Annotated in this window: 51 protein-coding genes and 1 pseudogene (2 of these 52 running past the window's edge); 22 read left to right on the plus strand and 30 right to left on the minus strand. The window is 46.1% G+C overall.

What is annotated here, in order from left to right; genetic code table 11:
* The 9 genes from strainIA91_RS08425 to strainIA91_RS08465 all read right to left on the minus strand — a co-directional run.
* On the minus strand, positions 1-360 hold the beginning of the coding sequence (locus strainIA91_RS08425; RefSeq protein ID WP_400166340.1) for a UDP-3-O-acyl-N-acetylglucosamine deacetylase. It extends 981 nt beyond the left edge of the window; 360 of the gene's 1341 nt are visible here — the first part of the coding sequence; it begins with the start codon at positions 358-360; its stop codon lies off the left edge, out of view.
* On the minus strand, positions 357-1340 hold the full coding sequence (gene lpxD / locus strainIA91_RS08430; RefSeq protein WP_400166341.1) for a UDP-3-O-(3-hydroxymyristoyl)glucosamine N-acyltransferase: 984 nt from the start codon (positions 1338-1340) through the stop codon (positions 357-359). The genes strainIA91_RS08425 and lpxD overlap by 4 nt, the downstream gene beginning before the upstream one ends.
* 4 nt (positions 1341-1344) lie before the next feature.
* Positions 1345-1872 (minus strand): OmpH family outer membrane protein, encoded by a 528-nt coding sequence (locus strainIA91_RS08435; protein ID WP_400166342.1) that lies wholly within the window; start codon positions 1870-1872, stop codon positions 1345-1347.
* Positions 1873-1913: 41 nt separating this feature from the next.
* Positions 1914-4241, minus strand: a complete 2328-nt coding sequence (bamA, locus tag strainIA91_RS08440) for an outer membrane protein assembly factor BamA (protein ID WP_400166343.1) — start codon at positions 4239-4241, stop codon at positions 1914-1916.
* 6 nt (positions 4242-4247) lie between these two features.
* On the minus strand, positions 4248-4976 hold the full coding sequence (locus strainIA91_RS08445) for an isoprenyl transferase (RefSeq protein WP_400166344.1): 729 nt from the start codon (positions 4974-4976) through the stop codon (positions 4248-4250).
* A 118-nt stretch (positions 4977-5094) separates the two neighbouring features.
* Complete coding sequence (locus tag strainIA91_RS08450) at positions 5095-5367, minus strand: hypothetical protein (protein ID WP_400166345.1); 273 nt, start codon at positions 5365-5367, stop codon at positions 5095-5097.
* Position 5368: 1 nt separating this feature from the next.
* Entirely contained in the window at positions 5369-5674 is a 306-nt protein-coding gene (locus tag strainIA91_RS08455; RefSeq protein ID WP_400166346.1) for a metal-sulfur cluster assembly factor, read from the minus strand.
* 15 nt (positions 5675-5689) lie between these two features.
* Positions 5690-6754, minus strand: coding sequence for a P-loop NTPase (locus strainIA91_RS08460; protein WP_400166347.1), 1065 nt, complete (start codon positions 6752-6754; stop codon positions 5690-5692).
* A 121-nt stretch (positions 6755-6875) separates the two neighbouring features.
* Positions 6876-7055: an indolepyruvate ferredoxin oxidoreductase subunit alpha gene (locus strainIA91_RS08465; RefSeq protein ID WP_400166348.1), complete on the minus strand. Its 180-nt coding sequence runs from the start codon at positions 7053-7055 to the stop codon at positions 6876-6878.
* A gap of 169 nt (positions 7056-7224) precedes the next feature.
* Between strainIA91_RS08465 and strainIA91_RS08470 the strand changes: the two genes are divergently transcribed.
* Together strainIA91_RS08470 and strainIA91_RS08475 are read left to right on the plus strand one after the other, a co-directional pair.
* Positions 7225-9747, plus strand: coding sequence for a TIGR03960 family B12-binding radical SAM protein (locus strainIA91_RS08470; protein ID WP_400166349.1), 2523 nt, complete (start codon positions 7225-7227; stop codon positions 9745-9747).
* Between the two features lie 169 nt (positions 9748-9916).
* Positions 9917-11278, plus strand: a pseudogene (locus tag strainIA91_RS08475) (Rne/Rng family ribonuclease).
* A 253-nt stretch (positions 11279-11531) separates the two neighbouring features.
* Here strainIA91_RS08475 and strainIA91_RS08480 read toward each other — a convergent pair.
* The 3 genes from strainIA91_RS08480 to ligA form a co-directional block, all read right to left on the minus strand.
* Positions 11532-14381 (minus strand): right-handed parallel beta-helix repeat-containing protein, encoded by a 2850-nt coding sequence (locus tag strainIA91_RS08480; protein WP_400166350.1) that lies wholly within the window; start codon positions 14379-14381, stop codon positions 11532-11534.
* A gap of 439 nt (positions 14382-14820) precedes the next feature.
* Positions 14821-15930: a hypothetical protein gene (locus strainIA91_RS08485; protein WP_400166351.1), complete on the minus strand. Its 1110-nt coding sequence runs from the start codon at positions 15928-15930 to the stop codon at positions 14821-14823.
* Positions 15931-16978: 1048 nt separating this feature from the next.
* Positions 16979-18979, minus strand: a complete 2001-nt coding sequence (ligA, locus tag strainIA91_RS08490; RefSeq protein WP_400166352.1) for an NAD-dependent DNA ligase LigA — start codon at positions 18977-18979, stop codon at positions 16979-16981.
* A gap of 98 nt (positions 18980-19077) precedes the next feature.
* Here ligA and strainIA91_RS08495 point away from each other — a divergent pair, with 98 nt between their 5' ends.
* Genes strainIA91_RS08495 through argS form a run of 11 tightly spaced genes read left to right on the plus strand, consistent with a single transcriptional unit; the run spans position 19078 to position 27333 of the window.
* Entirely contained in the window at positions 19078-19959 is an 882-nt protein-coding gene (locus strainIA91_RS08495; RefSeq protein WP_400166353.1) for a DMT family transporter, read from the plus strand.
* Between the two features lie 49 nt (positions 19960-20008).
* Positions 20009-20431, plus strand: a complete 423-nt coding sequence (locus strainIA91_RS08500) for a secondary thiamine-phosphate synthase enzyme YjbQ (RefSeq protein WP_400166354.1) — start codon at positions 20009-20011, stop codon at positions 20429-20431.
* Positions 20424-21533, plus strand: a complete 1110-nt coding sequence (gene mnmA / locus strainIA91_RS08505; protein WP_400166355.1) for a tRNA 2-thiouridine(34) synthase MnmA — start codon at positions 20424-20426, stop codon at positions 21531-21533. The genes strainIA91_RS08500 and mnmA overlap by 8 nt, the downstream gene beginning before the upstream one ends.
* A 6-nt stretch (positions 21534-21539) precedes the next feature.
* Positions 21540-22358 (plus strand): 3-methyl-2-oxobutanoate hydroxymethyltransferase, encoded by an 819-nt coding sequence (gene panB, locus strainIA91_RS08510; RefSeq protein WP_400166356.1) that lies wholly within the window; start codon positions 21540-21542, stop codon positions 22356-22358.
* Positions 22359-23198, plus strand: a complete 840-nt coding sequence (gene panC / locus strainIA91_RS08515; protein WP_400166357.1) for a pantoate--beta-alanine ligase — start codon at positions 22359-22361, stop codon at positions 23196-23198.
* Positions 23195-23548, plus strand: coding sequence for an aspartate 1-decarboxylase (gene panD / locus strainIA91_RS08520; protein ID WP_400166358.1), 354 nt, complete (start codon positions 23195-23197; stop codon positions 23546-23548). The genes panC and panD overlap by 4 nt, the downstream gene beginning before the upstream one ends.
* Before the next feature lie 3 nt (positions 23549-23551).
* Positions 23552-24292 (plus strand): sugar phosphate nucleotidyltransferase, encoded by a 741-nt coding sequence (locus strainIA91_RS08525; protein ID WP_400166359.1) that lies wholly within the window; start codon positions 23552-23554, stop codon positions 24290-24292.
* On the plus strand, positions 24289-24786 hold the full coding sequence (locus strainIA91_RS08530; RefSeq protein WP_400166360.1) for a hypothetical protein: 498 nt from the start codon (positions 24289-24291) through the stop codon (positions 24784-24786). Before strainIA91_RS08525 ends, strainIA91_RS08530 begins: the two co-directional genes overlap by 4 nt.
* Positions 24777-25310: a LytR C-terminal domain-containing protein gene (locus strainIA91_RS08535; protein ID WP_400166361.1), complete on the plus strand. Its 534-nt coding sequence runs from the start codon at positions 24777-24779 to the stop codon at positions 25308-25310. Before strainIA91_RS08530 ends, strainIA91_RS08535 begins: the two co-directional genes overlap by 10 nt.
* Before the next feature lie 13 nt (positions 25311-25323).
* The gene (gene rsfS / locus strainIA91_RS08540) at positions 25324-25701 is read left to right on the plus strand and encodes a ribosome silencing factor (RefSeq protein WP_400166362.1); all 378 of its coding nucleotides are present in this window, start codon (positions 25324-25326) and stop codon (positions 25699-25701) included.
* A gap of 3 nt (positions 25702-25704) precedes the next feature.
* Positions 25705-27333, plus strand: coding sequence for an arginine--tRNA ligase (gene argS, locus strainIA91_RS08545; protein ID WP_400166363.1), 1629 nt, complete (start codon positions 25705-25707; stop codon positions 27331-27333).
* 1 nt (position 27334) lies between these two features.
* Here argS and strainIA91_RS08550 read toward each other — a convergent pair whose 3' ends face one another.
* Positions 27335-28225 carry a glycerophosphodiester phosphodiesterase family protein gene (locus tag strainIA91_RS08550; RefSeq protein WP_400166364.1) on the minus strand — a complete coding sequence of 297 codons (891 nt, stop codon included), beginning with the start codon at positions 28223-28225 and terminating at the stop codon, positions 27335-27337.
* A complete protein-coding gene (locus tag strainIA91_RS08555) occupies positions 28222-30954 on the minus strand; it encodes a tetratricopeptide repeat protein (protein WP_400166365.1) in 2733 nt (910 codons plus the stop codon). Before strainIA91_RS08555 ends, strainIA91_RS08550 begins: the two co-directional genes overlap by 4 nt.
* Before the next feature lie 136 nt (positions 30955-31090).
* On the opposite strand from strainIA91_RS08555, the gene gatB reads away from it, so the two are divergent.
* Genes gatB through strainIA91_RS08570 form a run of 3 tightly spaced genes read left to right on the plus strand, consistent with a single transcriptional unit; the run spans position 31091 to position 34168 of the window.
* Complete coding sequence (gene gatB, locus strainIA91_RS08560) at positions 31091-32515, plus strand: Asp-tRNA(Asn)/Glu-tRNA(Gln) amidotransferase subunit GatB (protein WP_400166366.1); 1425 nt, start codon at positions 31091-31093, stop codon at positions 32513-32515.
* A gap of 12 nt (positions 32516-32527) precedes the next feature.
* A complete protein-coding gene (locus strainIA91_RS08565; protein WP_400166367.1) occupies positions 32528-33304 on the plus strand; it encodes a type III pantothenate kinase in 777 nt (258 codons plus the stop codon).
* A gap of 3 nt (positions 33305-33307) precedes the next feature.
* Complete coding sequence (locus tag strainIA91_RS08570; protein WP_400166368.1) at positions 33308-34168, plus strand: nitroreductase family protein; 861 nt, start codon at positions 33308-33310, stop codon at positions 34166-34168.
* 1058 nt (positions 34169-35226) lie between these two features.
* Here strainIA91_RS08570 and strainIA91_RS08575 read toward each other — a convergent pair.
* From strainIA91_RS08575 to radA, 7 genes are all read right to left on the minus strand, one after another.
* Positions 35227-35481 (minus strand): hypothetical protein, encoded by a 255-nt coding sequence (locus strainIA91_RS08575; protein WP_400166369.1) that lies wholly within the window; start codon positions 35479-35481, stop codon positions 35227-35229.
* The gene (locus strainIA91_RS08580) at positions 35481-36560 is read right to left on the minus strand and encodes a mannose-1-phosphate guanylyltransferase (RefSeq protein ID WP_400168251.1); all 1080 of its coding nucleotides are present in this window, start codon (positions 36558-36560) and stop codon (positions 35481-35483) included. The genes strainIA91_RS08575 and strainIA91_RS08580 overlap by 1 nt, the downstream gene beginning before the upstream one ends.
* 51 nt (positions 36561-36611) lie before the next feature.
* Positions 36612-38171 (minus strand): Ig-like domain-containing protein, encoded by a 1560-nt coding sequence (locus strainIA91_RS08585; RefSeq protein ID WP_400166370.1) that lies wholly within the window; start codon positions 38169-38171, stop codon positions 36612-36614.
* On the minus strand, positions 38164-38895 hold the full coding sequence (sfsA, locus tag strainIA91_RS08590) for a DNA/RNA nuclease SfsA (protein ID WP_400166371.1): 732 nt from the start codon (positions 38893-38895) through the stop codon (positions 38164-38166). The genes strainIA91_RS08585 and sfsA overlap by 8 nt, the downstream gene beginning before the upstream one ends.
* Positions 38892-39644, minus strand: coding sequence for a SagB/ThcOx family dehydrogenase (locus strainIA91_RS08595; RefSeq protein ID WP_400166372.1), 753 nt, complete (start codon positions 39642-39644; stop codon positions 38892-38894). Before strainIA91_RS08595 ends, sfsA begins: the two co-directional genes overlap by 4 nt.
* An 81-nt stretch (positions 39645-39725) precedes the next feature.
* Positions 39726-40901: a tRNA guanosine(34) transglycosylase Tgt gene (tgt, locus tag strainIA91_RS08600; protein ID WP_400166373.1), complete on the minus strand. Its 1176-nt coding sequence runs from the start codon at positions 40899-40901 to the stop codon at positions 39726-39728.
* 36 nt (positions 40902-40937) lie between these two features.
* Positions 40938-42305 carry a DNA repair protein RadA gene (gene radA / locus strainIA91_RS08605; protein WP_400166374.1) on the minus strand — a complete coding sequence of 456 codons (1368 nt, stop codon included), beginning with the start codon at positions 42303-42305 and terminating at the stop codon, positions 40938-40940.
* Positions 42306-42600: 295 nt separating this feature from the next.
* On the opposite strand from radA, the gene trkA reads away from it, so the two are divergent.
* The 4 genes from trkA (at position 42601) to strainIA91_RS08625 (ending at position 46612) form a co-directional block, all read left to right on the plus strand.
* Positions 42601-43911, plus strand: a complete 1311-nt coding sequence (trkA, locus tag strainIA91_RS08610; RefSeq protein WP_400168252.1) for a Trk system potassium transporter TrkA — start codon at positions 42601-42603, stop codon at positions 43909-43911.
* A 10-nt stretch (positions 43912-43921) separates the two neighbouring features.
* Positions 43922-45376 carry a TrkH family potassium uptake protein gene (locus tag strainIA91_RS08615; RefSeq protein ID WP_400166375.1) on the plus strand — a complete coding sequence of 485 codons (1455 nt, stop codon included), beginning with the start codon at positions 43922-43924 and terminating at the stop codon, positions 45374-45376.
* 154 nt (positions 45377-45530) lie between these two features.
* Positions 45531-46136, plus strand: coding sequence for a hypothetical protein (locus strainIA91_RS08620; protein WP_400166376.1), 606 nt, complete (start codon positions 45531-45533; stop codon positions 46134-46136).
* Entirely contained in the window at positions 46133-46612 is a 480-nt protein-coding gene (locus strainIA91_RS08625) for a CYTH domain-containing protein (RefSeq protein ID WP_400166377.1), read from the plus strand. The genes strainIA91_RS08620 and strainIA91_RS08625 overlap by 4 nt, the downstream gene beginning before the upstream one ends.
* Before the next feature lie 712 nt (positions 46613-47324).
* Here the strand turns inward: strainIA91_RS08625 and strainIA91_RS08630 are convergent.
* Positions 47325-48077 (minus strand): SDR family oxidoreductase, encoded by a 753-nt coding sequence (locus tag strainIA91_RS08630; RefSeq protein WP_400166378.1) that lies wholly within the window; start codon positions 48075-48077, stop codon positions 47325-47327.
* Positions 48078-48249: 172 nt separating this feature from the next.
* Here strainIA91_RS08630 and strainIA91_RS08635 point away from each other — a divergent pair, with 172 nt between their 5' ends.
* A complete protein-coding gene (locus strainIA91_RS08635) occupies positions 48250-49431 on the plus strand; it encodes a DUF819 domain-containing protein (RefSeq protein WP_400166379.1) in 1182 nt (393 codons plus the stop codon).
* Positions 49432-49637: 206 nt separating this feature from the next.
* Positions 49638-50423 (plus strand): SDR family NAD(P)-dependent oxidoreductase, encoded by a 786-nt coding sequence (locus tag strainIA91_RS08640; protein WP_400166380.1) that lies wholly within the window; start codon positions 49638-49640, stop codon positions 50421-50423.
* A 1-nt stretch (position 50424) separates the two neighbouring features.
* On the opposite strand, the gene strainIA91_RS08645 is transcribed toward strainIA91_RS08640, so the two are convergent.
* The 8 genes from strainIA91_RS08645 to strainIA91_RS08680 all read right to left on the minus strand — a co-directional run.
* Positions 50425-51789: an aspartate kinase gene (locus strainIA91_RS08645; protein ID WP_400166381.1), complete on the minus strand. Its 1365-nt coding sequence runs from the start codon at positions 51787-51789 to the stop codon at positions 50425-50427.
* 82 nt (positions 51790-51871) lie between these two features.
* Complete coding sequence (locus strainIA91_RS08650) at positions 51872-52996, minus strand: SGNH/GDSL hydrolase family protein (protein ID WP_400166382.1); 1125 nt, start codon at positions 52994-52996, stop codon at positions 51872-51874.
* Between the two features lie 69 nt (positions 52997-53065).
* Positions 53066-53260 (minus strand): DUF2892 domain-containing protein, encoded by a 195-nt coding sequence (locus tag strainIA91_RS08655; RefSeq protein ID WP_400166383.1) that lies wholly within the window; start codon positions 53258-53260, stop codon positions 53066-53068.
* Positions 53261-53312: 52 nt separating this feature from the next.
* On the minus strand, positions 53313-53831 hold the full coding sequence (locus tag strainIA91_RS08660) for a D-alanyl-D-alanine carboxypeptidase family protein (protein WP_400166384.1): 519 nt from the start codon (positions 53829-53831) through the stop codon (positions 53313-53315).
* 2 nt (positions 53832-53833) lie between these two features.
* A complete protein-coding gene (locus strainIA91_RS08665; RefSeq protein ID WP_400166385.1) occupies positions 53834-54127 on the minus strand; it encodes a hypothetical protein in 294 nt (97 codons plus the stop codon).
* Positions 54128-54239: 112 nt separating this feature from the next.
* Positions 54240-55343: an alkaline phosphatase gene (locus strainIA91_RS08670; protein ID WP_400166386.1), complete on the minus strand. Its 1104-nt coding sequence runs from the start codon at positions 55341-55343 to the stop codon at positions 54240-54242.
* 128 nt (positions 55344-55471) lie between these two features.
* Positions 55472-56041: a hypothetical protein gene (locus strainIA91_RS08675; RefSeq protein WP_400166387.1), complete on the minus strand. Its 570-nt coding sequence runs from the start codon at positions 56039-56041 to the stop codon at positions 55472-55474.
* Positions 56042-56064: 23 nt separating this feature from the next.
* On the minus strand, positions 56065-57671 hold the 3' portion of the coding sequence (locus strainIA91_RS08680; protein ID WP_400166388.1) for a family 20 glycosylhydrolase. Its footprint extends 940 nt past the window's final position; only the last 1607 of its 2547 coding nucleotides appear in the window; its start codon lies off the right edge, out of view; it ends in the stop codon at positions 56065-56067.

Below are 57671 nucleotides of genomic sequence, written 5' to 3' on the forward strand. Positions count from 1 at the left end.
GCACCGGACACTTTTCAGAAGGTCCAGATAAGGTTTGGCACTGCCATCGCCCACGGGAGGTTCGGGACCGTCCATGTCGATGACGGCATTATGGATATCACAAGCCCGGAGGGCGGCCATCACATGTTCGATGGTATGGACACGGACATCTCCGGATCCCAGGGTAGTTCCCCGTGAGAGATCCACCACTGAGTCCAGACAAGCGGGGATTTCCGGCGATTCAGGGATATCGGTCCGTTTAAAAGAAATCCCGTGATTCACGGGAGCAGGGTTCACTGTCAGCCGGCAGGGTGCACCGGTATGCAGGCCTTTTCCCTCAAGGGTTATGCTCCGTTCCGGTGTACGTTGATAGGCGATCATGAATCTTTATCCAGCTTTAACAAAATTTTGATCCGGTTCAGGAGTTCTCCCATTTCCGGAAGCCGGCGAATCCAGGCTTGTTCCCGGCGGAAATCATGAATCGGCCGGGCAATGTATCCGCTGAGAATCTCACCGGGTTTGGTGCTTTTGCTGACACCGGACATGGCGGCGACCTGAGTCCCGTCTGCCACATGAATATGGCCGTTTACCGAAACCCTGCCACCGAACACACAGTAATTACCAATCACGGCACTGCCGGCCACACCGGACATCCCGGCAAAGGCGCAGTGTTTTCCGATTTTTACATTATGGGCAATATGAACATGGTTATCCAGTTTGCATCCTTCACCAATCACCGTGTCTCCCAGACTTCCCCGGTCAATGGTGCAGTGGGCACCCATTTCCACTTCATCATGGAGGATGACCCGTCCACGCTGGGGAATATTCCTGAATACACCTTTGTGGAAGGTATACCCAAAACCATCCGATCCCAAAACACTTCCGGCATGAATGGTACATTTCTTCCCGATGATCACGTGATCGTAGAGGGTTACATGGGCCATGATGGTCGTCTCATCCCCGATCTCGCAATGAGGTCCGATGACAGAGTATGGGCCAATGTGCACATTCTTCCCGATAACCGCTGTTTCATGGATCAGGGCTGTTTCATGAATTCCCCGATCCGATTCCTGAAGTCCCCGGTCACTTAAAAATACAGGGATCAGCTTTCCCATGGCCTCCTGGGGATCTTCAACACGGATCAGATTCGGAAAATCCGTCTGTAAATCCCGTGAAACAATCACGGCGGAAGCCTTCGTTGTTTTTAAATATTTGGAATAAACCGGATTGGCTACAAAAGTCAGATCACCGGGGCCGGCAAGATGAATCTCCCGGATACCGGTGATTTTAAGGTCCGCTTCTCCCTGCCAAGTACCATTCAGGAAAGAAGCAATGCCTGAAAGGGTCCATTCAGACTGCATCGAATTATTTTTGTGCTTTACGCAGCTCGTATAAAACCGTGTTTGTCAGATCATGTTTATCGTCTGCAAAAACCAGGGTCCCTTTGGATGCATCGATGATATAGTCATATCCCCCGTCTAAACCCACGCGTTGAATGGCCTGGTTGATCTTTTGCATCACGGGTCCCAGATACTCTTCCTGTTTAACATAAATTTCGCCGTCGGGACCGAAATATTTCATCTGATAATTCTGGAGTTCTTCCTGGAGCTTCTGAATTTCCTGCTGTTTTTGGGTTTTCCAGGCTTCCGTAGCGACAAAGCGTTTGCTTTCATATTCATCCAGCAGTTTTTGTCCCCGCTCCTGCATGGCATAATATTCTTCTTCAAGGCGCTGGCTTTCTGCCTCCAGCTTTGCCATGGCATCCACAGCCTCATCAAATTCCCTCAGCAGTTTTTCCGAATCAATGTATCCGATTTTGGATTGTGCCTGCAAACCGGCAACACCTGCCAGGATAAGGGCAATGATCATTAAAAGTGTTGAACGTTTCACCATGTAATCAATCCTTTCTTTTTCTTCATGCAATTTATTTTTCTTTAAAAGGGCATACCAAAGACAAAATGGGTTTTCCATCCATTGGGTTTACCCTTTGGATCATAAGGATTATCAAAACCATATCCAACATCAAATCCCAGCATTCCGATCATGGGCATGAAGATTCTGGCACCTATTCCAAGGCTACGGACCATCCTGTCCATTTTCACTTCATTGAATTCGTTCCAGATCTGACCTGTTTCACCAAAACCGAAAAGATACATGGTGGGATTATCAGAGACGGGGACACGCAATTCCAGGGAATATTTGGCAAGGGCTTTTCCCCCAAGCATATAACTGGATGAGCGGATAGGACCAACAGAGCGGTCTTCATAGCCACGCAAAGGTGTTGTGTAGCTGACCATACCGGCTCCACCCATGTAAAACCGTTCATCGTAAGGAATCACGGCATAATTCCCAAAAGAATTGATGTTTCCAAAATGGAGATTTTGGTAAAGAACCAGCTTCCACACGATGGGAGTCCACCATTTGACTTCCAGTTCATTTTTCACAAACTCTTCATGCCCTTTCAGCAAACCACCGGAAAATTTTGTGCTGAACCGCACGGTGGAACCGGCTGTGGGAAACTCAGGCCTGTTTTTGCTGTCCCTGGAAATGGTCTGGATGAAACTGTTACCCCTGGTTTTCAATAATCCTGTAGGGTTATGGGCCAGAAAGGTCGCTTCATCATCAATATTGGTATACTGTTTCCGGGTTAGATTTAAGCTCCAGCTGCCATAAAAATAACTGTCCGGCCAGCGGAAACGTCGACCGAAGCGCAGGGATGCTCCAATTACGTTTATATCATAGGGATAGGTGTAATAGCGTGAGGCTCCCCGTTCCGAATAGTAGAAATTCACACCGATGGAGTTGGGCCGTCCCATCAGCCAGGGCTCGGAAAAACCCAGATTCAGATATTGATATGACTGTCCCCGCTGATATTCCGTCGTCAGTTGCTGTCCCCGGCCCATCAGGTTCATGATATCGATGCCCACACTTCCGATGAGTCCGTCCAGTTCGCTGTAGCCCATGGACATATTCGCCCGGTCGCTGGATTTTTCCTCGACGGTAATTTCCAGATCCACATGTTCATCATCCACCGGCACAATATCCGGCACCACATTGCTGAAATAATTCAGTCTGAAAATGTCACTCTGGGAGCGAATCAGAGCTTCCCGGTTAAATACATCTCCGGGAAAGGCCCGCATTTCACGGCGAATCACAAAGTCACGGGTCCTGTCGTTGCCTACAATATTCACGCGGCGTATATACACTTTTTCGTTTTCCTGAATGATGATATGTACATCCAGGGTATCTTTATCCCGGGGGGTCAGTTCGGGAATAATCTGGGCATAGAGATAACCCGTGTCCATATAGGGACTTCGGATACGCAGATCCACCCCCATCTCAAAATCGTTTTCCCGAAAGGGCTCTCCCCTTGCTATCCCGGCGCTTTCCAGGCTCTTTTCCAGGAAATCCGTGGAATAGAGCTCATTCCCTTCAAATGTGATCTTACCGTAGTAGTAGGGATTGCCTTCTTCCAGTTTGATCTCAAGGGTAATACGGGTGCTGTCTTCGTTGATTTTTAATTCGGTTCCCAGTATACGGGCATCCCGGTAACCATGATTCCGGTAAAATTCAAGGACTTTTTGTTTATCTTCTTCAAATTTTTCTTCATCAAACTTACCCGAGACATAAAAGCGGTACCAGGTACGGGCTTTGGTTTCTTTCATCTGGCGCTGGAGGGTCCAGTCGCTGAAATTGTCGTTCCCCACAAAATCAATGTCCCTAATACGGACCTTTTTTCCTTCATCAATCTGGATAATTAAATCGATATTTTCCCCGGCCGGCCGGGTGGAGACATCGATCTTTGCATTAAAATACCCCTCATCATCGTACATTTTTTTCAAATCCCGAACCGCTTTATTGATGAGATGAGGAGTAATAACCTGTCCGCGAATAAAGATGATATCTTTTTCAATGTTTTTGGTCTTCAGTTTTTCATTCCCCTGGTAAATGACCTCATTCAGACGGGGGTATTCCTGGACACTGACGATAAGATATACTCCATCGGGTGTTTCCTTATCGACATAGACTTTGATATCACTAAAGAGCCTGAGCCGCCATAGTTTGTTAATTCCCTCCTGAATCTGGGGACCGGTCAGGACGGCACCTTCAATAAAACCGGAATTCACTTTAATAATCGATTCAGAGGCGGTTTCATTTCCCACAACCGTTACATCCAGGATTTTGATGGATTCCTGTTGGGCGGGTGTTAAAGAGGGTAAGGCAAGGATCACAAGGATAAGTAGGGTGATTGTTCGTTTCACATGCACCTATGGGTTCAATTGTTCACTGACTTTGCCAAAGCGTCGTTCCCGGTTAAGGTAGCTGTTGATCGCTTCCAGATAGTCTTTTTTCCGGAAATCGGGCCAGAATTTTGGCGTCACATAGAGTTCAGAATAGGCAATCTGCCAGAGGAGAAAGTTACTGATCCGTAATTCACCGCTGGTCCGGATCAGCAGGTCGGGATCGGGCATATCGGCTGTATAGAGCCTGGAAGAAATCAGAGCCTCGTTTACATCCTCCGGTGACAGGCTGCCTTCAGCGACATCCCTGCAGATGGATTTGACAGCTTCTGTTATTTCAATCCGGCTTCCGTAACTCAGGGCAAGTGTCAATGTTAATCCCGTATTCTCTTTTGTCTGTTCGATTCCCTGAAGCATCTTGTTCCGGGTTTCTTCAGGCAGATCATCGATACATCCAATGACATTAAAACGAACATTGTTCCGGTCTAATTCAGATATTTCTTCATGAAAGGTCTTAACAAGGAGGGACATAAGGGCAGACACTTCCGTTTTGGGCCGGTTCCAGTTCTCTTTGGAAAAGGTATACAGGGTAAGAAACGCAATCCCCAGTTCACCCGAGGCTTCCACCACATCACGGACAGAATGAATGCCTTCCATGTGTCCTGAGATCCGGGGGAGATCTCTCTGTTTGGCCCACCGTCCGTTACCATCCATAATCACCGCCACATGTCGTGGCAGCCGGGGATGCTTTTTCATGCTTGTGATGTTAAAATCAGTCAAGAGCCTGACCTCATGTTTTTAGCAGAGGAAATTACTTCTCCGCCTGACGAAAGTCAAGCCGGAATACCTGTACCGGCATATCCGGCTTTGTCCACTATTTCTTATTTCTGGAAGGTCTTTTGTACATCAGATAGAAAGAATCGTCATCCAGGGCAAATCCGGTGATATACCGCCAGCCTTCAAAACTCAGTTCTTCAACTTCATCTTTCATATCGTCAATAAAAACATGATCCACCCGGTCCGAATCCATATCCACGGTCAGCGTGTCGAAATCGGGACCGTCCGAATAGACCCTGAAAATCTTATGATCCCATTGAACGGGGGATTTTCGGTTTTTCTGATTTTTCTTTAGTTGATGATCCGTCATATTAATCCATTCCAAGAATCCGCCGGCCTTCCGGAGAAATCATCTCAGGCGTCCATTGGGGGTCCCACACAATTTCCACATTCGCCCGGGAGACTTCCGGGAGGGCTTCCAGTCTATTTTTTACGTCCGCCGATATTTTCCGGCTCATGGGGCAACCACGGGCGGTGAGTGTCATGACCACATTTACCACATCCCCGTCAATTTCCACATTGTAAATCAGGCCCAGATCCAGAATACTCACAGGTATTTCAGGATCATAGCATGTTTTCAACACATCATGGACTTTTTCAAGTGTCAGTTGGCTCATTCGAACACTCCCTCATTATTTTGGTAACATTTTGATCAGGGACGTTGCAATTTCGGAAAAGTTTTTTGCCGGTTCGGAATCCGGAGCCGATTCCACAATAGGACAACCTGTATCAGAGGCATTCATCACATCTTCAGTAAGGGGTATCCGCCCCAACAAGGGCACATTCAGCCGGCGGCTTTCCCGGTCACCCCCGCCTTTACTGAATATATAACTTTCCTTTCCGCAATGGGGACAAACAAAATAGCTCATGTTTTCCACAATTCCCAGGACAGGTGTATGGACTTTTTCAAACATATTGGCTCCGCGTTTTACATCGGCCAGGGCCAGATCCTGGGGAGTGGTTACAATCACGGCACCATCCAATTTCAACTGTTGTACCAGGGAAAGCTGCACATCACCTGTTCCCGGTGGCAGATCCAGAATCAAAAAATCCATGGGTTTCCAGACCACATCATTCAGAAACTGGGTTACCAGCTTCATGACCAGCGGTCCGCGCCAGATCACCGGCGAATCCTGTTCGATAAAGAAACCGAAGGACATGATCTGAATGCCATATTTCTCAGCGGGATAGATGGTGTGTTCATCTTCAACACGTGGAGGCTGGACCACACCGAACAACGTGGGAACACTGGGCCCGTACACATCCAGATCCATGAGTCCCACAGATTTCCCCTGCCGGGCCAGGGCCATGGCAAGATTGGCCGCGATGGTGGATTTTCCAACCCCACCCTTACCGCTGGCAACGGCGATGACATGATCTGCATATTCAAAGCGTTTCTGATCATCAAAAGGGTTCTTGTCTTTCGCCGGCCCGGACGGATTTTGTCCCTTTACCTGGGCCGGTTTTGTATCAATCAGTACATGGGCAGCCTTTTCACCCTTTTCTTCCAGGGCTTCAATCACTTGTTTCCGTAAAGCTTCCAGCTTTTCTTCATCCTTTGAAACGACATTCAGCCGGATAGTCCATCCTTCACCGCTTTCTTCAATATCCCGGACCATACCAAAATCCACCAGATTCCTGGAAAAACCGGGATAATTCACGGTCTTTAATATATTCATCACCTGTTCTTTATTCACGTATCACTCCTTTTCTTCATGCTTTCGGAATATACCCAATTCTCAGTTGGAATAAAACGAAACTGATTGAAAATAAAAAAGGATGCCTGAGCATCCCTTTTTATAAATATGTACCGGGGTATTACTCGCCTTCGCTGATGGCTTCCACAGGACATGCGGAAATACAGGCCAGACAGTCAATACAGGTATCTTCGTCACAGACGGCTTTATTATCATCATTCAGACTCAGAGCGCCGACGGGGCAGACTTCAATGCAGTCTCCGTGCCCTTCACATACATTTACATCAACAACAACAGCCATTATAACCTCCTCGTTTCATTGCGTTGTTTTTCCATGCAATAAATTCTCAATTCATACGATCAACTGCAAATCATTTCTAAAATTTTTCTGAACAATGTGACCAAAAAGGGGAACAGGCTCAGCAAATACTCATTGTGAATGATCTGTTGTTTAACTATTTTAAAAATCTATGGAAACTCTCAACGCAAACATCCTTCATGACCTTTTAACCCGGGTAGAAAAACCGGGGCGCTATGTGGGTGGTGAACTGAATATGATCCGGAAGAATCCCGGAGAAACCAATCTGAGTCTGTGTCTGGCTTATCCCGACACCTATGAGGTGGGGATGCCTTTCCAGGGATTTCAGGAGTTGTATCACCTGGTGAATGCCCATCCCCATTATGCGGCGGAAAGGGTATATGCGCCCTGGACGGATATGGAAAGGGTGATGCGTGAAAAAGAGATCCCGCTCTTTTCCCTGGAAAATCAGCGTCCTCTTGCAGATTTTGATGTCCTGGGTTTTACACTGCAATACGAAATGACCTATACCAACATTTTAAATATGATGGATCTGGCCGGAATCCCCCTTTTTTCCCGTGACAGGAATGAAAAATTTCCCCTGATGATTGCCGGCGGGTCCTGTGCTTACAACCCGGAACCCCTTGCGTCCTTTATGGACCTTTTTGTCATCGGGGATGCAGAGGATTTGGTCATCCCCCTTATGGATTTAATTCTAGAAGGGAAAAAACAGGGTTGGAGCCGGGAATATCTTTTGGAAACCCTTGCAGGAAGCGACCCGGCTTTTTATGTCCCCTCTGTATGGGATCGAAAACCTTATCCGATCCGGAGACATATCGTCAAAGAACTGCGGCCTGAGTATTATCCGGAAAAGCCCCTGATTCCCCTGATTGAAATCGCCCATGATCGTTTTGCTTTGGAAATCCAACGGGGATGTACCGAAGGATGCCGTTTTTGCCAGGCGGGTATGACCTACCGGCCGGTGAGGGAAAGAGCTCCGGAAGATCTGTATCAGCAGACGGTACAAACCCTCCGGAATACAGGCTACGAGGAGATGTCCCTATTAAGCCTTTCCACATCGGATTATACCGGATTGGAACCTGCCATCCGCAAAATGCTGCCTGTCATCCGGTCATGCCATGTTTCCGTCAGTTTTCCGTCGTTACGTCTGGATTCCGTTAATCCTGAGCTTCTGGACGCCGCTTTGAGCGGTAAACGATCCGGGCTGACCTTTGCACCGGAAGCGGGGACCGAGCGGCTTCGAAGGGTTATCAATAAAAACATCCGGGATAAACAGCTTTTTGATGCCTTCCTTCTGGCACTGGAAAAAGGGTGGAAAACAGTCAAATTCTATTTTATGGTCGGTCTGCCGACAGAAACCCCGGAAGATCTGGATGGCATCGTCCGTCTGATCCGGACATTACATGACATGAGCCGCCCTTACGGATACATTCACATCAATGTGACCCTTTCCAGCTTTATACCCAAACCGGCAACACCTTTTCAGTGGGAAGCCCAGGCTGATCCGGCAACGCTTCAGGCACGGATTGATCATGTAAAGCAGAAATTACGGATACCGGGTATCAAAGTGATGACACGGGATCCGGAGTATACGTTGATTGAAGGCATCCTTGCCAGAGGAGACCGACAGGTGGGAGATGCCATATACAGGTCCTGGCGAAAAGGATCCCGTTTTGATGCCTGGAGCGAATATTTTGATATGGACCGATGGATGGAGGCTTTCGAGGAAAGCGGCATATCTGCAGAAACATACTTAACTCCTTTTGATACCCAAACCCTTCTGCCCTGGGAGCATATCAGTCCCGGCGTGAGCCTCACATACCTGCTGAAGGAAAAAGAGAAGGCTTACCGTGAAGAATATACCCAGGATTGCCGGGATGGCTGTACGGGATGTGACGTGTGTGATTTTACCGAGATCCGGATGCGGACCGTAGATTCAGGAACTGTCAGGACCTTCACAAAAGCCGAAGACCCTATACCTTTCCAGCCTCTTCCGGAACCATCATCTGAACGGTATATCACACGCCTGGAATTCAGTAAAACCGGATTGATGCGCTACCTGAGCCATCAGGATTTATTCCGCCTGATACACAGGTCTCTCAATTTTCTCCGGCTTCCGGTCCGCTTTTCTGAAGGATTCAATCCCCGTCCACGGATTTCGCTGGGATATCCCATCCCCATGGGATTTGAGGCCTTGTCAGAATATGCCGACATCACATTTAATACACCGGTGGACGGGCTTAGGGAAAAGCTTAATTCCATTTTTCCGCCGGGATTGCGTATATTAAAGACACAGGATGTGTCCAAAGACACCCCTTCTGTGATGCAAGCAACCTGTTATCTCGACTATGAGGCACTTTTCCAGGAAAAAGTCCCCATACAAAAAATCAAACAAACACTGGATGAACTGGCGGGGATGGATCAATGGCTGATTACCCGGCATCATCCGAAAAAAGGAAATAAAACCATCGATTTAAAACCGTTGGTAGACAATTTTACAATAAACGAAACACGTCCGTCGATTTTCGTACGGTTCAGGGTTCAGGAGACCCGGACCGGCCGTCTGGACGAATTTTTACACATCATCTTTAAAAAAGAAGATCTCCCTCCTTACGAGGGGCGCCGGTTAAAGGCCGGCCTGTGTACAGACGAAACGACTGACATCAAGATGTAAACGGAGATTTTGGATGAACAAAGAGATTTATATTAACGACACAGCCACCGAAACCCGGATCGCGATCACGGAAGACGGGAATCTGGTGGAGCTGTACATTGAAACCCCTGACGATAAAAGTTGTGTGGGTAACATTTATAACGGACTGGTGGAAAACGTGATACCCGGGATGCGGGCGGCTTTTGTGGATATCGGTCAGAAAATCAACGCTTTTCTTCCCTTTTCGGAGGTAGGACATGAAGGACAGCTGTCTACCATTCTGGATGCGGATGAAAAAGAGGAAGGGGAAATCCCCGCTCCGGTAAAATCACCGGAAGAACTGAAAACGGGTGATCCCATCCTGGTACAGGTTACAAAAGATTCATGGGGAGAAAAAGGTCCCCGGGTTACAACCAATATCTCCCTGCCCGGCCGTTTTCTGGTGTTGGTCCCCTATGCCAATTATATCGGCATATCCAAGAAAATCCAGTCTTTCAACCGCCGGAAAGAACTAAAAAAAATTGCCCGTTCCATTTAGCCTGAGGGTTTTGGATTGATTGTCCGTACGGTTGCCGAGGATAAAACAGATGAAGAGCTGAAGCGGGATATGGATTATTTGCTGAACAGCTGGCAGGAACTTCAGAAAAACCTGAAACGAAGCACTCCGCCGGCCCTCATTTACCGGGACATGGAAATCACATCTTCGGTTATCCGGGATCTGTTCACCAATGAGGTCAGCCGTGTGTTAGTGGATAACAAGCAGATGTTCAAGAAGATCCAGACCTATGCCCGGCAGGTTGCTCCCAATCTGGAAGACCGGATATTTTTCCATAAAAGCGGTTCTATTTTTGAAATTCATAACATTTCCAAACAGCTTGAGCGGTCTTTAAGCCGTCGTATCTGGATCCGGGGTGGCGGACACATTGTCATTGAACACACGGAAGCCCTAGTATCCATAGACGTGAACAGCGGAAAATTTATCGGAAAAAAGAACCAGGAAAGCAATAATCTGCGCATTAACCTGGAAGCGGCCACTGAAATTGCCCGCCAGTTGCGTTTGCGGGACATCGGCGGATTGATTGTCATTGATTTTATTGATATGGAGGATCGGGGGAACCGGAAAAAACTGGTGGATTCCTTCCGCAGGGAATTACAAAAGGACCGGGCGAAAGTATCCGTCTCGGACGTATCTGATTTCGGATTGGTAGAAATGACCCGCCAGCGAATCCGGACATCTCTCTTTTTCAGCACGTCAGATGAGTGTCCCATGTGTCACGGAACCGGCCGGATCCCTTCCAAAGACAGCGTCATCTCCAAGATTGACAACTGGATCCGCCGCTTCAGAATCCATTCAAAAGATAAATTCATCCGCATTACGGTCCACCCTGCCATTATGGCTCAGCTGGCTCACGGCTCCGCAAAAAAACAATTCCGTCACCTGCAATTCAAAAACCTGCTCTGGATCGATTTTAAGGGGGATGATACCCTGGAATTTGATCAATTCAGGGTGTTCAGCCGGAGACTGAATAAAGACATAACTGATCTTTATTGAATGATGAATGAAGAATGATGAATGATGAATTGAATTTATAAATGATGAATTGGGTTGGGTGGGTCAATTAATGTTTCAAATCCTTGTTTCCCCCGGGCTAAAGCCCGGGGGCTATTTGTGTCCTCTCTCCCTCGCCCCATCGCACCCTCTCATTCCCCGGGCTAAAGCCCGGGGCTATTTACTCTTTACCTCCTCTCTCCTTCTCCCCATTATGCCCTCATCCCCTCGTGCTCCCGCGCCCTCCGCGGGAGGCTCATTTCATATACACGATCTTCCGGATCTGCACCTGCCGGTTATACCGGGCCCTGACGATATAAAGACCCGTAGAGAGGTGTGAAGCGGTGTAATCAAAATGGTGTTCGCCGGCGGGATGATTCGAAAATGTTATCCGGTCCACAATACGGCCGGTGATATCCACAACTTCAAACACGAGATCTCCCGCATCCGGCAGGCTGTAAGTCAACCGGGTCACCGGATTGAAGGGATTGGGATAGGCGGATCCAAGTATAAAAACTTCGGGAAGGATCTCCTCTTCCTGTCCGGGAAGGGTCCGTTTCCGGATTACCACTTTCTCCGGATCTTCGCCCCAATCGATTCTGGCAATGCCGGTCAGTTCATCCTCCGGATATTTGGTCTTCAGTTCTGTTAAATAATACTCCGCCTGAACACTATCCGCTAAGTCCTTATCATAGAGATTGAACAGATCAAAAAGGGCCGTGGTTTCATGGATGGTTTCCGGGTTTTCCGCAAGGATTTCACGGGAGAGGGCGATGGCCTGTTTCGTGTCTTTCATCCGACGGTATTCAGACACTTTCCGGGATTTGATCACGGCCCGGAGAGTCTTATCCTCAACACCGGTCAGGAGTTCATCCAGATACGTCAGCATATCCCGGGGTTTCTGTTCACGGCAGAGGCGTACGGACATGCTCAAGGCCCGGTAGGCATAAGTGGAGGCGGGATATAAGCGGATCAGGGTTTGAAAATCATCGAGTGCCCCGGTATAGTTCTTTTCCCACACGGCACCCATGGCGGCTTCCCACAGGGCTTTGGCCGCTTCGTCGCCCGGTTCTTCTTCAGGATGGGATGCCATGACCGGTTCAGGGCTGCTTTTACTCAGGGTGCTTCCGGAACCGGGATCGGATTGCAAAGGATATGTGGTGAGTACATCTCCGTAACAGGCAGATGCCGAAGGTTGACCCCACCAGCAACGTCTTGCATCGATGGATGATGTGCCATCCGATGCAACGGCGGCATAATAGGTCCCCTGCCAGATAATGGAGTTTTTGCAATTTCCCCACACTTGAGGGATATGTCCACCCATAACAGGTGTTGAAGCATTGGATGCTAAAATAACACCCTCTGAGGATTCTCCGGATGACATATAATTAAAGCCCGTGTATGTATAATTTTCATACTGTCCAAACAGCGGATCGCTCCCGTTGTTTGCATACACTGCCCATAAAGCATCCGTGGTGCTGATCGTATTATAATACAGCTCCGGTGATGAAGCATAAAAATAAACCGCTTCATTCCCATACGCTCCGGTGATCAAATTATTCTCCAGGGAAGCATCGCTGTTGTTCAGGTACACCTTGGAACCGCTGATCCGGTTCGATTCCAGCTCCGCGCTGCTGTTATACAGATATACGCCGTATGAGGAACAATTACTGACGGCATTATCCCGGATCTCCGGGGAGGAAGACGAGCAATAGATTCCGTATGAACAGCCGCTGATCGTATTGTGTGTAAAGTGAAGGGATGTGGATGTGGATGTGGAACGGATGCCGTACGTTGCATGGCTCATCGTACAGTGATCCAGGGTTCCACTGCCCGCGCTCCGGTAGCGGATACCGCCCCATGTGCCTGAAGTGCTCGTAAAATCTGCCTGATTACCATGAAGGGTCCCATAGACATTCAGGTATTTCCCCGGTGGGAACCTCAGTTCCGATCCGCTTTCCGCTCTCAGTATCCGGCCGCTGCTTACCGTATAATAATCCGCAAATGTATGTGTTCCCCGGATTTCCACATCCGATCCGTCTCCATAGGCCGCATCCAGACTCGTATACAACCCCAGAACCGTTGACCCGGACATAAGACGGATATCCGGAGTAAAGCTTGCGCCGGATTCAATGGCAAGTGACCCGGATCCTTTTTGAATGGTATGGCTGTCTAACGTAATATCCGACCCGTTTTTAAATGTCAGTGTCACCCCCGGGGGAACGGTGAGATTCGCGGCAAGGGTGTGAGACCCATAGACTTCGATACTCTGGCCGCTGGTGGCGGCTGACATCGCTGATGCGATTGTGGAATATATCCCTTTAATGGCACTTCCTGTTATAAGCCGGGTATGGGAATTGGAGGAGTTGATGGTTGCGCCGGAGTCGACGGTGATCGTACCACCTGTAGAAATAATATTATTACCATTCAAACTTACCGATACACCGGATTGAATTTCAAGAGTCACACCTGAAGGGACAGTCACATCTCCTGTTAATGTCACCGGGGATATAAACCATCTCTCATTGGATGGCATCGTACCACTCGTGGTATAGGTTGTGGTTTTCAAATACGCTACGAAAATTGCCTCACTATCATTAGTGGTCAAAGCGCTGGTAGTAAAGGATTGATTGGAAGAAATATATGTATTTTCCTCGTCCTTTTCTTTCCTCCATTCACTTCTCTCATCCGGATATTCCGAATCATTAAAAAACCATTCTTTATCATTTATGTACTGGTTATCGTATGCCTCCAGATTAAGCCGGTTTTCCTCATAAGCCGTAAAGGGAAAAGGGCTGGGACGGGATACGGCCGTGTTGGGATAAACCGCCATACCGATATAACCTCCATCCGCGCCATACAAATCATTACGCACCGTGAGATTAATTAATTGGGCGGGGATTTCATACTCTACGTTAAAATTTAAATCAAGTGAAGATTCTGATCCTCTCGTGGCTTCGGCCTCGGATAATCCGCCTATAATCAGTTGATCGTTAACCAGCGAACTTGCAAACGCTGTTTTTATCGGGGACGAATCAAAACTTAAACCCATGGAATATTCAAGTCCTGCATGTAGTACATCTCCAGTCCCGATTGAATTCCACATTGCATTTAAAGAATCATATAAGGATACGATTCTTATAAGTTTAAACGTGTAATCTCCAAGATAAGTAGAGTAATTCACCTGAACATTCGTAATGGTTGCATTATCTTCAATCGAAGAAAGATCAAACACATAATAACTTCTGTCAATATACGTGTCAGACGAAAAAATGTACTTACCCATTCCCTAGGTACCGTATTCATAATTACTACCGTTTTTCTGAGTGAGAATGGTTTGGTTCGGGTAAAGCGTTATAGACTTGTTGATCGTTTGTGAATAAACACTTCCTGATGATACCCCAATAAGAATCATCAAAGAACAAACATAATTGAACTTGTTCATTATTCTACTCCTTTTATGTTGAATTTTGTATTAAGAGGAAAAAACAAAGGCTATTAGACATTTCCTTTATATTTAATCAATTTTATAAGATAATATGGATTCATGATTCAACCGGATATCCATGTAGAACTAAATTATTATACTCCCCATAATTTCGTATACAATAAAATATTTCATTTTCAAAAATTAGAGGGGAACCTGTAATCCTCATTTTTTCGAATGGAAATTTATAAATATATTCTATATCAGTGCCGTTATAATGTGCAATACCGTCCCGTCTGGCAACAAATAAATCTTTCTCATGTCTTCCACAAACCTGGGCGAAATATTTGTCATGATCAACAGAAAGAACGTGTATGAAGCTGTCGTCTTGATATCTGCATAATTCACGTCCTAAAAGAAAGAAGATTTTGCCACCAATACTGCTCATATTAGCCCAGTAAATTTCACTTTCTTTGTTGGAATAGATTTGCTGTAGTTCATTATCTACTACCTGATAAAATTCCACATCGCCGTCACCGGTCTCATAATTGATCCCGTATGAAAATACATACACATTGCCATTCTCTGCTCTAATCTTTAAAAACTGCGAATTAAAATCAGCCCGGGCTATTTCCCGCCAGTTCGCGCCGTCATAATGCAAGACAAACCCTCGCCAACACTCATTTGTTCCATCAAAAAAACTGATAACACCACAGGCATAAACATCGTTTGGTGAGGTTCCCCAGATATCCTCAACACTTATTGCATGGTAATTTTCTTCGATACTATACACATAGTTTTGCTTCCATTCCACGCCGTCATAATGCCAGATCCCTGCTCCTCGTTCACCCCAGCCTGCCTGTCCCCCCATCCATACATCATCCGCACTGAAACCAAACAGCGTCATTCCGGTACACCAGATTGTTTCATTGGTGTACGTCGTCCACTCTGTGCCGTCATAGTGCAGCAGCCGGTCATACTGGGTACCGCCACCGCCAACCGCCCATACGTCATCAGGTGAAGCACCCCATACCGAACTGATATAATTCATGGGCATATCCAGCGTATCCAATGTCCATACATAGTTCCGTTTGCCCGGTTCCGGCTCAGGTTCAAATTCCGAAGGATTATCTTCACAGGAACAAAGAGCCAATAGTGTTATCATACTTACTATCAGACATGTTTTCCGGATCATGCTTGCCTCATCTGTTTTTTCGAATTGCACCATTAGGGTGAAAAGTCTGGAATATTTTCATTCTCTTGGTTAAAAGATTGAAATCAGGTAATAAATTTTTACTTTTTCTGCAATTGTTAAATATATTGTTACATTGGCACAAATAATTACACATTAAAATAACTATTTTTGATTTTTGGCTCATATTACCAACACGTTTTATGAACTTACTGCATATTATAAAAAAAAAAAAACGAATGTCAAGATTATTCAGGTTGAAACATTTAGACGTTGAGACTCGCTGTTCGCAGTGGGCAGTGGACAGTCGATAGTCGGCAGTCATTAGTCGAAAGTCAGTATCGAGTATCGAGTAGCGAGGTGCGAGGAACGTGAATTTGCAGGGGCGAACCTTGTGTTCGCCTAAGGGCTATCATCAGTCGACAGTCGTCAGTGGACAGTTGGCAGTAGTTAGTGGATTGATTTGATTGAACAGATTGACTGGATTGCTTGCCCCGTGAAATGAGCGCAGCGTATTTCACAGGGGATTGCCTGCCCCGTGAAAAGGGACCCGGTTTACCGGGATATTTCACGGGGGATTCGATTGAATAGATTGACTGGATTGGGGGATTGGATGATTGGCACTTCGCTGAGCTCAGTGTTCAAACGCCTTCGGCGATCAAGAATTCAAGCGGCACTTCGTGCCGTTCAATTGCTTCACTTTGTTCAGCATTCAAGCACTGCTTCGCAGTGTTCAAAAAAGAATTCCAGTCACCCATTGAAATCCGCATATCTGGAATTGAACACCGAACGAAGTGAGGTGCTTGAACCCCATGAAATGGGGGTTGAACGCCGTCAGGCGTTGGAATACCGCACAGCGGTTATTGAACACCGAACGCAGTGAGGTGCTTGAACACCACAAAGTGGTGCTTGAATCTCATACCAGGAGCGAAGCGACGCTAACTTCCAGCTTCCAGCTTCTAACTTCAGAAAACGCTGCACTCAGCATCTCAGCGATCTCTGCAATATAAATAACATTCTCCGCATCTCCGTGCCCTCTGCGGGAGGAATCCCCCCTCGAACCTCGTTCCTCGTCCCTCGCGACTCACTCCCCCACCATCTTCAAAAATTCATCTTCACTGAGAATTTTAATTCCCAGGGATTTGGCCTTGTCCAGCTTTGAACCGGCGCCGGGACCGGCAACTACATAATCGGTTTTACGGCTGACACTGCCTGTTGCCGAGCCGCCTCTCACGCGGACCATCTCTTTTGCTTCGTCCCGTGTGAATTTTTCCAATGAACCGGTAAAGACAAATGTCTTTCCTGAAAATATCCGGGGTTCTTTCGTGTCTTTTTCCACGGTGGGATTGATGCCTGCATTCTGTAAATCCCGGATGAGCTTCCGGTTTTGTTCATTTTCAAAATAAATGGTAATCCCTTCCGCTACGACAGGACCGATGCCTTCAATGTTGTCCAGATCCTCCCGTGATGCATCCATGAGGGCATCCACAGACCCAAAGGTTTCAGCCAGAATACGGCTGAGATATTCCCCCGTATTCGGAATCCCCAGGGCATAAATCAGAGCCTGAAGAGGCCGGGATCTGGAATGCTCTACAGCCTCGATCAGGTTCGCCGCCGATTTTTCACCAAAACGGTCCAGATCACAGAGATCTGCTTCTTTTAACCGGTAAAGATCCGCCGGTGATTTCACCAGACCTTCCTGTATCAGTTGATCCACAATTTTCTCTCCCAACCCCTCAATATCCATGCCTTTCCGGGAAACAAAATGGGCAATGCTGGCTTTGAGCTGGGCCGGACAGGAAATATTGGTACAACGGATGGCTACATTATCCTCCAGCCGTGAGGTTTCACTGCCGCAGACGGGACAGGTTTCAGGAAGATGGTATGGTTTGGTGTCTTCCGGCCGTTTTTCGGGAATGACTTTGATAACTTTGGGAATCACATCCCCGGCCCGTTCCACAACCACTGTGTCTCCAATCCGGATATCTTTTCGGTCAATTTCATCCTGATTATGGAGGGTGGCACGGCTCACCGTGACTCCGCCGATTTGAACCGGTTCCAAAATGGCTACCGGTGTAATCACCCCGGTCCGGCCGACACTGGCTTCAATATCCACAATGCGCGTTGTCTCCTGCCGGGCTTTGAATTTTCCGGCAATCGCCCACCGGGGTGTGCGGGTCCGCATCCCCAAAGCCTGCTGATAAGCGATTTCATTCACTTTTATCACTACCCCGTCAATATCATAGGCGAGGGAGTCACGATCCTTTTCCATCTTCCGAAAATATTGGATCACCTCTTCATCTTCTATAAGACGTTTTGCGTACGGATTGACCCGGAATCCCCATTTTTTCAACTGTCCCAAAAATTCCCAGTGCGTTTCAAAGGTCATTCCGTTGATCTCACCCGGTGAGTAGATAAAAATTTCCAGGGGACGCCTGGCCGTCACGGACGAATCAAGCTGTCTGAGAGAACCTGCCGCGGCATTCCGGGGATTGGCAAAAAGGCTTTCTCCGGCCTTTTCCCGTTCACGGTTCAATGTTTCAAAGTTTTCATGGGATATCATCACCTCGCCCCGGACTTCCACAATGTCCGGAATATCATCCCCCCTGAGTTTCAAAGGAATCTGGCGGATGGTCTTCAGATTTTGGGTGATATTTTCCCCCCGGTAACCATCCCCCCGGGTGGCTCCGGCTGTAAAAACACCCTTTTCATAAATCAATTCCACACCCAGGCCGTCCAGTTTGGGTTCCCCAACCCAGGTAAGGTTATGATTCTCTCCCAATTCTTTCCGCACCCGGCGGATAAATTCCCGGATTTCTCCTTCGTTCATAGCATTTTCCAGGCTCAGCATGGGCGTGCGGTGTACAAGGGTCCCAAAGGCTTCCAGAGGCTCTGCTCCCACCCTTTGTGTGGGTGAATCAGGAAGGCGGTATTGGGGATACTTCTCTTCCAGTTCCACCAGTTCCCTGAATAAACGGTCAAATTCTGCATCCGACACAAGTGGATCATCCAGAACATAATAGCGGTAATTGTGTTCATTGAGTTCCCGGGTCAGTTCTTCCACCCGTTTCTTAACATCCTTCATGAAAAGCCTCTCTTGATGATATTTGTTTAAAGTTAGGACTTTTTCAGCCTTTATCTCAAGCTGTTTGGAATAAAGAAAAGCTTTTCTAAATTCACACCATGGATAAAGAGACCCGAAAGGCCCTTGTATTGGCCGGCATAGCCCTCCTCATGTGGTCCACTGTTGCCACTGCTTTCAAACTGACACTTCGGACCGGTACTCCCGGGGAACTCCTTTTTGTATCCGTCCTGACAGCCTGTCTGGTTTTAATTCCTGCAGGCATTCTTCAGGCCCGGAAAGAAAGCATCTCCCTCCGGAATGTGTTCAAGGCACTGGGGACAGGACTGTTGATGCCACTCACCTATTACTCCGTGCTGTTTATTGCTTACGACCGGCTTCCAGCCCAATCGGCACAGATCATCAACTTCACCTGGCCGGTTTTTATGGCGGCAGCAGCCATGTTACTGAAGCGTGAACCGGCACATATCACACGAATAGTCTATCTGCTCATCAGCCTGACAGGGGCGGTTGTGGTCCTCACCCGGGGGACCTTTTCCCTGAGGGGAGCGGAAGATCTGCCAGGTTCACTACTGGCTTTAGGCTCGGCTTTTTTATGGACAGCCTTCTGGATGCTCCAGTCCAAAATTTCACTGCCGGATACGCTGCGCATGGGACTCTATTTTACCGGTGCTTTCATTGTCATGTTATTTTGGTCTGCTGTTAGTTATTCGATCATCCCAACCCATCCCCGGACATGGCTTGGCGGCATGTACACCGGACTTTTTGAGATGAGCCTCCCTTTTCTGGTCTGGCAAAAAGCTATGGAAAAAACCCGTTCCGTTGCCGTCATTTCAAATGTGATCTACCTCTCCCCTTTTCTGTCTTTACTCTATATACGCACCATTCTTCACGAACCGATTCATCTTTCGAGTCTGGCCGGACTTATCCTGATCTCAACCGGATTATTCCTGCAGATGAATCTGAAAGAAAAATCTGATTAAGCTTGCCATTGGAACGGACTTTTTTCACATTACCCGGGATGGAGGATGTATGAAAGTATTTGGCGAAGAAATATGCCTTTCCACCAACGGATTCAGTGATATCCGGGATATTACCGATAAGGTCCGGCATTGTGTTAAAAAAAGCGGCATCCGGGAAGGACTGGTTCATGTGTTTGTCATTGGCTCCACGGCTTCAATAACCAGTATAGAATATGAACCGGCTTTGGTCCAGGATATGAAAAACATTCTAGAAAAACTCATCCCCAAATCCATCCGTTCTCACCACTCCGAAACCTGGGGAGATGACAACGGATTTTCCCACATGCGGGCAAGTCTCATGGGACCCGGTACTAGTTTTCCCGTCACAGGCGGAGATGTTTTACTGGGTACCTGGCAGCAGATTATTGTTGTGGATCATGACAATCACCCCCGGAACCGCCGGATTTTCATCCAGGTGATGGGTGTTGAATAAATCTATTTCACATCAGAAAGAGAAACCCCGTGTTTTATTGGGTATGAGCGGCGGAGTGGACAGCTCCACGGCTGTGTATCTTTTGCAGGAGGATGGATATCATGTCAAAGGGCTCACCCTCGCGTTAACTTGCTCACTGACCTCCCTCTTTGGAGATACCATCCATCCCCGGGATCATGCGGACCGTGCAAAACGTGTCTGCGACCGGTTTAAAATCCCCCATGAAACCCTGGACAGGTGTCGTCTTTTTGAAAACCGGGTAGTCCATCCATTCGTACGTGAATATTTCAGTGGCCGTACCCCCAACCCCTGTGTGGAATGCAACCGCTTTGTCAAATGGGATGAACTGCTGAAAAAGGCCGATGAAGAAGGAATTCCTTATGTGGCAACCGGTCATTATGCCCGGGTCCGTTACAGTGCAATGTCTAAACGCTATGAACTGCTGAAAGGGAGAGATCCTAAAAAAGATCAATCCTATTATTTGTGGCAGCTGACTCAGGAACAGCTGGCCAGAACCCGTTTCCCTTTGGGGGATTTGACCAAGGACCGGATAAAAATTATTGCGACTGAGCAGGGACTCGAAAGTGCCAATTCCGGTGAGAGTCAGGATATCTGTTTCATCCCGGGGGATGATTACCGGGAATTTCTCCGGGAGTATGTTCCGGATCAGTATCAGTCAGTCGGTACAGGATATTTTCTCACACAGGATGGAGACATTGTGGGTGAGCATCCGGGATATTTTCATTTTACCATCGGTCAGCGCCGGGGACTCCGTCTGGCGTTGGGATATCCGGTGTATGTCCTTGAAATCCGTCCTGAGAGCAATGAAGTGGTAGTCGGTCCCAAAGAAGCCCTGATCCGTTCTGAAACCCTTGTGAGCCGTGTAAACTGGGTTTCGATTGCTCCGCCGGAAAAACCTGTTGAGGCACTGGTAAAAATCCGGTATCGCCACAAGGGATTAAAGGCCCTTCTAAATCCATTGAGCCATGATAAAATATTTATTAAATTTATAGATATATCGGAAGCCGTTACACCGGGACAATCCGCCGTTTTTTATGATGGTGAGCGGGTGTTGGGTGGCGGCATTATTGAGGGAGCCTGATCTATCATGGAATACGGAACCGATGAGCGAAAGGGAAAAGTCAGTGTCAGGACTCTTCTGAAGATGAAGAGGAAGGGCGAGAAAATTTCCGCCCTGACGGCATACGATGCCCTGTTTGCCTCTTTTTTAGATGAATTGATGGACATTATCCTGGTAGGAGACAGTCTGGGTATGGTGATGGCCGGCTATGAAACCACCATACCGGTCACCATGGATCAGATGATTTTACACACCCAATATGTCCGGCGGGAAGTTCATCATGCCATGCTGGTTGCGGATATGCCATTTATGAGTTATCAGATATCACCGGAAGAAGCGCTGAGAAATGCAGGACGGCTGCTCCAGGAAGGCGGCGCCGAAGCCGTTAAGCTCGAAGGAGGCAGGTCCGTTGCAGAAGCAGTCCGCCGATGTGTAGAAACCGGTATACCGGTCATGGGACATTTGGGACTCACACCTCAGTCTATCCATGCCTTCGGCGGCTGGCAGACCCGGGCTAAAAGCCGGGATGAAGCGCAACGCCTGAAAGAAGATGCCCTGACCCTCCAGGATGCGGGAATTTTTTCACTGGTACTTGAAAAGGTCCCGGCTGCACTGGCAGAAGAGGTGACCCAAAGTCTGGATATTCCAACCATCGGGATAGGAGCCGGTCCTAAAACGGACGGACAAATCCTGGTAACACAGGATCTTCTGGGGATGTACGAAAAGATGAAACCGAGATTTGTCCGGAAATATACCGAATTGGCAGGCATCATCCGGGAAGCACTGAAACAGTATCACCAGGATGTAAAATCCGGGGCTTTCCCTTCGGAAGAGGAAAGTTTCTGAATGGAAATCATCCGTGAGACAGATATGCTTCGAACCCGTGTGGAAACCCTTCGGAAAGAAGGCAGGCGAATCGGATTTGTGCCTACCATGGGCTATTTTCATGAGGGGCACCTGAATCTGATGCGGATGTCCGTATCCGATTGCGATGTAACCATTGTTTCAAATTATATCAACCCAACCCAGTTTGACCGGCAGGATGACCTGGAAGCCTACCCGGTGGATGTTGAACGTGACCGGGCCATGGCTGAAGCATTGGATGTGGATATCATGTTTTATCCTGAAAATCTGTATGAGACGGATCATAAAACATGGGTTCGTACAGAAAAACTCACAGACGTTTTATGTGGCCGAAGCCGGCCGGGACATTTCCGAGGAGTAGCAACCATTGTTTGCAAGCTTTTCAATATCGTCAATCCCCATGTTACCTATTTCGGACAAAAAGATGCCCAGCAGGCAGCTGTGATCGGACAAATGATCAGGGACCTGAATTATGATATCCGGCTGGTCCTCTCTCCCATAATCCGGGAACCGGATGGATTGGCCCTGAGTTCAAGAAACGTCCGTTTAACGCCTGAACACCGAAAAAAGGCACCGGTCCTCTATGAAAAGCTTCAGATCATTGACAAAAAGATTTTGCCGGATCTATCCAATAAAGACGAACTGATTCAGGAGGCAAAAAAAACCATTGAAGCCATCCCCGGCGTCAGGGTAGATTACATAGATATCCGGTCATGGCCGGATTTGGAAAAACCCGATCACACATCACACCGCCTGCTGATTGCAGGGGCAATGTTTATGGGTAAGGTAAGACTGATAGATAACATAATAAAAGAGCTATGAAAAGAACATTTCTGAAATCAAAAATTCATCGGGCTGTCATCACAGAGGCCAATCTGAATTATACCGGCAGTATCACCATTGATGAAGATCTTATGAAAGCAGCCGGTATCCTGGAATACGAAATGGTACAGGTGGTGAACATCAACAACGGCCATCGTTTTGAGACCTATGTCATCAAAGGAGAAGCGGGAAAAAGAGAGATTTGTCTGAATGGAGCAGCAGCCCGCCTGGGTGTACCGGGGGATCGGGTTATCGTTATGACATACTGTCAACTCGACGACAATGAAATACCGGAACATCATCCGGTTGTAGTCGTCACAGATGAACAAAACCGAATCGTAAAGGAGTAAGTTGTGTCTTCTTCCCTATCCGCCATCATACTTGCAGCCGGAAAAGGTACCCGGATGAAATCCGATCTTCCCAAGGTCTTGCATAAAGTATTGGGAAAAACGATGATATCCCGGGTTATTGATCAGGCAAAACAGGCAGGTGCCCAAAAAATCGTGGTGGTTGTGGGATACAAGAAAGAGATGGTGATTGAGAGCCTTCAAGGTACAGATGTTCAATTCGCCGTCCAGGAGGAGCAACTGGGAACGGCCCATGCTGTTCAGCAATGTGAACCCTTTTTTCAAAATTGGAACGGTCATATTCTGGTTCTTTCAGGGGATGTTCCCCTTTTAACCGGAGAAACCCTTCAAAAACTGATTTCCCGCCATCAGGAAAACGACGCTGATGCCACCCTGCTTACTGCCGAATTGGAAAATCCCCATGGATACGGCAGGATCCTCCGTAATGCAGATGATACACTGAAAGACATTGTGGAAGAAAAAGATGCAGATGAAGAAATCCGAAAAATAAAAGAAATTAATTCAGGGATTTATATCTTTAAAAAAGAGCTGCTTTTTTCGTATCTTAAACATGTCGATAATAAAAATGCACAGGGTGAATACTATCTGCCTGACGTACTGCCCCTGATGGTCCGGGATAATCGGAAAATATATCTTCAGAAGGCGGAACAATCCGAAGAAATTCAGGGTGTGAATACCGTCGAGCAGCTGAAACTGGCTGAAGAAAAACTGAAGAGGATCGTATGAAACGCCCATATATTGGTCTGTTGTTCTTGTTATGGCTGAGTCTTTCAGGACTTCAGGCTGAGTCGTTGATATTTGAAAAACCTTCATTTCCGGAGAGCGGGAATATCGGACTCCGGCTTAGAGATTCCCGTGAAACGGCATCTTTTCTGGATCTGAGGAAATTACAGATGCGTCACTCTTTTTCCATGTCGGTGGGGTCGTCAGCTTTGGGCTCTCAATCCATCATGGCTTATCAGAATCAATTCATGTTCCCTGTCAATGCCAAACTGAGTTTTTACGGTAATCTGATACTCATGCAACAGGCGTATGCCTCAAATCCAGCCATGGAGCGCCTGGGTCAGGGGATGAACTCGATCTACTATGATGCCAACATGGAATATAAATTTTCCGATAAAACCCGTCTGGTTTTAGGAATCAGCAATATACCTACCTATTCATATCCATGGACAGCCAATCCGTACACGACAAACAGGATATTTGATTTATGGCCGTAAAACGCGTTCGCCGGAAAAAAACGAAAACGACAAAGCAAAAGAAGAATCAGGAGACAGCATCACCTCTTTTAAACGGAATCATTGTCGGTCTGACACTTGTGATACTGGTCTTCCTTTATTCCATCATTCAAAAACAGCAACCGGTTCCCCGGGAGACGGATTTGGCAGCGACAAGCCTGGATAATATTCCGTCCGCCGTCCTCAGCTATCAGGAGAAAATGAAGGAAGAGGTGAATCTCCGCGTGGAAGTGCTGAACGGATGCGGGGTATCCGGCCTGGCGGCACGAACCAAGCTATTGCTTACCCGAAAGGGTGTGGATGTCATCAGTACAGGTAACGCGCCCCATCACAACTATCAGCGGACACAGATATATATCCATGGGGATAATTTTGAAAAAGCAGAAAAAATCAAAGAGATGATGGGTATTACCACTGATCCTCTTGTAGACGAATATTCATCCGATGTCCCCTGCGATATGACCATAATATTAGGTCATGACTACACGGAACTAAGCATTTTTTAACAGGGAGTTCTTTTTGAAGGAAAAGAAAATATCGGAAGAGAAAACGTATACATCTCATGATATTGCCCACCTTATCAGTCAGGCGGCAGATTCAAAAAAAGCGGAAAACATCACCATTCTGGATATGAAAAAAGTAGCCGGTTTTACCGATTACTTTGTGATTTGCCATGGGACCAGTGAGGTTCAGGTCAAGGCCATCGCGGATGCCATTGAAGAGGAACTATTAAAACATAAGATCAAATACTGGCACCGTGAAGGATATGAGAACCGGAAATGGATCCTCCTGGATTATATTGATGTAGTCTGCCATGTTTTCAACCAGTCCCAGAGACATTACTACAATCTGGAAAAGCTCTGGGCTGATGCCGATGTAGAAAAAATAGAGAGCTGAACCATGTTACAGTATATTCAATCCCTGATTTCCGAAGTTCTTCGGAAGCGCTCCATTGAAATCCCGGATTTCACAGTGGAACATCCCAAAAATCCTGATTTCGGCGATATCAGTACAAATGTAGCCATGAAACTGGCCGGGGTATTAAAAAGGAATCCTTTGAAAATTGCAGAAGAGATCCAGGAGGATCTTCTGACCCGCCATGATTCTCTGATACAGAAAATTGAATGTGTCCGCCCTGGCTTCATTAATTTTGTCATTTCCGACCATTACTATCAGTCACTTGTGGAAAAACTGATCAAAGAAGACAAAGATTTCATGAAGCCGGATCAAGAAGGCAAGAAGGTTCAGATTGAATTTGTCAGTGCCAATCCCACCGGTCCGCTTACAATCGGACACGGTCGCCAGGCGGTATTGGGTGATACCATCGCCCGGATTTTGGAGTGGTACGGGAATAAGGTCACCCGGGAATATTATTTCAACAATGCCGGCCGGCAAATGCAAAGACTGGGTGAATCGGTGTACGCCCGGTGCAAACAGGTGCTGGGAGAAGATTATCCCATCCCGGAAGGGGGATACGAGGGAGAATATATCCGGGATATCGCCTCGGACTATCTGAAGGAACGGGGAGGTATCCTCCCGGAGAATCCACTGGACAGGGATCTGATTGATTTTGCGTCGGACCGGATTTTTAAAATGATCCGGGAAACCCTTGAAAGACTGGGAGTCCATCACGACATTTTCACCAACGAAAAAGATTTATATACATCCGGTAAAATTGATGAAGTCCTCTCCCTTTTACGGGAAAAAGAGTATTTATACGACAAAGAAGGAGCGGTATGGTTCAGGGCGACCCGTTTTGGGGCTGAAAAAGACCGTGTATTTGTGAAAAGTTCAGGAGAACCCACCTACCGGCTTCCGGACATCGCCTATCACCGGGATAAACTTTCACGGGGATTTGATTTGATTATCGATATATTCGGAGCCGATCATCATGCCACCTATCCGGATGTCAAGTCAGGGTTGGAAGCCATGGGATATGATACATCCAATATAGTGGTTCTGCTTCATCAATTTGTGACCCTGACCCGGAATGGTGAAAAAGTGAAGATGTCTACCCGTAAAGCCAATTTTGTCACCCTGGATGAACTTATGGATCTGGCAGGTGCTGATGTGGTCCGGTATTTTTACATTATGCGCACCATGGATGCCCATTTGAATTTTGATATTGAACTGGCACAAAAAGAGAGTGATGAAAACCCTGTTTTTTATTTACAGTATGCCCATGCCCGGATGAACAACATATTAAAACACAGTGTTGATAAGGGCATTGATTCATATCTGGAGGGGAATATTCAGTTGCTCAATGAACCTGAGACCCTGGATGTTTTGAAAGTCGTCGCCGAATTCGGTGAAGTGATGGAATTGTGCCGGAGGACCCTGGAGCCAATGCATTTGACGTCCTATTTACAAAAGCTGGCGACGGCATTTCATAAATTTTACGCCACGCACCGAGTCGTTACAGAAGATTTACCTCTTTCCAGGGCCCGATTAAAAATGGTCCATGCCGTAAAAACCCTTATGGCAGAAGGACTGGGAATTTTGGGAGTTACAGCCCCGGAACACATGTAGATTAGCGCATGGCACGGACAGCTTCCACTGCCAGATCCACCTGATCCGTCGAAATAATATCTGCTCCGTTTTGAAATAATTCCATATATACCCGGGAACCCTCTTTCAGGGCTTTATGATCCAGATTATGCATGGTACCTAAAATGCAGTAGCGGTTTTCATCATGGAGCATTGTATAGACCCGGGGATCCGGTTCGGAAACTCCGACAAAGACCTGTAGATTTTCCATGGGGATTTCATGGGATTTCAGCAACTCCACCGATTCCACAGATCCCGCTGATGCTGAAATCATCAGTTCCGGTTCCAGGTGGAAATATTGCATCATCCTTTCAAAATTATACACGATTACAACGGTAAAAGGCAGGGCCTGGGCTTCCCTGATTTCTGCCATAACCAGGGAAGGTTCCACCGGTTCCTTGATATCCAGATGGAGGATTCCTTTATCCCGGGCCCAGGCAAAGGCCTCCTGAAGGGTTGGGATTTCATCACCTACAGGATTTTTTTGTTCATCCACAAGCTCAAGGCGTTTCAATTCTTCCAGGGTGTAATCGGATATATCTCCTATTCCCGTCGTCGTGCGGTCCAGTGTCCGGTCATGCATCAGCACCAGGTATCCGTCTTTACTCTGCCGTACATCACATTCAATAATAGACGCACCGGCATCTATAGAGCGCTGAAAAGTGCGTATGGCGTTTTCTGCATAACCCGGGACAGGACCTCCACGGTGTGCACTCACCAGCGGGAGACGATTGGGATTCCAACGGAAATATGTCCTGAGTTCTTTTGCACTATCAAAACCGGCAGGGCGTTCAGACCGGTCCTTCGTATCACATCCCTGAAAAGCAAACAGAACGAGGAGTGAAAAAAGTAAAAACCATTTAATGTGTTTCATAATGGCACCTTTATACTGTCTTTTGATAAAAAAAGTAAAATGATATCTGTCCCTTTGTCCTTCCTTCTCTGGATTTTCATCCCTCCCCCGTACAACTCAACATATTGACGGACCCAGTAAAGTCCAATACCTCTGAATTTGGACACATCCGGATGGAGATATGCATCGAGGATCTGGAATCGTTCCTCCTCTTTCATTCCTTTTCCATTATCTGAAATCATAACCTGTACATATTCTTTACTCCGGCGGATCTGAATGAAAATTTTATCGGCATTCCCATGGACAATGGCATTTCGTATGAGATGATCAAAAATGAATATTGCGGATTGATCAGCAAAAGCAATGCCACTGCCATGAATCTCGATCGTGGTTTCAGGATAATCCAAAGCAGCGGTTTGGGCCAGTTCATGGAGGTTGACAAACCACTCTCCGTTTTCAGGTGTAAGGGTATCCTGTAACGCCCGGACTTTATCGATCATCTCAAGACTGCTGAGAATATCCTGGTTCATTGTTTTCCATTCCTGATAGACACGATCAGAGTCTGGAATCAGGGAGATATTCCGAAGTCCTGAAGCCAGTCTTTCAATTTCTTCACTCAAAAGAAAAAGGAATCTCTTTAAGTAATTCTGATAGACCAGCAATTTGTTTTCATAAAACTTCCGATAACCAACATCTGAAAAGACGGCTAAACCAAAATCCAGTTGATTTTGTTCATCCCGAAAGGACCTGAATAGCATCACGGTTTTTAACAGAGAGCCATTTTTTCGATACAAACGTATCTCCAGGTTATAATCCCGGATGGCACCGTCCAGAACATTTTGAAACAATTCCTTTTCTATGGCAAGGTCCTGTGGATGACAAATCTTTTCCCATTCAAAACCGGTCAGTTCAGACACATGATATCCCAGCATCTCTGACAAAACCCTGTTTACCTGAATCCATTTCCTTCCCGGAGAAATCCGTGCTATACCTGCCAGATTCAAATTGAAAAGCCAGTTGTACTGTTCATCAATCTGTTCCAGCTTCAGTTGTGTTTCTTCAAGTTCCCGGAGTTTATTCTCGGCTTCTTCTTTTTCACGGATCACAGCATTAGAGTAAGTATGAATGATGGCATCTCTTTTTTTCAATTCTTCATAAGACTGGCGAATTTTCCGGGTTGCAATGCCAAGTCGCCAGGCAAGGATGATACCGACAAACAGAAGAATAGTAATCCCGGCAAGGGAAATCTGCTGGATATTGATTTGCCTGGACTGATCGCTGATAAGTTTTTCCCTGCGCCTGATTTCACTTTGTTTCTTCAGATCTTCAATTCTTCGTATCCGCGCCTGGGACAACACCGAATCTTTTAATGCGCTGTGCTGTTTATACACATCAAGGGCTTTATCCATTTCACCCTTTGCTTCATAAACAGCGCTGATTGCCTTCAGAATGGCTACCCGTCCCCGTTCACTCCGCAACTCTTTTGCCAGGTCAAGCGACTGGTAAAAATAGTCAAGGGCCTGATCGATATCTCCGGCTGTAAAACAGGTTAATCCCAGATTAAACAACGAAGAAGAAACTCCCTGCCTATGGCCGATTTCCTGACGAATTTCAAGGGATTTTCGGTTCATTTCCAATGCATCCCCGAAACGTCCCAGATTTCGGTAGATCACAGCCAGATTCTCATAACTTTCACTCATACCGAAGCGGGAACCGATCCTTTCCCGGATTTCAAGGGATTTAAGGACTTCAGCCTCCGCCGATTTAAAATCTTTTTGACCAATATAGTTAATTGCCAGATGCTCATGCACCAGCGCCTGTCCCGGCAAATAACCGGTTTTCCTGAAAATATCCATGGCGGAAAGGCAGTAATCCAAACCACGGTGATAACTGTCAAAAATATATTCCAGAATCCCCAAATGTGTCAGAGCCATCGCCATGGCATTCGGTCTTTGATACTGTTGGGCGTAATCCAGGGCTTTCAGCATATAGTCTGTGGCATCATCAAACTCGCTTAAATAGCTGTGGGTTCTTCCCAAATAAACCATGGGTTCCGGTAATAAATTGGGAGTTTCATAGTGTACACACAAGTTGATGGCATCATGAAAATAGTACTTGGCCGAATCATAAACCCCCAGCCAATGATAAGCCTGTCCCAATAATGTACGTGTCCTGACGACTGTTTCCTCATCAGCCAGGTCCTTTTCCAGCTTAATAGCCTGGAGAAGATGCGATTTCACATCCGAAAAATTTCCGACGAGCAGGTGATAATCAGCCAGAGCCACAAGAAACCGGTTATGGAGGCTGCTACATCTTTTTACTTTTTCTGAATGAATCTCGATGTCCCACCATGCATAAGCATCCTGAAATTGATTTTTTTTATAAGCAGCCTTTCCAAGATAATAGCGACTTTCCAAATAATTGCAATAATAGGATGGGCTATTCTCCGTCAGTTCCAGGGCATGATCAAAATAATGTACCGCCCGGTCCAGATTATTTTGTTCCAGATAGATGCGGCCCATAATGATAAGCGCCATGTGCATATCACTGGTATCTTTCAAAGCCCTGCCGGCCAGAAAAAGCTGATGTGCTTCCTGGAAAGCCATTTCCGGAAATTTTCGGAGATTTTTTAAATTGGTTTTGGATTCAGGTTTTTGGGGATTTTCCTGAGCATACAAAAAACCTTCCTGCGCCAGGAGAAACGGTAATAAGAGGGCCAGGGCATAAAGGAAAAATTTGTGTTTAGTCATTGTGCCGTCTCCACGGTGAATGATAAGGATAAAATGGGGAATGAGGCAAGCTTTTAGCGTAAACAGCTTCAGATATCCCCCCTTTGAATGCATGGAAAAGACATGTAAATTTGCAAAAAAGTTCAGGAGACATCGTATGGATTGGGAGATTGTGATTGGTTTGGAAGTACATGTCCAATTAAATACACTTTCAAAGGCTTTCTGCAGCTGTAAAACAACATACGGAGCTCCACCAAATACACAAACCTGTCCGGTATGTCTGGGATATCCGGGTGCATTACCTGTTTTAAACCGGGAACTTGTCACGTCTGCCGTGAAGGCAGGATTAGCGACTCATTGTAAAATTCGAAAGAGAAGCGGATTTGCCCGGAAGAACTATTTTTACCCCGATTTACCTAAGGGTTACCAGATTTCTCAATATGACGATCCAATTTGTTATGACGGATATATTGAAGTCCCAACTGAATCAGGAAACAAGAAAATCGGTCTGATCCGCATACACATGGAGGAGGATGCTGGAAAATCCATGCATGGTATGGATGGGACCCTGATAGACCTGAACCGTTGTGGAATTCCCCTTTTGGAAATCGTCAGCAGGCCGGATATCCGGAGTCCCCAGGAGGCATACAGTTATCTGACCACTTTAAAGCAGCTTATTCGTTACATCGGAATTTCAGACTGCAACATGGAAGAGGGTTCATTGCGTTGTGACGCCAATCTGTCAGTTATGCCCAGGGGAAGCAACAAGTTTGGGACACGCACGGAACTGAAAAACATGAATTCTTTCCGGGGAGTGGAAAAGGCTCTGACCTATGAGGCAAAGCGCCAGATTGAAGTCTTGGAATCCGGCGGCACAGTGGTTCAGGAAACCCTTTTATGGAATGAACAATCACAGACAGCAGAACCCATGCGCTCCAAGGAGGAGAGTCACGACTACCGCTATTTCCCTGAGCCGGATTTGGTAGATGTCCAATTGACAGATACCATGATCGATGACATTAAAAAATCCATGCCGGAATTGCCCGGAGAACGTCTTCAGCGGTTTATCCGGCAATACAAACTCTCAGAAGAGGATGGATTGGTCTTGACATCGGAGCGTGACATTGCCGATTATTTTGAAGAAGCCGTCCATGACTTTCCGGACACAGCGCTGATGAATCACTGGGTACGGGGTGAAATTCTTCGGATATTGAAAGAAAAACAACTCCCTATTGATCAATCGCCCATTTCACCTGGCCGGTTAAAAGAACTTCTCACCTATCTGATACAAAAAAAAATCACCCCTCAAACAGCCAAAACCGTCCTTGATGCCATGGCAGAAACAGGGGAAACAGCCGGAAAAATCATAGAAAAAAAGGGTCTCATGAGCATCTCTTCACTGGACGAACTGGACTCATTAATCCGGGATATTCTTCAAAAACACCCGGCAGAATTGGAGAAGTACCGTCAGGGGAAAACTCAGCTCTTTGGTTTTTTTATGGGACAGGTTATGAAAGCCACAAAAGGACGGGCAGATCAGAAAGTAACCCGGCAGATACTTGATAAATATTTGAATACATAAAGGAGTGAGGGGATGTTACTAGCCATTGATACGGGGAATACCCAAACGGTTTTGGGATTAATCCGGGATGGTGAGATCATCCGGTCATGGCGAATTACATCTGACGGGACCCGGACAGAAGATGAACTCTGGGTGTATGTCCGCTTACTGTGCCATGATGCCGGAATATCCATTCCGGATATTAAGCGTACCGTCATCAGTTCAGTTGTTCCCCAAATGAATGCCGGTCTTCGGGATATGAGTCGTGAATATTTAAATACAGATCCTCTGTTTGTCACCCCCTCCCTGCCTTTCAGGCATAATTTTCTGGAAGGGCGGTTTCAAACACTGGGGGCAGACCGTATTTGCAATATGTATGCAGGGTTGACGGCCTATCCCCTGCCACAGATTATCATCGATTTCGGAACCGCCACAACGGTTGACGTCCTGGGTTCTGATGGGAAATACCTGGGAGGCAGTATCGCCCCGGGGATCCGGACATCTTCAGCCAATTTGTTCAGAGCTGCTGCCCAACTCCATGGAATTTCCATGGAATTCCCGGAGCATGTCATCGGTACCGATACATCTTCTCAGCTCCGTTCAGGTATTCTTTGGGGAGCCGTGGATCAGACAGATGGGATGGTGCGGAGAATCATCCGGGAAACAGGACTTACTTTTTCAACTATTCTTTCAACCGGTGGTTTGGTCGAAATGGTGTCATCCCGGTCCGAAACCATAACAAAAACCATTCCCGACCTGACATTAAAAGGTCTCACTGCCATTGCGGATGAATTTATTCCGGAATCTTAAATCATGAATACTTTTCTTATCTCAGTTGATAAAGATCGGTGTACATCCTGTGCCATTTGTGTAGATGTGTGTCCGGCCGGTGTTCTGACACTGCGTGAGGGTATACCCACAGCCCGTCATCCCGGTTCCTGTATTTTTTGTGGTCACTGTACCGCTGTTTGTCCAGAAGATGCATTGACACACAGGGGCGAGGAAACCGGAAAATTTATCCTAAAAATACCGGAGCCGGACAACCCGGAAGATCTGTACGCCACACGTCGTTCCATCCGTCATTACACATCCCAAAAAGTGGAGCCTGACGTCCTTCAAAAGTTGATGTATCTGGCAGAAACCGCACCCAGTGGGCACAATGCACGCAAGCGTCAGTATCACATCGTGGATTCAAAAGCTGCCATTGACAAAGTAGAAGCAATAACAACCCAACGGTACCGGCGGCTTGCAGCTCTTATAAATCCAGTCGTGACAGGTTTCTTGTCTGTTGTAGCTCCCCGGAAAGCACGTTCATTGCTCAAAGACCGGGAGGCATTAAAACGTCTTGTGTCTGCATCGGAACGGGGACACCATCCTTTTTTTCGGGGTGCTCCCTGTGCAATTTTTATATCTGCTCCTAAGACACAAAGAACCGGCCGGGAGGATTGTACCGCCGCCCAACAAATTCTTATTTTGAATGCCCACCGGTTGGGACTCGGAACCTGTATCATCGGATTTGCCTTATATGCCCATAAGGAATTGGAAAAATTTTTAAACCTTCCCAAAAACCGTCGTATTTATGCCGTTACTGTTTTGGGATATCCAAAATACAATTATCGGAAGGCGATATATCGGGGCGATGGAGCGATGGAGCGAAGGGATTGGGAGGATTGATTCGATTGAATAGATTGATTTGATTGGGAGATTGGCACATCGCTGCGTTCAGTATTCAAACGCCTTCGGCGATCAAAAATTCAAGCGGCACTTCGTGCCGTTCAATTGCTTCACTACGTTCAGCATTTAAGCACTGTTTCGCAGTGTTCAAAAAAGAAGTCACCTATTGAATCCGCATATCTGGGATTGAAGATCGAACGCAGTGAGATCCTTAAACGCTGCGTAGCAGCGTTTGAAAGCCGCGTAGCGGCAATTATGAATTCAAGCGGCACTTCGTGCCGTTCAATTGCTTCGCTGTGCTCAGCATTCCAGCACTGCTTCGCAGTGTTCAAAAAAGAAGTCCAGTCACCTATTGAAATCCGCCTAGCCGGGATTGAAGATCGAACGAAGTGAGATCCTTGAACGCTGCGCAGCAGCGTTTGAAAGCCGCCTAGCGGCTATTAAACCCATGAACTCATGAGCCCTTGAGCCCCTGAACCAACTATCAGGAGCGAAGCGTCGCTATCTTCCAACTTCCAGCTTCTAACTTCTTTAATAGAATTGGCAATTAATTTGATTTAGCACCAGGATTATACGAGAGATGGAATATATGATTTCGATTAGGTAGCGCCCCCCACCCCGGGGGTAAGATACACCAGAATCCGACAGAAGTCAAGATAATATTGTTAATCGTATATATGTATTAGTCAATCATTCAATAAATTGAAACCCGGAGTTGCTCTATTAATCCGGGACGTCTGTAAGACTGCGGGCGGACGTTTTATCAACAGGCACTTACTGAATAGACTTCGCCTGTGGCAGGGACATATCGAAATGCTCACATCACATAATGCAGATTACTTTCATAATCAATCAAGACTGCCTAATATATTAAATATAATATAATCTTGCTTTTAACCGGGTTCGGTTTTATTTTGTCCCCGGGGGCGTATAAACATAGAGATCATCCTATATAGTAAAAAAATAGAACTATCTAAAAACCCACAACCCGCAACCCGCAACCCACAACCCACAACCCGCAACCCACAACCCACAACCCGCAACCCCCAACCCACCACTCATAACCCCTTAAAGCGTTCCACAAATTCCCTCACAGGAGGTCTTAATTGACTATAATCCAAATTATTCCGGTGAATGGCATTTGCAATGATTGTCAATTGTTCTTCGACGGGAATTTTACGGTTTATCACGATAACCGAATCCTCCCGGATGCGACAATATCCCCCTTTTACTGTCCCGACGGCTTTTTCAAGCTCAATACCCAGGGTATTCAAATATTTTTCCAGTTCTTCCAGGATTTTTTGTGATTTCATCAGAGCAGATCTTCCTTTCCAACAACCGGCAGGGCATCCACAATGCCTTTTATGGATTCTGATTCATCCCTGGGGATAAGCAAAATCACACCTTTATCGGCAATTACGATGAGGTTATGAACATTACGGGCAAATACCTGTGCTTCGGAGGAATAGATATAATTCCCGGAGGATTCCAGCAGATAGCCATCTCCCCGGAGAACATTCCCATATTTATCCTTCTTTTCCAGGCTATAGACCGCATCCCAACTTCCCACATCGCTCCAGCCGAATTTTCCTCGGACCACTTTCACATGTTTGGCATTTTCCATTACACCATAGTCAATGGAGACAGGTTTTATGGTTCTCCAAAGTTTTTGGAGGGTTTTATCATACTCTTCCGTATCCATTGAGTTTGTAAGGGTGTCGATTATTTCATAGAGCTCGGGCAGATATTTTTCAATCTCCTTTAGAATCACATCCGCCCGCCATATAAACATCCCGCTGTTCCAGAGGAATTCTCCGGAGCTTAAAAACCGTTTGGCTGTTTCAAGATTTGGTTTTTCGGCAAAGGTTTTTGATTTATACACCAGGGTGCTGTCCGGGAGCGGTTCTTTTTCCACCTGGATGTAACCATAACCGGTTGCCGGGCGTGTGGGCTCAATCCCAAAGGTTATAAGGACATTCTTTTCCGCAGCAATCCGTACCCCCTCATTCAGGCAGGCAATAAAATCTTTTTCATCCTGGATTAAATGATCCGCCGGAAAAAGTCCCATCACTGCCTCCGGATCTCTTTTCTTTAGGATCGCTGCTGCCAGGGCGATGGCCGGAGCTGTATTTTTTCCTGACGGCTCTATAATAAAGTTTTCCCAGGACAAGTTCGGATTCTGTGCCAGGATCATCTCTGCCTGGTGGTAGTTTGTAATGATGTAGAGCCGCTCAAGAGGTGAAACTTTTAAAAGGCGTTTTATAGTAAGATTAATCATCGACTCATCGCCGATGATATCCAGCAATTGTTTTGGGCTGTCTTTCCGGCTCCGTGGCCAAAAACGTTTTCCCACTCCTCCGGCCATTATAACACTGAAATAATGTTCATTCATCACGCTTCATCTCCTGTCTGATTTAAACAGACATTTTTATAAAGGTATCATTCATTCATCTTCAAAATGTAAATCCATTTCTGTATCCCAACGGGCCCGGATTTGTATTTCTTCCACCAACGGCCTGGCTATTTCGGGGGCTTTATACGGCCACAACCATCCGTGATCCTGCCGGTTGTTATGGTTCCTGTCCGGATAATACCATAAACTATACTCACCTGCAAATACATTCTCAAAAATACATGTACCCGGTGTAGTAATGACCTTTTTATACCGCCCATTTTTACCTGTAAGGATAAATCCCACCTGTTTATCCGGCATGTCCGGGACTCGACATATAAAACGTCCCGAGTCACTCTCCGCAATATACCGGACCGTTACGGTATCAGTCCATTTTAAAATGGTGGGATAAGCTTCAGGAAGAGGTACCGTGACAGCAAGCCGGCCATTGAAATCTTTTCCTTTCCAACTGTCATCCGGTTCAAAGTGCCCCGGCAATAAGGCATGCATCTTCCGTCTGGATGTGTCTCCGGAAGAAAATGCCGTTACCATAAGGGTATCCAGGTCAACTGGCGGCTCGAGAACCAGACAATTGTCCTGCCAACGCACGCGTCCCAGTGTGTCAGTAAAGGTCTGAACCGCTAGTGTATCCGAAAAAGGACCGGCTGAAACTCCCAGGGTATCGGATAAAAGATTAATATGAAAACGGTACAACGAATCGGTAATCATCCGATGATAAAGGCGGATATCTTTTCCTAGTATTTGAAACGTATCCACTGGAAAATCATTGATGACAAAAGCACTCTTCATCGTTTGAGATGAGGGTACTTTGGTAAATTTCAATTCGGTGACGGAAGGATAGAGATTTTTACCGGAAATATATTTCATGGGAATAAAATTTCCCCGGACAACCGCTAAATCGATACGATGTTTGGCAGAGTCTTTCATTGCCACAAGCAGGCTTTCCGGTAAAACGAGGTCATCAAAACCCGGGGAATATGATTTGCTCTGATCATGATCCACAATACCGGATAAGGTATACAATCCCGTTGGAACCGCCTGAAACCGGTAAAATCCTTCGTGATCCGTCTCCGTGAGATAGCTCAGGTGGTTGAACAGGGAATCAGGACGCCATTCACCGGTTGCCAGTCCTATCAGAATCCGGTCTTTCTTTCCAAAATTCGGCACCTGACCTGAGATTTCTCCTTCCGGGATTTCTTCACCGGTAGTAAACGTGTAAAAAATTCCTTCCTCCAGGTGATTACCCCGAAGATCCTGGATACTTCGATTAAAAACAAGTGTATACACTGTACTGTCTTCCCAATGATCCACGGGGATTACCCGGACCCGGTTCCGGCGGATTTTCATACGGGTTTCTGTCTTATTCAGGGGAAAAAGCATGAAACTGGTTCGAACCGACGCGGGACTCAGGTTTTCTGAGAATGTCAGGGTAATGGACTGATTTGCAGGAACCTGTGTAGATTCCCACGAAGGCTCCACAGAGATGAGCTCCGGCGGGGTTTTATCTTCGGGGCCCCCACCCGGAGGTGCCTGGGCTGCACATCCTGCAAGAATCCATAAGGCAATGCCGAAGAATATATATTTACGCATAACGGTAATCCTTCAGATCATAGGGGATGGGAAGATTCCAGCAGATGCTTTCTTTTGAGATACGGCAGGTATGGGCAGCAAGTTTTACACCGGATTGGATCGCGTTTTGCAAAGAAGATGAAAAATCAGGATCCCGTAGCCAATGGGGAGTCAATAACCGGGAATCCTGCCGTTGAACCACAAAGAAAACCCATGTTTCAATACCCTTCTTAACCAATTTTTCAAGTAATTCGACATGGGATTTCCCCCTGGATGTCACTGCATCGGGAAAACGGGCAATTCCATCCCCTTCCACCAGGGTCACACTCTTCACTTCCATAAAAACCTGTTTCCCTGAAGATGTTTTGAGTTCAAAATCCAGGCGGTGGTTTTCCACCGGAACTTCACTTCGGACGAGGGAATAGTCTTGAAATCCCGGAAGACAGTGATTTTGAAGGCTCTGTAAAACCAGCAAGTTGGGATAGCGTGTATTGATAGATACATAACCTGTAGGGGTATTTACCAGGTGAACAGTGTATTGTGTTTTTTTACCTATACGGGGTGTATGCTCAATCAGGAGTTCTACACCCGGTATCAGAAGTTCCTTCAACCTCCCCGGATCAGGTAAATGGGCATCTATCGTTTTCCCATTCACATTGCAGCGGATTAAAAAACGGTTTGGACGTTCGATAAAACGAGCTTCAAAAAGGGGTGGCAGGTGCACTCGGCAGGCAGAATCTGTCATTCTTTTTTTCCAACCGGTGCCATATACATCACAAATTCCTCTATGCCATCCACACCGACCAAATCATCAATTTTATGCTGATGATAAGCCCCGATGGCACACGTACCACATCCGATAGATTCGGCTGCCAGATAGAGATTCTGACAAATATGACCGGAATCCTGGGCAATCAGTTTAGGGCTTACAGGACCAAAACGCCATTCTGTCCGGTAAGGTATAGCTGTCCAAATGAAAAGGACCGGAGCCTTGGCACAAAAATCCTTACCAAGACAAGCCTCCTTCACCAGTTCAACATGATTGGGGATGGGTCTGAGGTAACACATATCATGATTCAAAGGCTGGTACAGATAGAGTCCGGGAGTCAGTCCATCCACATCCCGGACCGCCAGGTATGTTTCGAGGGGATGCCGGCAGCCCCCGGAAGGAACCATTCTAAAAGCCGATTCACCTTCTTTCCGTATTCCCCTGAATCCGGCAGTAGCCCACAGGAGGAAAGATAATTCTTCCAGAGTAAGGGATAGATCACTGAAAAGTCTTCTGCTGGCCCTTCGATAAATGACATCCCGTAATGGCATGGTACCCAAATCTAAAAGTTCCACCGGCGGCAAATTGACGCACTGTGTGACATCGGCCGTAGGCTTTTGCAACGGGGGTGCTGGTTCACCTTTACCTTTCGGAGTTTTCGACCAATCCGGATTTTCCCAACCATCTGCCCGTAGCCATTGATACATTTTCTTCAATTTTTTCATCGGTCACATCTCTTTATGGGCTTTATATCTATACAGCAGCAATTTAACCAATTTAAGTCATTTTAGAAACCCCCGGTTGGATCAGGACTTCCGTCTCCGTTCCCGTGAAGCTGCGTTTTTCGCACTGTGGTCTTCCTCCATGGGATATGTTTGACAAAAATTTTCATAAAATTTAGAAAATCTCCCCTCCTGAATAGACTGCCGGGCTTCCCGGACCAGTTGAAGAAAAAAAGTGATATTATGGAGGGAATTTAGTCGAAGTCCGGTAATTTCTCCGGTTTTGTACAGGTGGTGCAAATAAGCCTTACTGTGATTTTGGCATGCAGGACAAGGACATTCCGGATCAAGGGGAGAAAAATCCTTGCTGAACTCAGCCCGTTTGATATTGATTTTCCCTCTTCGGGTATAGAGTGTGCCGTTCCGGGCGTTTCGTGTGGGTAACACACAATCCATCATGTCCACTCCCCGGGCAATGGAATGGATGATATCCTCCGGTTTTCCCACACCCATGAGATAACGCGGCTTTTCTGCAGGTAACTGCTGACAGACTTTTCCCGTCAACTCATACATGATGGCCTTGGGTTCACCGACAGCCAGGCCGCCTATGGCATAGCCGTCAAAATCCAGGTTCGTCAGATATGCGGCACTTTCCATCCTTAAATCTTCATATACCGAGCCTTGTACAATGGCAAACAGTGCCTGAGTGTGTCCCCATAGGGGATCTGTGGCATCAAAGGCTTCCCTGGATAGGCGTTCCCACCGGTGTGTTCGAGTCAGAGATTCCTTTGCAGTGGCATAATCACAGGGATAAGGTGTACACTCGTCAAAAACCATGACGATATCACTTCCCAGCATTCTTTGTATTTCCATGGATTTTTCCGGGGATAGTGTATGCAAACTGCCATCGATATGGGATCTGAAGGTCGTTACATCCCCCTCAATTTTACGCATGTGAGCAAGAGAAAAGACCTGGTAACCTCCGGAATCCGTCAGGATTGGACGATGCCAGTTCATAAATTTGTGGAGTCCGCCTCCTTCGCGGATCACATCCATACCGGGTCTGAGATACAGGTGATAGGTATTTCCCAGGATGATACTGGCGGAGGCGCTGATCAACTCTTCATTGGTCAGGGCTTTTACCGTTCCCCGGGTCCCCACAGGCATGAATACCGGTGTTTCAACAGGTCCATGATCTGTTTGAATAAGACCTGCTCTGGCAGCGTAGGCATTGCTTGTTTTGAGCAATTCAAATTTCAAAAAGGGATTTTCCTTTATTTTGGAAGTGTCTCGTGCTTATCCAAACAGGCGGCTTGTGAGGGATTGAATATCCCGGACATAGTTCAGGCGGATAGAAGGGTTCACATCTTTCAGAGCCTTATGAGATGCCCGGGGAAGATGAATTTCTTCAAAACCCATCCGTTCTGCTTCTATCACCCGCCGGGCAACATGACTGACACTCCGGATTTCGCCAGTGAGCCCTACTTCCCCCATAAAAACCGCTTTATAGGGGACTGTGACATTTTTCAGGCTACTGACAATTGCAATAAGGACCGGCAAATCCATGGCAGGTTCAGGAAATTTGAGCCCACCCACCACATTCACAAACACATCATGCATTCCGGCTGGGAGACCCAGTTGCCGTTCAGCCACTGCAAGCAACATGGAGAGCCGGCGGTTATCAATCCCGTTGGCATTTCTCTGGGGCGTTCCAAAAGTGGCTTTAGCCGTCAAAGCCTGCACCTCCACCAACAAAGGCCGGGTGCTTTCAAGTCCGCATGCTACCACTGAGCCTGATGCGCCTTCCCGTCGTTCACTGAGAAATATATCGCTGGGATTACCGACGGATTCGAGTCCGCTGCTTTTCATTTCAAAAATGCCTACTTCATTGGTACTTCCAAAACGGTTTTTCACGGAGCGGAGGATGCGAAAGAAATTATTCTGATCACCCTCCATATACAGGACTGTATCCACCAGATGCTCAAGCATTTTGGGTCCGGCAATCCCTCCCGTTTTGGTAATATGCCCGATAAGAAGAATGGTCATATTGAATTGTTTGCCAAAGCTCATGAGGGATGAAGCACATTCCCTGATTTGGGTGATGGATCCCGGCAGGGCTTCTGCATCCCGTGTATACAAGGTCTGTATGGAATCAAAAATCACAAAGCGGGGTTTCTGTTCGGCCAGTCCATTAAGAATGGCATTTAATTCTACATCGTTGCTCAACATAAAGCGGTCATTATCGATATTCAACCGCCGTGCTCTCAGTGCAAGTTGACGAATGGATTCTTCCCCACTGAAATACACGGACTGAAAACGGTGTTTTTTCACCAGCTCATTGAGCAATTGCAGGGCCAGGGTGGATTTTCCGATACCCGGATCTCCCCCCAGCAGAATAATACTACCTTCAAGAAAACCGCCTCCCAGAACCCTGTCCAGTTCCGGAATCCCTGTTGCATAACGCCGTGCATCTTCTCCGGTATTGATGAGATGGAAAGTGGATTTCCCGGCTTTGGATGTCCGTTTTTGAAGGGGAGAAACCGGTACAGAAACCTTCTCTTCCAGTGTATTCCATTCACCGCACTGTGGACACTGTCCCATCCATTTGGGAAATTCGGCTCCGCAGTTGGAGCAGATATAGATGATTTTATTCTTCTTCGGCATCTGTTCTCACTTATTTTCTGACATTTTTCACAAGACGTTTTCAAAAACTGATTTTATTTAGAAACGCCGTAATTTAAGGATTCAAAACTTCTTTTTTCCTTAATTTCCTATTTTCCCAATCTTATTCTATGAAATTAATGACATGTTTTCTAATATTCGATACATGCAAAGAGAGAATATTTCTGAAATAATTGAAAATCCGAAAAGCCGGATTCTGAAACAAAGCACAGTAAGCATCACTGAAAGAGTATAGCATGAAAGTTATTATTGTCGGAGGGGGAATTATTGGAAGCACCTGGCTTCTACTTTAACCCATGAAGGACACGAGGTTTTTTTAATAGAGAAAAATGCCGAAATTGCTAATCAGATAGACGACAAAATTGATGCTAAGACTATTGTTGGTGAAGGGACCAATCCAGAGATATTGAAAGCAGCCCATGTGGAAGAAGCAGATCTGGTTATTGCTGTTACAACTTCCGATGAAACGAATCTGGTCATTGCCTCGTTAGCAGCACTTTATGGTGCAAAACAAAGAATTGCCAGGGTCCGTGACATGGCATTGACGCATGCTCTTCATGAACTGGGTTTATCCAAATTCCATATTAACGAACTGATTAATCCTGAGAATATTGCCTCCCGATCAATTGTCCGGGCTGTTGAATCACCAGGCGCCATCGAAGTGGCTGATTTTGCCCATGGAGAGATATATTTCAGAGCTTTTAATATATCAGAGAACTCTACATTATGTGATCTCAAACTGGACGAACTGGATCATGATAATTTTCCCTGGCCTTTTTTAATTACAGCCATCAAAAGAGGCCGGTCAGTCATTATTCCCAAAGGGAATACCCAGATAAAAGCGGATGACAGGATATATTGCCTATTACTCCCATCCTCAGCAGCAGAATTTCTTACTTTTATTAATCCGGATGTAAAAAAGGTCCGAAAAGTTATCATATACGGAGCGACTTATATTGGACAGCATGTGGCGAAAACCATATCTAAAAGTGTAAAAAAAGTCATACTATTGGAAGAAGACAGCCGAAAAGCCCAGATCGTTGCCGGGCTTTTAAACGACGTTCTGGTTATCTCTGGATCACCTTCTGATGCCACAATACTCCAAGAAGCAGGTATTGAAACAGCAGATGTTTTTATTGCCCTGAGCGACGATGAACATTCGAACCTGATCAGTGCCGTTTTAGCTAAGAAATTGGGGGCACAAACAACCATCATAACAACAAAACACCCGGATTTTATAGCCATTATGGATAACCTGGCCATAGATGTTGTCATCAATCCCCGCTATCTTGCTGCTGATCAAATTACCCGATGGGTTCGTGGCGAGGGGATCACTGCCATGACAAAATTGATGGAAATTGATGCTGAAATCCTTGAACTCATTCCCGAAGAGAATTCACCCATCACCCAAGCACCATTAAAGGATCTGACGTTGCCAAAAGAAACACTCGTCGGCGCAGTTTACAGGAATCACGAGGCAATTCTGGCATCGGGAAAACTCCAAATCAATCCTGGAGAACTTGTTATTGTTTTTTGTCGCAGGTTCAATGAACGTAAACTCAGAAAAATGTTTAAAGCAACAAAATGAATAAAAATCTATGAACCTTAAGCTTGTCCTGAACATTATTTCCCGAATTCTTATCTTTTTTTCCGTTGTACTTCTGGTTCCTTTAGCCTGGGGATTGAGAGATGATCCGGGAAGTTCTGAAGTATGTGCATTTATCTACACCATTCTCATCAGCCTGACTCTATCCCTGATTTTACGGCTTGTCAGCAGATCATCCATGGAACATATTGACACACTTCAAACGAAAGATGGATTATCGGTGGTGGGGTTATCGTGGATCATTTTGTCCCTGCTGGGTGCACTTCCTTTTTATTTTTCCCATGCTATGCCAACTTTTACAGATGCCTATTTTGAAACAGTTAGTGGATTTACTACAACAGGAGCTTCAATTTTAACAGATATTGAAAGGCTGTCCCGTGGACTTCTTTTTTGGAGAAGTATGACTCACTGGCTTGGAGGCATGGGATTAATTGTTTTATATCTGGCAATCCTTCCATTTTTGGGTAGTAATGCCTATCAGCTTTATAAAGCAGAAGCTCCAGGACTGACAGCTGAAAAAATTCAACCCCGGATGAAAGAAACGGCCAAAGTTCTTTGGGGCGTCTACTTTATTTTTACAATTGCCGAAACAGTACTGCTAATGGTTGGGGGGATGACGTTGTTTGACGCATTATGCCACACATTCGGAACCCTGGCCACCGGAGGTTTTTCAACACGAAATGCCAGCATCGGAGCTTTCAGCCCATATATTCAATGGATTGTTATTGTTTTTATGTTTTTATCAGGAATTAATTTCATGCTTCATTACAGTGCACTGAAAGGAAATATCAAAGCCTATTTTAGAAATGAGGAATTCCGGTATTTTGTTGGAATTATTATCGTCACTTCTCTTTTATTTACGATCATACTATCCCGCAACAGTCCTTTGGAGTCTCCATTCAGACATGCGGTTTTTCAAGTGGTTTCTATTATGACAACTACTGGTTTCGTCACAACCGATTTTGATCTATGGCCCTATGCACTACGATATATTCTCATTTTACTCATGTTTATCGGGGCCTCAGGTGGTTCTACCGGCGGTGGAATGAAAGTCGTTCGAATTGTCTCTTCCATTAAAATTGTCATAAGCTATATTCACAGGGCAATCTATCCAAATGCTGTCATCCCGGTCCGTTTCAATAAAAAGCCCCTCTCTTCCAACTTGATTGCAGCCATAGTTGTATACTTTATCATTTATATCCTCTTATTTACCTTCGGGACATTATTGATCACATTCACTGAAAGGTGTGATCTGGTAACGGCTTTTTCTGCTTCCATTGCCTCCCTCAGCAATATTGGTCCAGGACTTGGAAAGGTGGGAGCTACACAAAACTATCAATGGATGAGTATCTCCGGTAAATGGATTCTTTCTTTTCTCATGCTGGCAGGCCGGTTGGAACTTTATTCAATATTGATTTTATTTATTCCGGCAACCTGGAAAAAATAAATTGCTTTAAGAATAACCACTGTCTCTTTGATTTAAAAGATCATAAAATTCCAAAAGGTTTGAACAGTAATAATTCATTTGCCATAATATTGATTATTTTGCATTTTTACACGCCATGAGACATCAACCTCTTTTTTAAAAGACAGGTACGACAATGAAGCATCCACTTCCCCGGTGGGAATGGCGGGTTTTCGACAAGGATCTGTCATCCCTTGAAAAACCGCCTGCTTTCCATGAACCGGAATCTGTTCAGAAAAGCACTGATATGTATTTTGTATCCCTGGCAAGTGAAGATAACATTAAAATCCGTCATCACACACTGGATATCAAACGGTTACTTCAAACCAACAAGCATGGATTTGAACAGTGGACACCCATTCTGAAAGAAGTTTTTCCCATCCCAAAAGAGACAACGGATGCTGTATGGAAAGGGTTATCGGTTTCCTTTGAAGCGCCAGCAACTTTTCCCTTATCCCTGAATCATTTCCTGAATACTTTGAAAAAGGATGCTCATATTGCATCCATAACAGTAGAAAAAGAGCGGAACCGGTACACGATTGACGGATGCATGGGAGAATACTCACAGATATGGGTGAATGGATCACGTTATGAAACCATCGCCCTGGAACATCCTGATGACAGCCACTTATACCTAACGCTTCAATCCCTGGGCTGGGAGTCACGGTCAAACATGAATTATATTTATTTTTTAAAATCGATTTTGAATAAACACAATAAATCCGGAGAAGACCCATTATGAGTGTTGAAATAGAGCGGAAATTTCTGGTAAAGGGCAATGCATGGCGTGGAAAGGCCGAAGGTATATTTTATCGGCAGGGTTATTTATCCCTGAAGAAGGAACATGTGGTTCGTATCCGTGCCGTAGGAGAAAAAGCATACCTGACCGTCAAAAGCACATCCAAAGGGGCATCCCGTGTGGAATTTGAATACCCCATCCCCTTAGAGGATGCCGAATATATGCTGAATCATCTCTGTGAAAAACCTTTGATCGAAAAAAAGCGGTACACCTTTGAATCGGGCGGCATGACCTGGGAGGTGGATGAATTTTTTCATGAGAATGCCGGCTTGATTCTGGCGGAAGTGGAATTATCTTCAGAGGATCAATCTATAGAACTTCCTTCGTGGATCGGTAAGGAAGTCACCGGGGACAGCCGCTTTTATAATTCCAACTTAATTCGAAAGCCATATAGCAAATGGACTAATTATAGTCGTTAGTCGTCAGTCGACAGTCGTTAGTCGTCAGTCGCCAGTCGGCAGTCGACAGTGACGAGGGGATTGGGGGATTGAATAGATTGGTATCTTTTTTCTTAAATGAACGGGGATATAAGAGAGATGGAATATATGATTTCGTTTAGGTAGCGCCCCCCACCCCGGGGGTAAGATACATTGAATGAGTGGAGAGTGGAGAGTGGAGAGTGGAGAGTCGTAGGGGCAGGACGTGTCCTGCCTCTGAGTTGGAGTGTTGAGTTTTGAGTGTATGTTTTTAGAAAATTGCAGATTTTGAAATTTAGATTTTCTGACTTTTATTCATTGGATGATATTGCAATCAATTGCTCCAAAGGCTATAAGTGAATCAAGACATATGATTTCGCTTAGGTGACGCCCCCCACCCCGAGGGTAAGATACACCGAAATGCGACATAAGGCAAGATAATATTGTTATTCGTATATATGATTAGCCGAATTTGTCAACCTATTGTAGGCCGGGATCAATTCTCATGGTTATGTCTATTTCTATGCTGTTAAGCGCCTTCAGTGTACCACGATTCAAATATATCAGTGCGTCCGATATTCAAGGGAATTGAGAAAAAAGTATCGCTGATTAAAAACGATTCATCTTTCACGACACCTAACTCATCATTCATCATTCAATTCATCATTCAATTCATCATTCAATTCATCATTCATCATTCTTCATTCTTCATTCTTCATATCCCCCAAACCGCTCCGCCATCCACCAAAATATCGGTGCCAGTGATATAGGAGGCCGCATCGGAGCAAAGAAAGGCGCCGACACGTCCTAATTCCGCCGGATCGGCAAAGCGTTTCAAGGCTGTTCGTTCTATCCATTCTTTTCGTAATTCAGGATTGTCTGAGAGGGCTTTCAGGCGGTCTGTTTCAACAAATCCAGGGAGAAGATTATTGATGGCAATTTTATAGGGACCCAATTCACGGCAGAGTGTTTTGGTCATGGACGTCAGTCCGCTTCGGATCACATTGCTGATCACCAGATCCGGAATGGGTTGTTTGGCACTCATGCTGGTCACCACCAGTATCCGTCCCCCATTTTTATTTTGTTTCATCTTTTCCGCTGCCCAGCGGATGCCGCGAATTGCAGAAAATAGTGTAGAATCCAACCCTTCTTGCCAGGCATGATCATCCACCTGTTCAAACGTCCCTTTTGCCGGACCTCCACAATTGACTACAAGGATATCCAATCCTTTTAATTGTTTAAATACCCAGTCCAGAGCAGATGTATAATCAGTGGATACATCCACCTGAAAACCCATGGTATCCCCTTTTTTCATGAGCTTCCTCTCTGCCGCATGAATATGTTGCAAATCCCGGCTTCCGATGGCTACATAAGCCCCTTCTTCCACCAATGCCTCTGCAATGGCATAACCGATCCCTTTTGTCCCTGCCAGAACAATTGCTTTCTTGTTTTCAAGATGAAGATCCATGGATACTCCCGCATTTTTTTAACTTGTTTATTATTATGATTTCTGCTGATTTATTGTAGACTTTTTTTCATCCATTTCAAACACATTTCCATCCTCTTGGTTATCCGGCTGAGAGATGTTAAATTTCCCCGGCAGTTTTGAAACCGGACAGCTTAAAGAGTAAGGATATTCCATGCAGAATGTATTGATTAACCATCCATTTGGGATACTTGCAGTTTTGCTTGTGGTTCCCGCCATTATTTTTTCTGTTCAGGATCATACACGCTGGGGACGTAAACTGTTTAATGTGGTTCCTCCGCTTGTCTTTGCCTATTTTCTTCCCACTTTTTTATCATCTGTCGGAGTCATTCCCACCACGGCTCCCATTTACGGCTCCATTAAAACCTTTGTTCTTCCAGCCAGTCTTTTACTATTAACGCTGGCAGTAGATATCAAGGGGATTCTTAGGCTTGGACCCAAAGCTTTGATCATGTTTCTGTCGGGTACCCTGGGAATTGTCATTGGCGGCCCCATCAGTCTGTGGATTTTCAAGGATCAGTTACCCCCCGAAATCTGGAAAGGAATGGCAGCCCTGGCCGGGAGTTGGATCGGTGGAGGTGCCAATTTCATTGCCATCGGCCAATCTGTGAAAGCCACATCTACCATGCTGGCCATGATGGTGGTGGTGGATGTGCTGGTCGCCAACATCTGGACAGGAATCCTTTTATATCTGGCAGGAGAAAGCGACAAAATTGACCGCTGGCTTGGAGCAGATAATACCGCCATCACTGAATTGAAAAACAAAATTGTCAATTTTCAAAAATCCGTTGCCCGGACTCCCACAACTACTGATTATATGATTATGCTGGCATTATCCTTCGGATGTGCCTGGGCAGCCTACAAGGTGGGAAATATCCTGCCGGAGATTGGAAACATTATCTCCCATTCCACCTGGAAAGTTATCATCATTACAACCTTAGGGGTGACTTTCTCTTTTACGGCCATCAAACGTTTTGAAGGTGTGGGGGCTTCCAAACTGGGAACTGTGATGCTTTATCTGCTGATTGGAGTAATAGGAGCCAATGCGGATCTTCGGGAAGTTGTAAAATATCCTTATCTCTTTGCAATGGGTCTTACCTGGATTTTATTTCATGTTGTTATACTGCTGGGTGCCATGAGACTCACCCGTTCACCTCTCTTTTTCATGGCTGTGGGATCCCAGGCAAATGTTGGAGGTGCGGCCAGCGCACCCATTGTGGCTTCCGCCTTTCACCCGGCCCTGGCATCCGTGGGTGTGATGCTGGGAATCGCAGGATATGTCCTCGGAACCTATGCTGCACTGATATGTGCCAGTCTGCTCCAATGGGTCTATTAACGCTCATTATTATAACATTCCTGTTTTTGGCATTGCTGTTTGGTTTGATGCTATTAAACCCTTTTATTCGTCAAAAAGGAGATCATGCCAAAAAGGAACAATCCTTTGGAACCCTGTGGCGGCGTTCCAAAAAATAGAAATAGAACGCCTTAGTCGTAACGCCGGACTTTTTAATGGATCATACACCAAAAGATAAAGGATACCCCATGAAAAGGGAAAAAACTGTTTTGATCACGGGAGCTTCCTATGGGATAGGTAAAGCCCTGGCCGGAGAATTCATCCGTGACGGATATCATTTGGTTTTAACAGCACGTTCTGAGGATAAACTGACAGAGGTCCGGTCTGAACTTCTTGAAAAATATCCCCAACGATCCATCCACCTGTTTCCCATGGATTTATCCCTTCCAAATGCCCCGGCCATGCTGGCAAAACAACTGGAGAATCAGCATCTAAATGTTGATGTCCTTGTCAATAATGCGGGGTACGGTCTTCTTGAAAAGTTCCATACCTCCGATATAAACCGCATTTTGAATATGATCAGCCTGAATGTGAATAACCTTGTACATCTTACAGCCTTGCTCACACCGGCCATGACGGCTCAAAAATCCGGTGGGATTTTGAATGTCGCCTCCATCGCCGCGTATGTACCGGGGCCCAACATGGCCGTTTATTATGCAACCAAAGCCTTTGTTCTCTCTTTTTCTGAGGCATTGCATGAAGAATTGAAATCTTATGGAATCACTGTGACCTGTCTGGCCCCCGGCCCTACCAAAACCAGGTTTGGGGAGGTATCCGGCATGGAAGCCTCTCTGATTTTCCAGATGGGTGCCCAAAATGCCAATGAAGTTGCCCAAAAAGCATATCAGGGTTTTAAGAAGGGTAAAGCTGTTGTGGTACCGGGGTTTAAAAATAAACTGACGATATTATTTTCACGTATTTTTCCCCGTACCTGGGTACGCAAAGTGGTTCATAAAATTCAGAAGATCGGATAGTTCAGGGAAAAAACTCTTTGTGGATCGTTTGAACGGCTTCATCCCGGACCGTCTTATCCACAATAAAGTAGGCTGCCACAGGAGACGCACCGACAGAAATGATGCGGATATTTATTTGCTTCCGGCTCACAGCCCCGAATATCCGGGCTGCCACACCGGGCGTTTCAAGGATTCCCTGTCCCACAACAGCAATTAACGACAGATTATCCAGAATATTCAGATGACTCACGACACCCGGTAAAACATCACTGCTTACTTTCCGGGCAGTTTCCAGATCCTGGAGAGAAAGAAGGATATTGATGGAGGTCTGGGCTGTGATCACGGATTTAATATTGATTCCGGCCTTATCCAGGGCCTGGGTTACGATGGCCAGAATCCCGGCCTTCATGCCTACCCCGGGACCTTCGAGCTGAAGAATCCCAAAGTCATCAGAAAAGGTAACACTTTTAATCACATCCTCATGGATCCGGCTTTCATTGCTGATGATTGTGCAGGGTTCCTGATGCTGAACAAACGTGGATATATCAAAGATTCTTATGGGAATACCGGTTTCAATCAGGGGTTCCACCGTCCGGGGATGGAGGATTTTTGCACCAAAGTACGCCAATTCTGCTGCTTCGGTATAGGTAAGCCGTTCCAGGTTCCGGGGTGACCGGACTATCTTGGGATCACCACTCATAAAACCATTGACATCTTTCCAGATATCCAGGGAATCTGCCTGAATACAACGGGCAATGGCAGCTGCGGAATAATCACTGCCTCCCCGTCCCAACAGGGTCACTTTTCCCTCCGGAGAGATCCCATAAAAACCGGGGATCACTGTGATTGTATCAAACGTAATCTTTTCCGATATATTGGAAGCTGCATAATCCACACCGGCATTTCCCGAATTTCCCACTGTGATAAGTCCCAATTCTTCAGGCCTTTTTTCTACAGCCTTAAATCCCTTTTCATTGAGGATTTCCGTAAGCATGAGAGAGCTGAATCGTTCACCGTAACTGAGGATCAATTCCTCTGTCTGGCGGGGAATGTCTCCTATATAGTGAATGCCCAGCAGGAATCGCTCCAGTTCCAGAACCAGTGCATTAATTTTTTGTAAGATGCGCTCCCGGGATGGAGCATGGTGGATATTTTTCAGCAGTGTATCCTGTTTCAGGCGACGGATAAATTCCACACCGGCTTTTACTGAATCCTGATCATAGCGAACTTTCCAGATCAGTTCCTGAAGGTAATTGGTCATTCCATAAAAGGCACTGATGACAATGACAACCGGCTGTTGATAGGATTCCACAATCTTTAAAATCCGGCCCGGGTCTTCATCTGTTCGTAAATTGGAACCGCCGAACTTTACCACAATTTTCTTCATAAAACTCCCTGTACATAAGGGTTGAATTTACTGGCGTCCAGATTAAAATCAAACCATGAGGTGCAAGAAACAAAAAAGATCTTTATTTTATTTTTTTTCGTATGGACGTGTAAAGATTATCCGCGTGCCGTTTCATCCCAAGATCTGTCAAATGCACACCATCCACCGTTCCCTCATCGTCATCAAACCGGATTCTTTTGGAGGACATAAAGGTTACATCCCGGATGCCGGTCTTTTTGCACATTTCCCGAACTTTCACATAAGCCTTGTCTTTTATAGCCAGGGCATCACCCGTTTTCCGGTTATCGTCTTCGTGTCCGTAAGAAATATTGGGAATCACCAGGAGAGGCACATTGGACTGCGAACGGAAACGGCGGATAAAATCCGTCAGTTTCTGTTCCACATCTTCAGCCGATACATTGGGCAGTGCATCGATAACCAAAAGAGAAGCGGGCAGTGTCGCCAGATAATCCGCCATTTCAGGGTCCAGTCTGCCATTCCCTGAAAAACCGAAATTCAGCACTTCGTGATGAAGGCGTCGGGAAAGAATGGCAGGATAAGCCATACCCGGCCGGCTGGCACAGCCTCCCTGGGTAATAGAAGTTCCATAGATAATGACAGGTTTAGACTGTTCATCAAAAAGAGAGGTTTTCTCCAGGATATATTCTTCCGGAACACCGACAAACAGTGAATCAATGCCGTCATAAAGGGGCAGAAAAAGGGCATAGGGTCTTAAGCCGCCGGTCCAGTTTTCCAACAGAGTCGTGTTATGACTCAGAGTATCCTTTTCCCACCATTTTGCTGTTCCCACATAGTTCCAGTCTTCCCGGACAGGATCCACGGCATACAAATCCAGTCCCTGAACACCGGTCAGGGGCATGTGAGGCAGTTGTGTTCCATGAAGGACCGACCACCGGATACGAATTTCCGGTGAAGCTGTTTGAAAAGCGATGATCAAACCGCTGGAATGACTTCCAAGGCGTGCCAGTTCCGGCCGGATAGCCCGTCCCAAAGAATCGGGAATTCGGGCAAACCCGGTTATGGTTCCATCGTCAGCCTGCCCGTAACGGGTCAGTGATTCGGCATTTCTCCAGACCCATGACGAATCACCGGCTAAAAGTATGGTTGCCAGGAGGAGGGTGATAAGAATTCTTCCCGGGCTGAAGACCGGGGTTGGTTCTTTCTTTCTGTTTCCCCGACTCTTCATCTCATTCCCCGCACTGAAGTCCGGGGCTGATTTTCTCTTCCAATATCCCCTTCTCCCCGTCTCTCCCTCTTATTCCTCAACTTCTTCTTTACGGGTGCTAACTTTAAGGAGTGAATAAAGTGGACACCATTTCATCAGTCCGGTTAAAAAGGGAATGGCACCAATGGCTCCCCACCATGAATTGTAAAGAATACCTGCAATAATAATGATACCACCTAACAAAATCCGGATCACCCGATCAGTCTTTCCGACATTTGCTTTCATGGGATCTCTCCTGTTTATGATTTGCTTTTCATGAAATCTAAGCAATTCTATCCTATAGGACAAAGTACCAATGCCAGGGTTCGTAGATAAAGCCTTCGGAGTTTCTTTCAGGATAGGACATGATAAAACCGAATTCCTGTGCACGGATGGTCAGCCATTGAAAGGCAGGTGTTTGATCAAAAGCCTTTTCAGGCACGATAAAACCGGGAGTACAAATATCCAGGGCCCGGCCGGTGTGGTGCTGGCTATATCCCGGAGGGGCATTGGCTGTCATAATGTCATCCAGGGTACGTCCTGCTTCCAGTTTCATGCGTATGATTGCTGCTTGCGTGTGGATGCTCCTGAATCCGGACAAGGGGAGGAGTTCGATATTCTCATCCAGGGCAGCTTTTTTCATTTTTTTCCACGCCTTTGCTGTATCAGGTTCCAAATAGATCGTTTTTCCATAAGGATTCAAGCCGATTTTTACCAAAATCTTTGCTTCTTCATAAAAGGGTAATCCCCTTTTTTCTCCGTAATCTTCCGGGAGCCCGAGATCTTGGAGAATATGAAACAGTACCTCTGAATCCATGATTACATCCGATCAGTCCGGTTTTTCCGCCGGCTGAGACTCAATCCGCCAAATCCCCCTAAAATGCCCAGATAAAAGCCAAAATCATACCACCATCCCGTATTCATGGGTTCATACAGTTGAATTTTCGGGACAAACCATTGAATAATAAGGGATAAGGGAGCCAGCCAGCCATGCCAGATCCCCCAGAAAAAACCGGCTGGTCTGGCGGGGCTATAGGATCCGTTTCCCGGAATGCATGAGGAAAAGGCAATCAGGATCACCAACAATAAAGATATCCAAACTATTTTCTTCATATTCTTTTCTCCAATTTTATGAAATATAGAACAACTCTGGGATTCATTCCACTAAAGTTAGAACAAGGTTACATGGATCATCACTCAGAAATGATATCTTCTCAACCTGAAATCAATCCCACAGCTGAAACATTTTTTTCCCGATATCGGTATTGTCCTGCATACCCCCGAAAAGTTTAGCCGAAGGACCAAAACTAAATACTGGAACCATGACCGCGGAATGTCCCTTGGTGGCAAAATCATATCCCACGAGTTCATGTTCTTCAAAATCGCCGCTTAATACAGCCATTCCTCCTGTTTCGTGATCGGCAGTCACAATCACCAGCGTATTTTTATCTTCCTCGGCAAAATCCAGAACTGCTCCAACAGCATCATCGAAGGCCAGCATTTCATCCCGGATATATTCCATATCATTTGCGTGTCCGCCCCAGTCTATCTGGGAGCCTTCCACCATCAGAAAAAATCCTTTATTGTTGTTGGACAGGATATCCAGAGCCTTGCGGGTCATCATTTCCAGGGTGATTTCAAAACCTTCAGATGCTTTCGGAAAATAGTTGGTCCGTTCCAGCATTGCTGCTGCCCGTCTATCTCCCAAGGCGTTGAATTCTTCCGGTGTGAGGGCGACCTGCATTTTACTTTTCAGCATCTCCAATGGAATTTTATCATCGGTGCGCAAACTCCCTTCAACATTTTGGGGAACGAAATATCCCCAACCGGCACCAAAAAGGACATCCCATGAACCTTCGGCAATTTGCTCGGCGATCACATCCTGCATCCCCCGGCTTTTAACATGTGAAATAAAAACAGCCGGTGTGGCATGGGTAATTCCTGTCGTGGCTACGACACCCGCACTTTTTCCCAATTCTTTTGCCCTTTCAGCAATGGTAGGATACACCTCTCCTTGCGGGGACATGGAAATAACCCCATTATCGGTTTTATTACCTGTGGCAAAAGCTGTTCCACTGGCAGCGGAATCGGTTTTAAAACGGTTTTTGGAATACGTTGTGATCAACCCCATCATGCCAAAGCGTTCCAGATGCATGGGGTGACGGTAAATCCGACCGGTTGTAACCTGCGTGACTCCCATCCCGTCCCCTATCATAAGAATTATGTTCCGGGGTTGTTTATTGACGGTATCACGGGTCACCAGCAGAAGAATCACCAGGAGGATTAGTATACCGATAATGGCCAACTGGGAAATGTCTTTTTTTCTCATGTTATATCCTGTTTTTACAAGAGGGAAATTTACTTTATTATGTCTTGACAAAAAAGTATTGAACGCATGTTTAAAATAAATTCATCCGGGCATAACCTATTCTTCACATACTTCTCCGATGCCATTCTTTAATTCAGAAAAACTGTTAATTGTTGTGAATCCAGTCCGACAGGTACGATGTACCGGATTTTTTTACCGGGGACATCATAGATTTCCAGGATAGGTGCGGCTGGGATATCATGATCCTTCAGATATTTGTTAATGGCGGGATAGGCTTTCATCACACCAAAGATGACGGATGCCTTTCCACGATAGGGAAATTCGGCAACAATGGCATCCGTGTGGGGGAATTCAGCGATTTTACATCCACAGGTCAGAGCTTGAGGATCGGTGTCAGAAGGCAGAATGCAACCACCGATGCTCCTCAGGCTGTCAGTATCTACATCTCCCGGTTTGTCATAGTATAGGCCAAAACCCTGTGTTGTAAAAAGTCCATCCTTTTCATTCAATGCATCAAACACACGGTCCATCACAATATGAATATCCCGATAGTCACCTTGATGAACCTCATAGGCAAGGGTAAATGGACCCGCTTTGGAGCGTGTGATATTTACCTGGCTGAATCCTCCATAAAACCAGGTATACAGTAATCCAAAAAGGATTAAAACAAGAAGGGGCCAGACAATCCAGCGAATCATGTGATCTCCTTTTTACCTTAAGATTATCGGCTGCGGCGCCTGTTGTCGGGTGTAAAGGCTGCCATTTTCACCTTACCCTTCACGGGGACCGGTTTGGAATAGACCGGAGAATTTACATCGGGATCAGAACCATCCAATGTATAACGTAGGATCAGTCCTGGAAACCGGATATTAGCATACAGGGTATCCTTTTCAACAATCCATCCGGGAAGGGGGATTCGATACCGTACATTCCAGGCATCCAGGCGAGGTAGTTCATGATGACCCGCTTTATGAACAAAAACAGTCCAGTCTACACGACGGGCTTCCACATTTTTCTGAAGCTCCCATTCAGGCATTTGGGCCCAGGCCCGTTCCGCCAGCCCCAAAAGTTTTGGGAAAACCATATATTCAAATTTACTCATGTCCCGCAGATTTTCAGCCCACAGACATCCCTGAAGACCCAGGATATTATCTCGTCCCTCCGAACTCAGTGGTTGAAAATTTTCATAGCGGGTCAGGTCGATTTTTTCACCATAGAGATTTTTTTCGGCACAATTCCGGATATCGTAAGGAGTAAATTCCCAGGCATTCCGGGTATCCACAAAGGCACCCCAATAGAGTCCACGCTCATCAGGATCCTTATTATATGCCATATCCAGATAGAAATTGGTCACATTGGCCAACACCACCGGAAATCCTTCATTGGCCAGTCGGTAACTCAGATCTTCGGCACCCCATCCCCACACACTGTTCCAGATATAGGAGATGAGCTTTCTGTCTTTCATCTTCAAATCCGGTACCCGTTTATTCTCTTCAATTTTGCTGGCAATTTCCTCCCATCCGGCAGTTCTGATACCTTTTTCTTTAAGCATTTCATGAAGCCGAATCACAAAATAGCGGGATAAATCATCGGCTTTTTCATATTCCGGATGTTCCTGAAGAAATTTTTGGCACCTGGGGGATCCATTCCAGGATCCATGGGGCACCTCGTCACCGCCGATATGGATCACCTGTAATGGTGCACCGGCTTCCTCATGCATGGCTATCAGTTCATCAAAAACCTTTTCACAAAAGCGGTATGTAGATTCCATACAGACATTAACAACATTATTTCTCCATTTCTGGACAGATTCCACCTCCAACGTGTCGTCAGGGTCTATAAGGTAGTATTCCATGGCGGCAACAGAGTCTCCCTGAGCCATCAGGCGGTCGTAACGGACTATCATAGATTGGACGGCTGCATGGGAGTGCCCCGGCAGATCAATTTCGGGGATAACCCTGATATGGTGGTTTTTTGCAAATTTCAGAAGTTCAATATACTCCTCCCGGGAATAAAACCCGTTGCCGTTTGACATGGGATCATCGGCATATGGACCGCTGCCCAATGAGGGGAATAAGTGTTCCTTTTCATCATAGGTATGTCCCCGGAAAGCACCAATTTCCGTCAGCTCCGGCAAACCGGGAATTTCAATCCGCCACCCTTCATCATCCGACAGATGAAAGTGGAGGGTATTCAGTTTATAAAAGGACATCATTTCCAGGAATTTTTTCATTTCTTTCAGGCTTCGGAAACTCCGGGCCACATCCACATGTATGCCCCGGTATCCAAAACGGGGCTGATCCGAGATCATTAAACCCTGAAGGGTTA

This window comes from Candidatus Neomarinimicrobiota bacterium (genome assembly GCA_041154365.1).
In the GTDB taxonomy this organism is placed as follows: domain Bacteria; phylum Fidelibacterota; class Fidelibacteria; order Fidelibacterales; family Fidelibacteraceae; genus Fidelibacter; species Fidelibacter multiformis.

What these genes read in the sequence shown, in the direction of transcription:
- strainIA91_RS08670 (WP_400166386.1), bottom strand. Translation starts at nt 55,343, where the DNA reads ATGAGAAAAAAAGACATTTCCCAGTTGGCCATTATCGGTATACTAATC.
- strainIA91_RS08675 (WP_400166387.1), bottom strand. Translation starts at nt 56,041, where the DNA reads ATGATTCGCTGGATTGTCTGGCCCCTTCTTGTTTTAATCCTTTTTGGA.
- strainIA91_RS08575 (WP_400166369.1), bottom strand. Translation starts at nt 35,481, where the DNA reads ATGAAATCACAAAAAATCCTGGAAGAACTGGAAAAATATTTGAATACC.
- panC (WP_400166357.1), top strand. Translation starts at nt 22,359, where the DNA reads ATGGAAATCATCCGTGAGACAGATATGCTTCGAACCCGTGTGGAAACC.
- strainIA91_RS08555 (WP_400166365.1), bottom strand. Translation starts at nt 30,954, where the DNA reads ATGACTAAACACAAATTTTTCCTTTATGCCCTGGCCCTCTTATTACCG.
- strainIA91_RS08640 (WP_400166380.1), top strand. Translation starts at nt 49,638, where the DNA reads ATGAAAAGGGAAAAAACTGTTTTGATCACGGGAGCTTCCTATGGGATA.
- strainIA91_RS08530 (WP_400166360.1), top strand. Translation starts at nt 24,289, where the DNA reads ATGAAACGCCCATATATTGGTCTGTTGTTCTTGTTATGGCTGAGTCTT.
- sfsA (WP_400166371.1), bottom strand. Translation starts at nt 38,895, where the DNA reads ATGACAGATTCTGCCTGCCGAGTGCACCTGCCACCCCTTTTTGAAGCT.
- strainIA91_RS08585 (WP_400166370.1), bottom strand. Translation starts at nt 38,171, where the DNA reads ATGCGTAAATATATATTCTTCGGCATTGCCTTATGGATTCTTGCAGGA.
- strainIA91_RS08435 (WP_400166342.1), bottom strand. Translation starts at nt 1,872, where the DNA reads ATGGTGAAACGTTCAACACTTTTAATGATCATTGCCCTTATCCTGGCA.
- panD (WP_400166358.1), top strand. Translation starts at nt 23,195, where the DNA reads ATGAAAAGAACATTTCTGAAATCAAAAATTCATCGGGCTGTCATCACA.
- strainIA91_RS08615 (WP_400166375.1), top strand. Translation starts at nt 43,922, where the DNA reads ATGAACCTTAAGCTTGTCCTGAACATTATTTCCCGAATTCTTATCTTT.
- strainIA91_RS08595 (WP_400166372.1), bottom strand. Translation starts at nt 39,644, where the DNA reads ATGAAAAAATTGAAGAAAATGTATCAATGGCTACGGGCAGATGGTTGG.
- lpxD (WP_400166341.1), bottom strand. Translation starts at nt 1,340, where the DNA reads ATGCAGTCTGAATGGACCCTTTCAGGCATTGCTTCTTTCCTGAATGGT.
- gatB (WP_400166366.1), top strand. Translation starts at nt 31,091, where the DNA reads ATGGATTGGGAGATTGTGATTGGTTTGGAAGTACATGTCCAATTAAAT.
- strainIA91_RS08445 (WP_400166344.1), bottom strand. Translation starts at nt 4,976, where the DNA reads ATGAAAAAGCATCCCCGGCTGCCACGACATGTGGCGGTGATTATGGAT.
- strainIA91_RS08480 (WP_400166350.1), bottom strand. Translation starts at nt 14,381, where the DNA reads ATGTGGAATTCAATCGGGACTGGAGATGTACTACATGCAGGACTTGAA.
- strainIA91_RS08630 (WP_400166378.1), bottom strand. Translation starts at nt 48,077, where the DNA reads ATGGATCTTCATCTTGAAAACAAGAAAGCAATTGTTCTGGCAGGGACA.
- strainIA91_RS08635 (WP_400166379.1), top strand. Translation starts at nt 48,250, where the DNA reads ATGCAGAATGTATTGATTAACCATCCATTTGGGATACTTGCAGTTTTG.
- ligA (WP_400166352.1), bottom strand. Translation starts at nt 18,979, where the DNA reads ATGAAGGATGTTAAGAAACGGGTGGAAGAACTGACCCGGGAACTCAAT.
- strainIA91_RS08570 (WP_400166368.1), top strand. Translation starts at nt 33,308, where the DNA reads ATGAATACTTTTCTTATCTCAGTTGATAAAGATCGGTGTACATCCTGT.
- argS (WP_400166363.1), top strand. Translation starts at nt 25,705, where the DNA reads ATGTTACAGTATATTCAATCCCTGATTTCCGAAGTTCTTCGGAAGCGC.
- strainIA91_RS08455 (WP_400166346.1), bottom strand. Translation starts at nt 5,674, where the DNA reads ATGAGCCAACTGACACTTGAAAAAGTCCATGATGTGTTGAAAACATGC.
- strainIA91_RS08625 (WP_400166377.1), top strand. Translation starts at nt 46,133, where the DNA reads ATGAGTGTTGAAATAGAGCGGAAATTTCTGGTAAAGGGCAATGCATGG.
- strainIA91_RS08645 (WP_400166381.1), bottom strand. Translation starts at nt 51,789, where the DNA reads ATGAAGAAAATTGTGGTAAAGTTCGGCGGTTCCAATTTACGAACAGAT.
- strainIA91_RS08465 (WP_400166348.1), bottom strand. Translation starts at nt 7,055, where the DNA reads ATGGCTGTTGTTGTTGATGTAAATGTATGTGAAGGGCACGGAGACTGC.
- strainIA91_RS08580 (WP_400168251.1), bottom strand. Translation starts at nt 36,560, where the DNA reads ATGAATGAACATTATTTCAGTGTTATAATGGCCGGAGGAGTGGGAAAA.
- strainIA91_RS08450 (WP_400166345.1), bottom strand. Translation starts at nt 5,367, where the DNA reads ATGACGGATCATCAACTAAAGAAAAATCAGAAAAACCGAAAATCCCCC.
- strainIA91_RS08565 (WP_400166367.1), top strand. Translation starts at nt 32,528, where the DNA reads ATGTTACTAGCCATTGATACGGGGAATACCCAAACGGTTTTGGGATTA.
- strainIA91_RS08550 (WP_400166364.1), bottom strand. Translation starts at nt 28,225, where the DNA reads ATGAAACACATTAAATGGTTTTTACTTTTTTCACTCCTCGTTCTGTTT.
- strainIA91_RS08655 (WP_400166383.1), bottom strand. Translation starts at nt 53,260, where the DNA reads ATGAAAGCAAATGTCGGAAAGACTGATCGGGTGATCCGGATTTTGTTA.
- strainIA91_RS08620 (WP_400166376.1), top strand. Translation starts at nt 45,531, where the DNA reads ATGAAGCATCCACTTCCCCGGTGGGAATGGCGGGTTTTCGACAAGGAT.
- strainIA91_RS08650 (WP_400166382.1), bottom strand. Translation starts at nt 52,996, where the DNA reads ATGAAGAGTCGGGGAAACAGAAAGAAAGAACCAACCCCGGTCTTCAGC.
- strainIA91_RS08470 (WP_400166349.1), top strand. Translation starts at nt 7,225, where the DNA reads ATGGAAACTCTCAACGCAAACATCCTTCATGACCTTTTAACCCGGGTA.
- strainIA91_RS08535 (WP_400166361.1), top strand. Translation starts at nt 24,777, where the DNA reads ATGGCCGTAAAACGCGTTCGCCGGAAAAAAACGAAAACGACAAAGCAA.
- radA (WP_400166374.1), bottom strand. Translation starts at nt 42,305, where the DNA reads ATGCCGAAGAAGAATAAAATCATCTATATCTGCTCCAACTGCGGAGCC.
- panB (WP_400166356.1), top strand. Translation starts at nt 21,540, where the DNA reads ATGGAATACGGAACCGATGAGCGAAAGGGAAAAGTCAGTGTCAGGACT.
- strainIA91_RS08485 (WP_400166351.1), bottom strand. Translation starts at nt 15,930, where the DNA reads ATGGTGCAATTCGAAAAAACAGATGAGGCAAGCATGATCCGGAAAACA.
- strainIA91_RS08660 (WP_400166384.1), bottom strand. Translation starts at nt 53,831, where the DNA reads ATGGATTCAGAGGTACTGTTTCATATTCTCCAAGATCTCGGGCTCCCG.
- strainIA91_RS08500 (WP_400166354.1), top strand. Translation starts at nt 20,009, where the DNA reads ATGAAAGTATTTGGCGAAGAAATATGCCTTTCCACCAACGGATTCAGT.
- strainIA91_RS08495 (WP_400166353.1), top strand. Translation starts at nt 19,078, where the DNA reads ATGGATAAAGAGACCCGAAAGGCCCTTGTATTGGCCGGCATAGCCCTC.
- strainIA91_RS08665 (WP_400166385.1), bottom strand. Translation starts at nt 54,127, where the DNA reads ATGAAGAAAATAGTTTGGATATCTTTATTGTTGGTGATCCTGATTGCC.